Source organism: Streptomyces sp. NPDC033136 (genome assembly GCF_055578235.1).
Map to the genome: position 1 here is coordinate 15,197 of NZ_JBVIPD010000009.1, position 57,671 is coordinate 72,867.

Consider the following 57,671-nt stretch of genomic DNA (forward strand, 5'->3'; position numbering starts at 1 on the left):
AGCCGGGACAGCCGTACCCGCAGCCCGGACAGCCACCGGCCGCACCCCCGCAGCCGGCCTACGGCTACCCCCAGACCGGTCAGCCCGGACAGCCGTACGCCCAGCCGGGCCAGCCATACCCGCAGGCTGCAGGGCAGCCGCCCTACCCGCAGCCGGGACAGCCGTACCCGCAGCCCGGACAGCCACCGGCCGCACCCCCGCAGCCGGCCTACGGCTACCCCCAGACCGGTCAGCCCGGACAGCCGGGCCAGCCGGCACAGCCCGACGGGCAGGCCCCGCCGCCCCCGTCCCCGACGCAGTAACCGCCTCACCCGATCGGCCCCTTTCGAGGGGCCGATCCCCGTCCCGGCCCGCGCCGTTCCCACTCGGCGCGGGCCTCGGTGCGTTCAGGGGCGAAATCCGTTGCCAGTCCCTGGCCAGGGGCGCGTCAGTGGTCTCGGCCAATGGGTGCGAAAAGCTCGCCAATTCGTTATTTCCGCAGGCCACGAGGGGTGAACACGCCGTTGACGGGCGGGAAGGACCGCTGGTACACACACAGCATCCATCTGACAGCTGATCAACCCGTCCTTACCGTCCGAGCGATGACGCGAGGTCCGACCATGGGCACGATCGATCAGACACGCAGCCTCCCGCGCGGCCTCCGGCTCGTCGCCGTGGCCGGGGCGGCGGCGCTCACCCTCACCGCCGGTCTCTCGACCCCGCTCGACCCGGCGCCCCGGCAGGCCCGGGCGGCCGACGACGGCAAGAAGGTGCTGACCGTCGCGGTGGCGCAGAGCGTGGACTCGCTCAGTCCGTTCCTGGCGGTCCGGCTGCTCAGCACGAGCATCCACCGGCTCATGTACGAGTACCTGACGAACTACGACCCCAAGGACAACCACGCCATCCCAGGCCTGGCCACCAAGTGGGAGTCCTCGCCGGACAAGCTGACCTGGACGTACACGATCCGCTCCGACTCCACGTGGTCGGACGGCCAGCAGGCCACCGCCGAGGACGCGGCGTGGACGTTCAACAAGATGATGTCCGACCCCGGCGCCGCCACGGCGAACGGCAGCTACGTCGGCAACTTCCGGAAGGTGACGGCCCCCAGCCCCACCGAACTGGTCATCGAACTGAAGAAGCCGCAGGCCACGATGACCGCGCTCGACGTGCCGATCGTGCCGAGGCACGTGTGGGAGAAGGTCCCGGACTTCTCGGAGTTCAACAACGACAAGACCTTCCCCGTCGTCGGGAACGGCCCGTTCGTGCTGACCGGCTACAAGGCGGACAGCTACGTCCGGCTCAAGGCCAACAAGGGCTTCTGGCGCGGGGCGCCGAAGTTCGACGAACTGGTCTTCCGCTACTACAAGGACCAGGACGCCGCCGTGTCGGCGCTGCGCAAGGGCGAGGTCTCCTTCGTCGCCGGGTCACCTTCCCTGACGCCCGCCCAGGCCGCGTCCCTGGAGGGCACGGACAACATCAAGGTCAACGACTCCCCCGGCCGCCGCTTCTACGCCCTGGCCACCAACCCGGGCGCGAAGGCGAAGAACGGCGAGAAGTTCGGCGACGGTCACCCCTCCCTGCTGGACCAGCGGGTGCGCAACGCGCTGTTCAAGGCCGTCGACCGCGAGGCCATCGTCGACAGGGTGTTCCAGGGGCACGCCGCCGAGGGCGAGGGCTACATCCCGCCGCGCTTCTCGCAGTACTTCTGGAAGCCGTCCGCGAGCCAGGAGCTGACGTACGACCCGGCCGAGGCGGCCCGGCTGCTCGACCGGGCGGGGTACCGGAAGAACGGCGACGGCAAGCGCGTCGGCAAGGACGGCAAGCCGATCACCTACCGCGTCCTGTGCCACGCCACCGACCCCAACGACAAGGCGGTCGGCAAGTACCTCCAGGAGTGGTGGGGCGACCTGGGCATCGGCGTCCGGCTCGACTGCCTGGACAACGTGACCGACCCGTGGCTGGCCGGCGAGTACGACCTGGCGTTCGACGGCTGGTCGGTCAACCCCGACCCGGACTTCGTCCTGTCCATCCACACCTGCGGCGCCCTCCCGGCGACCCCTGAGGACACGGGCGCGACCGACAACTTCATCTGCGACAAGAAGTACGACGAGCTCTACGCCCGGCAGCTCGGAGAGTACGACCCCGCCAAACGGGCGGACATCGTCAAGCAGATGGAGTCGCGGCTGTACGACCTCGGGTACATGAACGTCATGGCGTACCCGAACGCGGTCGAGGCCTACCGGACGGACCAGATCAAGTCGATCACGACCATGCCCGTGAAGGCGGGGAACATCTACGGCCAGGACGGCTATTGGAGCTGGTGGTCGGCGGTCCCGGCGGACTCCGGCGGCTCCTCGGACAACGCGTCGTCGACGGCCGTCGTGGTCGGCGTCGTCGCGGGTGTCGTGGTCCTCGCCGGGCTCGGCGGCTTCGCGGCGATGCGGCGGCGGGCCACCGCCGAGGACCGCGAGTAGAGCGGCGAACGGGCACTCATGACCGCTGACGCGACCCCCGCGCTGGTCGAGGACGAGCAGACGGCGGCCGGGCCGCGGGTACGCAAGGGCTCCGCGTACCCGAGGTACCTGGCCGGCAAGCTGGCCGGTGCGCTCGTCTCGCTGCTGGCCGTCCTCGTGACCAGTTTCTTCCTCTTCCGGCTGATCCCCGGCGACCCGGTGAAGACCATGACGGGCGGCCGTCAGGTGTCGGCCGACCAGCTGGCCGCCTACCGGGAGGAGTTCGGGCTCGACCTGCCGCTGTGGAGGCAGTTCACCGACTACTGCGGCAAGGCGCTCACGGGCGACTTCGGGACGTCGTACCAGTTCCGCTCCCCCGTCGTGGACAAGATCACGGAGGCGCTGCCGAACACCCTGCTGCTCACCGGCACCGCCTTCGTCCTGTACACCGCGCTCGGCATCTTCCTGGGCACCCGCTCGGCCTGGCGGCGCGGCGGGCTCGGCGACCGGGTCAACACCGGCCTGGCTCTGACCCTGTACTCCATCCCGTCCTTCTGGCTCGGCCTGCTGCTGATCATCGTGCTGTCGGTGGGCATCGGCCCGGTCCCGGGTCTGTTCCCCACCGGAGGCATGGAGTCGGGCGGCAAGGAGGGCTTCGGTCAGGTCCTCGACGTGGCGCACCATCTGGTGCTGCCGGTGGTGACGCTGGTGGCCGTGGAGTACGGGCAGACACTGCTGGTCACCCGGTCGGCGCTGCTGGACGAGATGGGCGGCGACTATCTGACGACCGCGCGGGCCAAGGGCCTGCGCGACGACCTGGTGCGCCGCCGGCACGCCGTGCCCAACGCGCTGCTGCCGACGGTGACCCTGATCTTCATCAACCTCGGCCGGACGGTGGCGGGCGTGATCCTGGTGGAGACGGTGTTCTCCTGGCCGGGGCTCGGCGGGCTGTTCTACCAGGCGCTGAGCGTGCCCGATCTGCCGTTGGTGCAAGGGCTGTTCTTCGTGTTCGCCGCCGCGGTGATCGTGATGAACACCCTCGCCGACCTGGTCTATCCCCTGCTGGACCCCCGGGTGACGCGATGACGACGACCGACACGGCCCTGAGCCCGCGTGCCCTCGCCCGGCAGCGCCGCCGGGCCTCCGCCGCGCGCTTCTGGCGGCAGTACCGCGCCGAGAAGGCGGGGCTGTACGGCCTGACCGTGCTCGCCCTGTGCGCGCTGCTGGCGCTGTTCGCACCGCTGTTCGTGGGCTCCGACGTCAGCAGTGTGACCGGCGCGCCGGGGCGTCCGATGCAGAGCCCGAGCACCGGGTTCCCGCTCGGCACCGACCGGTTCGGGCGGGACCTGCTGGGCCTGGTGATCTGGGGCTCGCGGGTGTCGCTGCTGGTCGGGCTGCTCGCCGCCGTGCTGTCGGTGGCGATCGGCACCCTGATCGGGGTGACGGCCGGGCACTTCAAGGGCTGGTACGCGACGGTGATGATGCGGATCACCGACTGGTTCCTGGTCATGCCGACGCTGGTGCTGGCGATCGCCCTGGCGACCGTGATGTCCCGCTCGCTGACCACGATCGTCATCGCGATCGGCGTCACCACCTGGCCGACCACGGCCCGGCTGGTGCGGGCGCAGACACTGGCGGTGGAGACGCGGCCGTACATCGAGCGGGCGAAGGCGCTCGGCGGCGGCCACCGGCACATCATGTCGAGGCACGTCCTGCCCAATGTGATGCCGCTGGTGCTGGCGCAGACGACCCTGATCATCTCCTCGGCCATCCTCGCCGAGGCGACCCTCGCCTTCCTCGGGCTCGGCGACCCCACGGTCGTGTCGTGGGGCGGGCTGCTCCAGGACGCGCGCGAGGCGGGCGCCGTCAGTGCCGGGGACTGGTGGTATCTGGTGCCGCCTGGCATCGCCATCGCCGTGGTGGCGCTGGCGTTCACGCTGTGCGGGCGGGCCGTGGAATCCGTCCTCAACCCCAGGCTGGGGGTGTCGCGTTGAGTCTGCTCGACGTCAGGAACCTGACCGTGACGTACCCGGGCGGCGCGGCCGCCGTGCGCGGGGTGGACCTGCGTCTGGACGCCGGCCACAAGCTGGGCCTCGCCGGGGAGTCCGGCTGCGGCAAGTCCACGCTGGCGCTGGCCCTGCTGCGGCTGCTGCCGAACGGCACCCGGATCACCGGGGAGGTGCTCCTCGACGGCGAGGACGTGCTGACCATGAAGTGGGGCCGGGTGCGGGCGGTCCGCTGGGCCGGGGCCTCCGTCGTCTTCCAGGGCGCGATGCACTCCCTCAACGCCGTGCACCGCATCGGCGACCAGATCGCCGAGCCGATCCTGCTGCACCGGAAGGCGACCCCGGCCGGGGCGAGGAAGAAGACCGGCGAACTGCTGGAGCACGTCGGTCTTCCCGCCGCCCGCGCGGACGCCTACCCGCACGAGCTGTCCGGCGGACAGCGCCAGCGCGTCATGATCGCCATGGCCCTGGCCTGCGACCCACGGCTGATCATCGCCGACGAGCCGACCACCGCGCTCGACGTGATGATCCAGGCCCAGATCCTGTGGCTGGTCGAGCAGCTGGTCGCGGACCAGGACCTCGGCCTCGTCATGATCAGCCACGACCTGGCGGTCCTCGCCGACACCTGCGACCGGCTCGCGGTGATGTACGCGGGCCGGGTGGTCGAGGAGGGCCCCGCTCAGCAGGTGTACGAGGACGCCCGGCACCCGTACGCCAGGGCCCTGTCGGCCGCGTTCCCGCGCATCGGCGACCCGGCGTCCCGGTTCGCTCCGCAGGGCCTCGCGGGCGACCCACCGGACCCGGCCGCGCTGCCGTCCGGGTGCACGTTCCATCCGCGCTGCCCGGGGGCGCTGGAGTCGTGCCCCGAGGAGGACCCGGCACTGCGGGAGGCGGGGCCGGAGCGCCGCGCGGCGTGTGTGCTGGTCGGCCCGCCGGGAGCCGGGCCCCACGGGGAACGGACCCGTGAGGAACGGACGACGCGGGATCCGGAGACCCGTGAGGAGCGGTCGGCCGGGGAACCGGAGGCCCTGGAGGAAGCGAGGCCCGCCACCCCATGACCCTGTCCCCCACGGCCCCCGGAGTCACCGCGGTGCCCCTGCTGAGCGCCCAGGGCCTGTACGTCACCTTCCCCGGCCGGCACGGCGGCCCCCGGGCCCGAGCGGTGGACGGCGTGGACCTCGGCATCCGGCCCGGCGAGATCGTCGCGCTGGTCGGCGAGTCCGGCTGCGGCAAGACGACCCTGGCGCGCGCCCTGCTGGGCCTGGTCGAGCCGACCGCGGGCCGGGTCACCTTCGACGGCCGCCCCCTGGACTACTCCGGCCGCTCCCTCAAGGCGTACCGCAAGCGCGTCCAGCTGGTCCTGCAGGACCCGAGCGGCTCACTCAACCCCCGGCACACGGTGTACGACGCGGTCGCCGAGGGCCTGCGCATCCACGGCTACGGCGGCGACGAACGGACAGCGGTCGCCGAGGCGCTGTCCCGGGCGGGCCTGCGCCCACCGGAGCGCTTCTTCCTGCGCTACCCGCACGAGCTGTCCGGCGGACAGCGCCAGCGGGTCGTCATCGCGGGCGCACTCGTCCTGGAACCCGAACTCCTCGTCGCCGACGAGCCGGTGGCGTCCCTGGACGCCTCCGTGCGCGGCGAGATCCTCGCCCTGCTGCTGCGGCTGCGCGCCGAGCTCGGCCTGTCCGCGCTGGTCGTCACGCACGACCTGGGCCTCGCCTGGAACATCGCCGACCGGGTCGCCGTGATGTACCTGGGCCGGATCGTCGAGACGGGCGCGGTGGAGCAGGTGCTGACGGCTCCTCGGCATCCGTACACCCAGGCCCTGTTGTCCGTCCTCCCGGAGGCCCCGGGCGACCCGGTGATCCTCACGGGGGAGCCCCCGGACCCGTCGCGTGTGCCGCCGGGGTGCCGCTTCCACGCCCGCTGCCAGGTGCTGGCGAGCGGTGAGGCGGAACGGGCGGGCGTCGCGGACGCGTGCCGCGGTCAGGATCCGGAGATCCTCGGCGGCGGCACGGCCCAGGTGGCATGCCACTGGGCGACGCGCTGACGGCGAAGCCGGGCGGGACGCCCCGGGCGCCGTGTCACCCGGCCGGGGCCTGTTGCGAAACTGGTGTCTGCCGCGCGACGCCCGGCCCGCCCTAAGCTTGAGGCCTCCCGGCGTGGGCGAGGGCGCTGGGGGTTCGGCGGCCGACGATCGCCGGGGCTTCCTGGACGAGCGTGTCGTCGGTGAGCGCTTCCACCATGAACAGCGCGAAGTCCACCCGGCGCGTCAGGTTGCTGGCCAGGACCGGGTCGCCGACGCGGCGGCTCCACACGGGCAGGCCCTGGCTCTCGCCCTCCTCCAGGCTGCTGCCGCGCACCACGGTCCACCGGGTGTCGCTGGCGAACACCCGCCGGCACGCCTCGACCTGGTCGTCGATCTCGACGGCGCGGACGAGCTTGCCCAGTACGGCTGCGATCCGGACTCCCAGAGTGAACATCCGTGAGTACGTGTCCTTGCCGTCGCGGGTGATGTGCCAGCCGCAGGAGAAGACCAGGCGCGCGCCCGGCCGTGCGTGGTCGAGCACCGCCTGCGCGGTCCCCGACGCGTACTGCCGCACCCCCCACGGCACCAGCACCGTCAGCACCCCGTCGCACCCGGCGACCGCCCGCCGGATCACCTCCGGGTCGTCGGTGGGCCCGGGGACGACGGTCATCCGGCCCTCGAACACGGCCAGCTTCGGCACGCTGCGCTCCCGGCACACCCCGACCACCTCGTAGCCGCGCTCCAGCGCGTGCCCGACCATGTACTGCCCGAGCTTCCCCGAAGCCCCGATGATGCAGACCTTCTTCACGCGATCCGTGTCCATGGCGCAGCCCCTTCGCCGAAACGTCTACCTTATGTTGTAAGGCAAGCTAGCCTTATGCCGTAAGGCGGTCAAGGAGAGCGCACGAGGAAAGCGAGAAGGAGGCTCTGGATGCGCGAGGGGAACAAGGGCCGGCGTGGGGCGGCGGCGCGCAGTCCGCTCAGTCGTGAGCGCGTGATCCGCACGGCGGTGGCCGTGGCGGACGAGAAGGGGGCGGCGGCGCTCACCATGCGGGCCATCGCCGAACCGCTGGGCGTCGAGGCGATGTCGCTCTACCACCACGTCGCGGGCCGGGAAGACATCCTGGACGGCATGGTGGACGCGGTGTTCGCGGAGATCGACCTGCCGCCGCGCGACACGGACTGGAAGAGTGCCCTGCGCCACCGCGCGGACTCCGCCCGTGCCGTCCTCGGGCGCCATCCCTGGGCCATCGGCCTCATGGACTCCCGGTCCCAGCCCGGCCCCGCGACCCTGCGCCATCATGACGCGGTCATCGGTACGCTGCGCGCCGGAGGATTCTCCGTCCCCATGGCCGCGCACGCCGTCTCACTGATCGACAGCTACCTGTACGGGTTCGTGCTCCAGGAGCTGAGTCTGCCGTTCAAAGGCGCGGCCGAGCTGGACGAGGTCGCGGGCGCCATCCTGCGCGACATGCCCGCCGACACCTACCCCCACCTCACCGAACTGGCCACCGAGCACGTCCTCAAACCCGGCTACGACTACGCCGACGAGTTCGTCTTCGGCCTCACCGTCATCCTCGACGCCCTCCACCCGGACGAGGCCGCGGGCGCACAGCGCACGGGCGGGCCCGCCGGGGACCGCTAGGGCCGCTCGGCCGCCGCCACCAGCTCCCGGCAGCGCTTGACGTCCTCGGCCATCTGCTCCAGCAGCGCGTCCAGCGTGTCGAACCTGGCCTGCCCCCGCACGAACGCCAGGAAGCCGACGGCGACATGGAGGCCGTACAGGTCGAGGCCCACCCGGTCGATGGCGTAGGCCTCCACCGTCCGCTCGGTCCCCTCGAACTGCGGATTCGTGCCGACGGAGATCGCAGCCGGCATCACTTCCCCCTGGGCGTGCAGCCAGCCGGCGTACACACCGTCGGCCGGGACGGCCGTGTGCGGCAGCGTCTCGACGTTGGCCGTCGGGAAGCCCAGTTCACGCCCCCGCTGGGCGCCCCGTACGACGACGCCCTCCACCCGGTGCGGCCGGCCCAGGATCTCCGCCGCTCCCCCGACATCGCCCTCGGCGACCAGCCGCCGGGTCAGCGTCGAGGAGAACGGCTCGCCACCGCCCGCCTCACCCCGCACGTACAGGTCGACGACCTCGACCTCGAAGTCGTAGGTCTTGCCCTGCGTGGCCAGGAACTCCACGTTGCCCGCGGCCTTGTGCCCGAAGCGGAAGTTGGGGCCCTCGACGACCGCCTTCGCGTGCAGCTTGTCGACGAGGACCTTGACGACGAAGTCGGCCGGGGACAGCTTCGAGAACTCGGTCGTGAAGGGGAGGATGAGCACCGCGTCCACGCCCAGGTCGGCCATGAGTTCGGCGCGGCGGTGGTGCGGGGCGAGCAGCGGCGGGTGGCTGCCGGGGCGGACGACCTCGCTGGGGTGCGGGTCGAAGGTGACGACGACGACGGGCACGCCCAGCTCCCGGGCCCGGTCCACGGCATGCCGGATGATCAGCTGGTGTCCGCGGTGGACTCCGTCGTAGGAGCCGATGGTGACGACGCTGCGCCCCCAGTCCTGGGGGATGTCCTCCAAGCCACGCCAGCGCTGCACTGTGCCTGCTCCTTGTCGAAAGCTCGTCTGACCCGTGTCCGGTCGGTTGTCCGTGGTTGCCTCGTGCGCAGGTCCATGCGCAGGTCTAAGGGTGCCATGCCGGGTGTCTCCCGCCCGCATCGGCATGGGGGCTGTGACAGGGCGCACGGCCCGTACCGCGCCCCGCCGTCCGGGGCGCCGGTCAGGCGGGTACGCCCACGCCCGCGAGGTGCTCGATCGTCCGGCGGGAACTCGGTCCGACCAGCGCTGCCCACTCCCCGGGCACGTCGGCCAGCCAGCAGGCCACACGGGCGGCGAAGCCGGGCACGTGCCGGCCGAGGTCGACCAGGGCGCGGTCGAAGCGGCCGGCGCCCTCCGGGGTGCGCACGAGGAGCAGGCCGACGCGGTGGACGAGGTCGCGCAGGTCGTCGCCGCCGTTGCGGGCGGCGGTGTGCAGCAGCGCGTCCAGGACGTCGGTGTCGTGCTCGCGGGCGAGGAGCGCGTCGCGCAGCTCGCGGCGCAGCGGGCGGGAGGCGGGGATACCGGGCGGGGTGAGGACGGCGGCGAGGGCGCACCGCAGCCGCACGCCGCCGCCCTCCAGCAGGCCGGTGACCAGCGGCAGGAGCACGGCCCGGGCGGCGGGGCCCCGGTCCAGCCGCTGGTCCACGTAGGCGGCGACCTGCCCGGCGAGTTCCGCACGGCGCTCCGCCGCGTCCCGGACCAGGGCGGCGACCGGGCGGGCCAGGCCCGGCGGGGTGGCGTCGGCCAGTGCCCGCAGCGCCTCCTCCGCGTCCGGCCGCTCCAGCCGTGCCGCGAAGGCGCCGAGAACCGGTTCGGGGTGGGTCAGGAGGGCACCGGCCAGGGCGTCCGGCGGGAAGTGCGGGTCTCCGGCCGCGAAGTGCTCCAGCGCCCTCGGGAGATGGCGGACGCGGGTCTGCGGGTCCTGGACGAGGAGGGCGAGTGCGCCGCCGTGCAGGGCGCGGTCGGCGGGGCGGGCGAGCAGGGTGAGGGCCGCGTACCGCAGGAGGGCGCGGTCGCCTCCGGTGCTCACGTGCGGCGCGACGCGCAGACCCTGCTCGACGGCGGCGCTCCGGCGCGCCGGCCGCTCGTCACGCGCCCACCGGTCGACGGCCCGGCACACCGCCGACGGCTCCTCCTCGGCCAGCACGGCGAGCAGTTCGCCGGCCCGCCGGTGCGCGCGGTCGGCGAGCACGTCCGCCAGCTCGTCCAGGGCGCGCCGGCGGTGGGTGTGCAGCAGCGCCTGGGCCGCCGTGGCCACGGTGGCGTGCGGGGTGGCGGGCAGCGGCTGCTCGTCGTCGAACCAGCGGGCGAGCTGCGGCTGCACGCCGGTGGGGTCGGTGGCGAGCAGTCCGGCGATCGCGTCGAGGAAGCGGGGGGCGGCCTCGCACGGCGGGCCGTCGGCGTGGACCAGCCGCCGCAGCAGTGTGAAGCGCGCCTCCTGCGGCAGTCGCAGGCCGGTCCAGAAGGCGGGCCCGACCTCCTCCGGCACCGGCCGCTCCTGCTGCCGCCAGGCCACGATGCGGTCGGCGAGCAGCCGCAGCACCTCGGTGTACGGCGCCGCGTCGGACACGGCCGTCAGGGTCCCGGCGAGCAGCCGGGCGGCCCACCAGGACCTCGGGCCGGCGTCCAGGGCGTGCACCAGGTCGGCCAGACGGGCGGCCAGCGGGCCGGTGCCGTGCAGGCGGCCCAGGTACAGCAGGGCCTGGACGACCGGCCCGATGCGGTGGTGCGGGACGGGGTCGCCCTGCGCGTCCTCGCGGCGCCGCACGAGGACGCGCAGGGCCTCGTCGAGGTCGAGGTGCATGCCCTGGAGCCAGTCGGCGAGCTCCTCATGGGCGAAGCGGTAGCCGGCTCCGGCGGGCACGAGCAGGCCCTCGGCGAGCACGGCCGACGCCCAGCCCGTACCGCCCCCGAGCCGCTCCGGGGCGGGCCCCCACGGGAACACCGCCCCGAACACCTCCCGGTCCAGGTCGCCCGGCCCCGGGCCGAGGCTGCGCCGGGCGGCCTCGTGCACCTGCCCGGCGACCCGGGCGGCCAGCCGTCGTACGGCGGTGCCGCGCGGGCCGTCGCCGACGGCCAGACGGCCGGCGATGCGCAGGCACATCAGGTCCAGGTGGGCGGAGAGGACCTCGTGCCGGTCGACGGGGGCCACGGGGACGTCCGGGGCGTCCGGGAGCGCGGCCCGGACCTCGGCGAGCAGCCGGAGGGTGAGGGGATGCCGGGCGTCGGGGCCGGCGAGGGCGCTCTCCGGGATGCCGTGCCGCAGGCGCGCTTCCCGGGCCTCCTCGTCGGTGAGGTCGCCCAGACGCACACACGTGGGCCGGTGCAGCAGTTCCGAAACCTCCTCCCAGTACTCCGTCCGGCACGCCACGGCCAGCCGTGCTCCCGTCTCCCGCAGCCAGCGTTCGGTCCCGTCCGTCCAGTCGGCCAGACGCTGGGTCAGGGCCTGCGGCATCTCCTCGGGGCCGTCGAGGAGGAGCAGCAGGGGACGGCCGCGATCACGGGCCAGGCGGGCGAGGCGCTCGGGTGTGGTGTCGCCCATGCCGGCGGGGAAGGGGGCCCGTGCGGCGGCCACTACGGGGGTCGCCCGGGCCAGCGCCCGGCGTGCCGCGTCCGCCACCGACCTGTCGTCGGCCCGCAGTTCGCAGCCGCGCAGCCACAGCGTGGGATGCCCGCTGTGGCCGCGGCGCGCGGCCAGCGCCGCGAGTTCCGTCGTACGACCGCTGCCGGGCGCCCCCACGAGGCCGAGGACGGCCGCCGGGCCTGGGCCTGCGGCGAAGGCGCTGAACTCGGCCGCCACGGCCGCCCGTTCGACCGGCTCCGGCACACCGGTCCCGCCGGGCGGGCCGTCCAGCCCCACCGAGGTGCCGGTCAGCTCCAGCACCCCGGCCAGGTTGAGGTCGACGCCGTAGGCGGGGACCGTCGCCGCGTTCTCGGCGAGCAGTTCGGCCAGCGGACCGGCCGCTCCGGCGACCCGGGCATGCAGCGGTACGGCGAAGCCGACATCACGGTGGCCGGAGCTGAGGGCGGTGCCGAGCACCCCCACGACGGCACCGGTCCCGGCGTCGAGCACCGGGCCGCCGGCCGCTCCTCCGCCCAGCCGCAGCGCGTCCCGTCCTGCCGTGCCGACCGCGAGCTCCAGTGCGGTGTCGAGCCGGTGGCGGCGGTCCGTGGCCGCGTACGTCACGGCGGCCGGGCCCAGCACCCGTGCCTCGCGCCAGCCGCCGGCGGCGATCCGCACGTAGGCGCCGGTCTCCGTCCCGTCCCGCGTGGTGACGGGCAGGGGCGGCACGCCGAGCCCTTGCGTCCGTACGAGGGCCAGGTCCAGCGCGGGCAGGGGGGTGACCGCGTCGGCGTCCACCACCCGGCGGCGGTCCCCCGCCCCGTGCAGGACGAGCCGGGGCAGGCCGTCGACGGCCTCGTGGCTGGTGATCAGTGTGCCGTGGTGGTCGGCCAGGAAGCCGGTGCCGCGGGGGCGGCCCGCCGGGTCGTGGATGCGGACGAGGGCCCTGTCGAGGCCGGCCTCGTCTCCGTGCCCCGCTGTTCCAGGGTGGTCCGGGCAGACCGGTGCGCTGTCGTCCGTCTCCCGGGACCGGTTCCGCGACGCCATCGTCGAGCCTCCCCGCCGTACACCCGTGCTCTCGTGCCCTCGTGTTCGACCGTAGGGGCGAGATGATCAGCGGGACAGATCGCTCGGCGAAAGCGCCCCCTTCCACTCCCCCGGTTCACTCCGAGCGCCCGCTCGGACGGGTGAAGGAACGGGGGCGGCTGGATAACCCTAGAGGTGGGGGAACCGAGGGGGGACCGTGGAGCGGCGGCAGTGGAGGTATCCCGTGGCCGCCGCTCCACGGGCGGACCCGAGGCCCGCCGGGCCGTCCGTCAGCCGAAGACGGCCAGGCTCCTGGCCTTGCCCCGATGCGCCTCGACCAGGGCGAGGAGGCGGCCCTCCGGGTCGAAGACGGCGACCGGGCCGGAGCCCGCGTACTGGTCGGGCATCTCCAGCCGTACGCCGTTGGTGAGCAGCCGGGCGCGCCGTGCGTCGACGTCCCAGCGGGGGAAGGCCGCCGCGGCGGCCTCGGCGACCGGCATCACGGTCAGATCCTGCTGGAGCTGGTCGAGGGTGCGGGCGGCGTCCAGCTTGTAGGGGCCGACGCGGGTGCGGCGCAGGGCGGTGAGGTGCCCTCCGACGCCGAGGCCGGCGCCCAGGTCGCGGGCCAGGGCCCGGATGTAGGTGCCGGAGGAGCAGACGACCGACACGACCAGGTCGCGTACGGCCGTGCCGTCCTCGGCGACGGCGTCCCGGACGTCGTACACGCCGAAGGAGGAGACCGTGACGGGCCGGGCGGGGATCTCGAACTCCTCGCCGTCCCTGGCCCGCTTGTAGGAGCGCACGCCGTTGATCTTGATGGCGCTGACCTTCGACGGCACCTGCATGATGTCGCCGGTCAGCTCGGCGATGCCGGCGTCGATGGCGTCGCGGGTGACCCCGGAGGCGTCGGTGGAGGAGGTGATCTCCCCCTCGGCGTCGTCCGTGAGGGTGTTCTGCCCGAGCCGGATCGTGCCCAGGTACTCCTTCTCGGTCAGCGCGAGGTGACCGAGGAGCTTGGTGGCCTTCTCGACGCCGAGGACGAGGACGCCCGTCGCCATCGGGTCGAGGGTGCCGGCGTGCCCGACGCGTCGTGTTCTGGCGATGCCGCGCATCTTGGCGACGACGTCGTGCGAAGTGAAGCCCGACGGCTTGTCGACGATGACGAGGCCGTCGGGCGTGGTGTGCTTCTGGGTCATTCGGCGGTGTCGTCCGTCTCGTCGTCCTCGTCCGGCTTCCGGTACGGGTCGGCGTCACCGGCGTACTTCGCACCGGCGGACGCCTCGCGCACCTTCTCGTCGGACTGGCGCGCCTTGTCGAGGAGGTCCTCGATGTTCCGGGCGGTGTCCGGGAGGGCGTCCATGACGAAGGTCAGGGTCGGCGTGAACTTCACGCCGGCGGCCCGGCCCACCTCGGAGCGCAGGATGCCCTTGGCGCTCTCCAGGCCGGCGGCGGCCTCGTTGCGCTCCTCGTCGTCCCCGTACACGGTGTAGAAGACGGTCGCCTCCCTGAGGTCACCCGTGACCCGGGTGTCCGTGATGGTGACGTGCGAGCCGAGCCGCGGGTCCTTGATCCCGCGCTGCAGCTTCTGGGCCACCACTTCCCGGATGAGGTCCGCCAGCCTCTTGGCCCGCGCGTTGTCGGCCACTGGTCCGTCTCCCGTTCTTTCCTGTCTGGTCGTTCTCGGTTCGTCAGTCGTCTTCGCCGTGGAAGCGCCGCCTGACGGACAGCAACTCCACCTCGGGCCGGGCTGCGACCAGCCGTTCGCACCGGTCGAGCACCTCGCTCAGGTGCCCCGCGTCGCCGGACACCAACGCCAGGCCGATGACGGCCCTGCGGTGGAGGTCCATGTGGTCCACCTCGGCCGCGCTCACCGCGTACTTGCGCTGGAGCTCGGCGACGATGGGGCGGACGACGGAGCGCTTCTCCTTCAGCGACCGTACGTCGCCGAGGAGCAGGTCGAAGGACAGAGTCCCCACGTACATGTGTATCCGGATGACCCGCCGGTACGGGATCGATGGCCCTGCCATCCGCGTGGCAGGGACATCAGAACCGTACAACGAACGGCCGGGGCCGATCGACGGAAATTACTCTCCGTCGACCGGCCCCGGACCGGACCGTCTCGGAAGCCCGAGCGCTCAGACGCGCGGCTTCTCGCGCATCTCGTACGTCGCGATGACGTCGTCGATCTTGATGTCGTTGAAGTTGCCGAGGTTGATACCGCCCTCGAACCCTTCGCGGATCTCGGTGACGTCGTCCTTGAAGCGACGCAGCCCCTCGATGTTGAGGTTCTCCGCGATGACCTTGCCGTCGCGCAGGAGCCTCGCCTTGGTGTTGCGCTTGACCTCGCCGGAGCGGATGAGCACACCCGCGATGTTGCCCAGCTTGGACGAGCGGAAGACCTCGCGGATCTCCGCCGTGCCGAGCTCGACTTCCTCGTACTCCGGCTTGAGCATGCCCTTGAGGGCCGCCTCGATCTCCTCGATCGCCTGGTAGATGACCGAGTAGTAGCGGACGTCCACGCCCTCGCGCTCCGCCATCTGCTGGGCACGTCCGGCAGCGCGGACGTTGAAGCCGATGACGATCGCGTCCGAGCCCATCGCCAGGTCGATGTCGGACTCCGTGACCGCACCGACGCCGCGGTGCAGGACCCGGATGTCGACCTCTTCGCCGACGTCCAGCTGGAGCAGGGAGGACTCCAGGGCCTCGACGGAACCAGAGGCGTCACCCTTGATGATCAGGTTCAGCTGCTGGACCTCGCCGGCCTTGAGCACCTTGTCCAGGTCCTCCAGCGACACACGGCGCGTGCGCTTCGCGAAGGCCGCGTTGCGCTCGCGCGCCGCACGCTTCTCCGCGATCTGACGGGCCGTACGGTCCTCGTCGACGACGAGGAAGTTGTCGCCCGCACCCGGGACGTTGGTGAGGCCCAGGACCTGCACCGGCGTCGACGGGCCGGCCTCGGCCACGCTGTTGCCGTTGTCGTCGTGCATCGCCCGGACCCGGCCGTACGCGTCGCCGACCACCATGGTGTCGCCGACCCGCAGCGTGCCGCGCTGGACGAGGACCGTCGACACGGCACCGCGGCCGCGGTCGAGACGGGACTCGATCGAGATGCCCTGCGCGTCCTGGTTCGGGTTGGCCCGCAGGTCGAGCGAGGCGTCGGCCGTGAGGATCACGGCCTCCAGCAGGGAGTCGATGTGCAGACCCTGCTTGGCGGAGATGTCGACGAACATCGTCTCGCCGCCGTACTCCTCGGCCACCAGGCCGTACTCGGTCAGCTGACCGCGCACCTTGGTCGGGTCCGCGCCCTCGACGTCGATCTTGTTGACCGCGACGACGATCGGGACCTCGGCCGCCTTGGCGTGGTTGAGCGCCTCGACCGTCTGCGGCATGACGCCGTCGTTGGCCGCGACGACCAGGATCGCGATGTCCGTCGACCGAGCACCACGGGCACGCATGGCGGTGAACGCCTCGTGACCGGGGGTGTCGATGAAGGTGATCTTGCGCTCTTCTTCGTTGACCTCGGTCGCGACCTGGTAGGCACCGATGTGCTGGGTGATGCCGCCGGCCTCGCCCGCGATGACGTTCGTCTTGCGGATGGCGTCGAGGAGCCGGGTCTTACCGTGGTCGACGTGACCCATGACGGTGACGACCGGCGGGCGGACCATCAGGTCCTCCTCGTCGCCCTCGTCCTCGCCGAACTCGATGTCGAAGGACTCGAGGAGCTCGCGGTCCTCCTCCTCGGGGCTGACGATCTGAACCGTGTAGTTCATCTCGTCGGCGAGGAGCTGCAGCGTCTCGTCGGAGACGGACTGCGTGGCCGTGACCATCTCGCCGAGGTTCATCATGACCGCGACGAGCGACGCCGGGTTGGCGTTGATCTTCTCCGCGAAGTCGGTGAGCGAGGCACCGCGCGACAGGCGAACGGTCTCGCCGTTGCCGCGAGGCAGCATCACACCGCCGACCGACGGGGCCTGCATGGCCTCGTACTCCTGACGGCGCTGCCGCTTCGACTTGCGGCCACGACGCGCCGGACCCCCGGGACGGCCGAAGGCACCCTGCGTGCCACCACGGCCACCGGGACCGCCGGGACGACCACCGAAGCCGGGACGGCCACCGCCGCCGGGACCACCGGGACGACCGGCGAAACCGCCACCGCCGCCACCGGGACCACCGGGACGACCGGCGAAACCGCCACCGCCGCCACCGGGACGACCGGCGAAACCGCCGCCACCCGGGCGACCGCCGCCGCCACCGGGACGACCGCCGCCACCGGGACCACGGCCGCCGGGGCCACCGCCACCGGGACGCGGGCCGGCAGCCGGACGCTGCGGCATCATGCCGGGGTTGGGACGCGGGCCGCCGGGACCGCCGCCGGGACGCGGACCGCCGCCCTGCGGGCGGGGCATGCCGCCCGGGGTCGGACGCGCGCCGCCCGGAGCCTGCGGACGAGGACCGCCGCCGGCACCCTGCGGACGGGGACCGCCCTGGCCCTGGCCCTGCGGACGCGGGGCGCCGCCGGGGCCACCGGGGCCGCCGGGACGCGGGGCACCGCCCGGACGGGGCGCCTGCGGGCGCGCCATGCCGGTGGAACCACCAGAGGTGAACGGGTTGTTGCCCGGACGGGGACCCGCCGGACGGGCACCGGGACGCGGGGCGCCGCCACCCGGACGCGAGGCGCCGGAACGGTCGCCCCGGTCACCACGGTCACCACGACCCTGGCCGCCCTGGCCGGAACCACCCGGACGCGGAGCGCCGGGACGCGGGGCCTGGCCGGACGGACGCGGGGCGCCCGGACGCGGGCCGGAGCCCTGGGAGCCGGAGCCCTGGGAGCCGGAGCCCTGGGATGAGGCCGGCGCGGCGGGAGCCGACGGCGGTGCCGTGAACTCGGGCGTGGTCGGAGCCGGGGACGCCGGGGCGGGCCGCGGCGCGGGCTTCGGGCCCGGGGTGGGACGGGGGCCGGGAGTGGCCGGCGCGGCGGGAGCCGCGGGCTTCTCGGCGGCTGCCGGCTTGGGGGCCGGCGGGCGCGGGGCGGCCGGACGGGCAGCCTGCGCCGGAGAGGGGGCGCCCGGCTTCGCCGGGGCAGCCTTGCGGGCGGGGGCGGACTTGCCGCCTCCGTTGCCCTGCTGGAGGGCGTCCGTCAGTTTGCGTACAACGGGCGCTTCGATGGTCGAAGACGCCGAACGGACGAATTCACCGAGTTCCTGGAGCTTGGCCATGACGACCTTGCTCTCGACGCCGAACTCCTTGGCGAGTTCGTAGACCCGGACCTTAGCCACTTCGCTCCTTTGAGGTCCGGGTTGCGTCCGGACCGTCGCTAGTTCATGGGCGTACTCATCGCGTACTCATCGAGTGCTCATCGCAATCTCGACCTGCTTTCGACTCGCGAGGTACCTAGCCGCACGGGGTTCCGTACGGCACGTCTTACCGTGTTGCCTGCTCGGCAACTGTCGTCTGCTCGACGTATCGGCGCAACGCCTTTGTGTCGAGCGCTCCCGGGGCGCGCAGTGCCCTCGTGAACGCCCGACGGCGTACCGCCTGGTCGAGACAGACCAGGGCGGGGTGAACGTACGCACCCCGGCCGGGCAGCGTACCGCGTGGATCAGGGACGCATGCATCCTTGATCGCTACGATCCGCAACAGTTCGGCCTTGGCCGCTCGCTCCCGACACCCCACACAAGTGCGTTCAGGGCATGCGCGGGCTCGCGTCCGGCCAGACACTGCTAAGTCTACCTCCCCGTACGCTCCTCACCCCTTTGGGGCAGGATTCGAACAGTTGCCGCGCGGGAACCTGTCGTGATCTGAACGGCACGCGGCTTGGATCTATTCCCCGGAGTCGTTCCCGGCCGGCTCCGTGTCCGGGCGGATGTCGATCCGCCAGCCGGTCAGCCGGGCCGCGAGGCGGGCGTTCTGCCCCTCCTTGCCGATGGCCAGGGAGAGCTGGTAGTCCGGCACGGTCACCCGGGCCGACCGGGTCGCCATGTCCACGATCTCCACCTTGGAGACCCGGGCCGGGGACAGCGCGTTCGCCACCATCTCGGCCGGGTCGTCCGACCAGTCGACGATGTCGATCTTCTCACCGTTCAGCTCGCCCATCACGTTGCGCACCCGGCCGCCCATGGGGCCGATGCAGGCGCCCTTGGCGTTCAGACCGGACCGGGTGGACCGTACGGCGATCTTCGTGCGGTGACCGGCCTCACGGGCGATCGCGGAGATCTCCACCGACCCGTCGGCGATCTCCGGCACCTCCAGGGCGAAAAGCTTCTTCACCAGGTTGGGGTGCGTGCGGGAGAGCGTCACGGACGGGCCGCGGACGCCCTTGGCCACCCGGACGACGTACGACCGCAGCCGCATGCCGTGCGGGTAGGTCTCCCCCGGCACCTGCTCCTGCACCGGCAGGATGGCCTCGAGCCTGCCGATGTCGACGAGTACGTTCTTCGGGTCGCGGCCCTGCTGGACCACGCCGGTGACGATGTCGCCCTCACGGCCGGCGTACTCGCCGAGCGTCGCGTCGTCCTCGGCGTCGCGCAGGCGCTGCAGGATGACCTGCTTGGCCGTGGTGGCGGCGATACGGCCGAAGCCGGACGGGGTGTCGTCGAACTCGCGGGGCTCCTGGCCCTCCTCGAGGTCGTCGGGGTCCTCCTTCGCCCACACGGTCACGTGACCGGTCTCCCGGTTGAGCTCCACGCGCGCGTGGCGGCGGCTTCCCTCGGTGCGGTGGTAGGCGATGAGGAGGGCCGACTCGATCGCCTCGACCAGCAGGTCGAAGGAGATCTCCTTCTCCCGAACCAAGCCCCGCAGGGCACTCATGTCGATGTCCACGGCTACGCCTCCTCTTCCTTCTTGTCCTTGCGGCTGAACTCGACCTGGACGCGCGCCCGGACGATGTCGTCGAAGGCGAGTCTGCGCGATGTGGCCTTGCGGCCCTTGACCCCGGGCACCTCGGTGTCGACGCCCTCGTCGTCGACCTTGAGGATCCGGGCGACCAGCTCGCCGCCCTCGGCCAGCTGGAACCTCACCAGCCGGTCCGTGGCGCGGACGTAGTGCCGGTGTTCCGTGAGGAGGCGCTCCGCGCCCGGGGTGCCGACCTCGAGGGTGTACTCCCCCTCGCCCATCGCGTCCGTCTCGTCGAGCTTCGCCGAGAGCGCGCGGCTCACATCGGCGATCTGGTCCAGGTCCGCACCGGTGTCCGAGTCGACGACGACGCGCAGCACACGCTTCCGGCCGACGGAGTCCACTTCGATCTCTTCGAGATCCAGTCCCTGAGAGCTGACGAGCGGTTCCAGTAGTTCCCGCAGCCTCTCGCTCTGGGTGGTGCTCATCCGGGTGACTCCTCGGCCGCGTGTGCTGTTGTGGGTTGGGGCGCGTGTCTGGTCAAAGGGTATCCGGTCGCAGGGAGTGTTGCCGTCCACCCGGTGACGAACGGTGCCGCTGAGTGGTCCCGGGCGAGGGCCCGGGTACCGTGATCACGGGCGTGCAGCCCTGGAAGTCGCTTCCTTCTCGAATGTTTCTCGAAACGAGCCCCCCGAGGACGTCTGACGTGCCGTTCCCCTCATCCCCGCGCGCCCGCTCGGGGCCGCGCAGAAGGAGCCTGCTCGCCGTCGGCTCGACGGCCCTCGTCCTGGCGGGCTGCACCGCCGGCTCCGAGGACCGGGCCGACCCGGGCGACGGCCCGTCGGCCGCCGAACGCAGGGCACGCGCGCGTGCGGCACGGGACAGCGAGGAGCTGGTGGAGCGGTACGACGCGGTGATCGCCGCCCGGCCGGCCCTCGCGGAGCGGCTGCGTCCGCTGCGGGAGGAGGCCGTCCGGCACGCGCAGGCGTTCGGCGGCGGCCGGAAGGCGTCCCCGTCGGGATCGCCCTCCTCCGCGCCCGTGGTGCCGGAGAGCGACAAGGACGCCCTGGCCGCGCTCGCGACGGCGGAGCGGGGGCTCGCCGACCGGCGGACGAAGGAGCTGCTCGGGGCGCCGGGCGAGCTGGCGCGGCTGCTCGCCTCGGTGGCGGCGGCCGGGGCGGCGCACGTGTACCTGCTGACGGAGGGGAAGGCGTGAGCGAGGAGAAGGACCGGGAGCTGCGGGCCCTCCAGGCGGCACTGGCGGCCGAGCACGCCGTGGTCTACGGCTACGGCCTGGTCGGCGGGCGGATCGGCGAGGGGCAGCGCGCCGAGGCCCGGACGGCGTACGACGCGCACCGGACGCGACGGGACGCGCTGGTGCGCGAGGTGAAGGACCTGGGCGGCAAGCCGGTGGCCGCGGCCGCCGGGTACGCGCTGCCGTTCCAGGTGCCGGACGCGGCGGCGGCCGTGCGGCTCGCCGCCGAGCTGGAGGACCGGGTGGCCGGGGTGTACGCGGATCTCGTGCGGGCGGCGGGCGGCGGGCGGCGGGCCCTGGCCGCCGAGGCGCTGCGGGAGGCGGCGGTGCGGGCGGTGCGCTGGCGCGGCGAGAGCGTAGCCTTCCCTGGGCTCGCCGAGCGGGCCGGCACGGCCCCGCCCTCGGCGGCGCCGACGGCGTGACCCCGCGCGGGGCACGCACCGCGGACAGCACGAAGGGAACGACTCGCGCATGGTTTTCGAACCGCCGACGCGTCTGGTCAGGGCGCTCGGTGAGACGGCACCGGACGGTGACGACTGGCTGGAGAAGCTGCCCGAGGCGGCGCAGCAGGCCGTCGCGCTACGCGAGTTGACCGTGGAACGGGTTCAGGTGCCCGGCGGGCGCAGCAGCCTGGTGGTGCTGGTGCGGACGGCCGACGGGACGCCCGCGGTGCTGAAGCTGGCGCCGGGCCGGGCCCGCCCGGGGGCGGAGCGGGCCGCGCTCGCGCACTGGGCCGGACGGGGTGCCGTGCACCTGCTCGAACCTCCCCCGGACTCTCGGCTTCACGCCGGCGGGGAGGCCCCCCCACCGGCCGAGGGGGTGCTGCTGCTGGAGCGGCTGCATCCGGACGTGTCGGTGCGGTCGCTGCCGGAGGCGAAGGCGCTGCTGGAGGCGGCGGGGACGCTGCGGCGGCTGTGGGTCGAGCCGCCCGCCGGCTTCCCCTTCGAGACCGTCGCCGAGCGGACCGGGCGGCAGGCGGAGGCGATGCGGGCGCGTGCGCGGGCCGCTCCCGAGGTGGCCCCCCTGGTCGAGGTGGCGCTCGAGGCACGCGCGGAGCTGCTGGCCGCGCCGCCCGAACACCGGCTGCTGCACGGCACGTTCCGGCAGAGCAAGGTGCTCGCCGGGGAGCGGATGCCGTGGCTGGCCGTGGGACCCGACCCGGTGGTCGGCGAGTGCGCGTTCGATCTGGCCCGGCTGGTCCGCGACCGGGTGGAGGACCTGATCGCGCAGCCGTCCGGCGCGGCCACGACCCGGCGCCGGGTGAAGCGGCTGGCCGAGTCGCTGGACGTCGACCAGGAGCGGCTGCGCGGCTGGACGCTGTTCCGGGCCGTGGAGTCGGGCGTGCGGGCGGGACGGGTGGGACGGCCCCGGGACGCGGAGCTGCTGCTGGAGTTCGCCGGCTGGCTGTGAGCGCCCCGGCCGACCGGGGCGCTCACACCGCCTCGGGCCCTACGCGGTGAGGCGGGCGACGGCCTCCTCGACCGTCAGTTCCTCGCGCTCGCCGGTACGGCGGTCCTTCAGTTCGACCACACCGTCGGCCGCGTGCCGTCCGGCCACCAGAATCTGCGGTACGCCGATCAGCTCGGAGTCCGTGAACTTGACGCCCGGGGAGACGCCGGGGCGGTCGTCGACCAGGACGCGGACGCCGGCCGCGGCCAGCTTCCCGGAGATGTCGAGGGCGAGTTCGGTCTGCAGGGCCTTGCCGGCGGCGACCACGTGGACGTCGGCCGGGGCGACCTCCCGGGGCCAGCACAGGCCCTTGTCGTCGCCGGTCTGCTCGGCCAGAGCGGCCACCGCGCGGGAGACGCCGACGCCGTAGGAGCCCATGGTGACGCGGACCGGCTTGCCGTTCTGGCCGAGGACGTCGAGCTTGAGGGCGTCGGTGTACTTGCGGCCCAGCTGGAAGATGTGGCCGATCTCGATGGCGCGGTCGAGGACGAGGCCGGTGCCGCACGTCGGGCAGGGGTCGCCCTCCCGCACGACCACGACGTCGACGTAACGGTCGACCTCGAAGTCCCGGCCCGCGACGACGTTCTTCGTGTGCGTGCCGGCCTTGTTGGCGCCGGTGATCCAGGCCGTGCCGGGAGCCACGCGCGGGTCGGCGAGGTACGCGACCTTGTCCAGGCCCCGCGGTCCGACGTAGCCGCGGACCAGGTCGGGCCGGGCCGTGAAGTCCGTCTCGGTGACGAGCTCGACGACGGCCGGGGCGAAGTGCGCCTCGACCTTGCCCATGTCGACCTCGCGGTCCCCGGGGACGCCGACGGCGACGATCTCGCCGTCGACCTTCACCAGGAGGTTCTTCAGCGTGGCCGAGGCCGGGACGCCGAGGGAGGCGGCGAGGGTCTCGATGGTCGGGGTGTCGGGGGTCGGGATGTCCTCGGCGGCCGGGACGCCGGCGGCGTCGACGGGCTTCAGCTCGTACGTGATCGCCTCGGTGTTGGCGGCGAAGTCGCAGTTCGGGCAGTCGGCGAAGGTGTCCTCGCCGGCCTCGGCCGGGGCCAGGAACTCCTCGGACTTGGAGCCGCCCATCGCGCCGGCGGTCGCGGCGCAGATGCGGTAGTCGAGGCCGAGGCGCGCGAAGATCCTCTGGTAGGCCTCGCGGTGCAGGGCGTAGGACCGGGCGAGGCCCTCGTCCTCGGTGTCGAAGGAGTAGGAGTCCTTCATCAGGAACTCGCGGCCGCGCAGGATGCCCGCGCGGGGCCGGGCCTCGTCGCGGTACTTGTTCTGGATCTGGTAGAGGATCACCGGCAGGTCCTTGTAGGAGGACGCCTGGTCCTTCACCAGGAGGGTGAAGATCTCCTCGTGGGTGGGGCCGAGGAGGTAGTCGCCGCCCTTGCGGTCCTGGAGGCGGAACAACTCGGGGCCGTACTCGTCCCAGCGGCCGGTGGCCTCGTAGGGCTCACGGGGCAGGATGGCGGGGAGCAGCACCTCCTGGGCGCCGATGGCGTCCATCTCCTCGCGGACGATGCGCTCCACGTTGGCCAGGACCCGCTTGCCGAGCGGCAGCCAGCTCCAGATTCCGGCGGCGGTGCGGCGCACGTACCCGGCGCGCATGAGGAGCTTGTGGCTGAGGACCTCGGCGTCCGCCGGGTCGTCGCGCAACGTCTTCGCCATCAACTGTGACATGCGCTGGACCGGTGCGTTCGCCATGGTTCCTCTGCTCCTGCTGCTGGGGGTCCCCCCGCTCGAGCGGAGCCGAGAGTGGGGGAAGGTGATGGCAGGAGGTTAGCCGGGGGGCGCGCGGCGGTGGAAATCGGTTAAGGGGTCCTTTCACTATGAGCGACCTGATCGGACGCTCATAGTGAAAGGACCCTAAGGCTCTTCTGGTGGATCTCCGCGGGAGGAGGAGCGGCGTCCGGTGCGTGCCGCGGCACCAGCCGCTAGCCGCGGCGCAGCGGCAGGGGGGCGCCCATCACGGCGTACGGCTTCGGTGCGCTCGGGAAGAGGACCTGGCGGGCCAGGTCCTGGTAGCCGAGGGAGCGGTAGAGGGCACGGGCGGGGCTGTCGGTGTCGATCGCGGAGAGGATCGAGCGGGGTTCGGCGGCTCCGTCGGTGATGGTGGTGATCAGGGAGCGTCCGATGCCGCGGTTCTGGTAGGCGGGGTGGACGTGCAGTTCGGTGATCACGAAGGAGTCGTCGAGCCAGTGGTCGTGGCCCTGGGCGCGGAGGTAGGGCTCGACGACGGTGGACCACCAGTGGGTGCGGTCGTTGGGCATGCCGTAGACGAAACCCACGAGGCGTTCGGTGGTGCTGGCGCCCAGGGCCCTGGCGCCCGGGTAGGTCATGTGGCGCAGGACGATCTGGCGGCGGACGGCGACTTCGTCGGGACCCAGGCCGAAGGCCACGGCCTGGACGGCCAAGGCCTCGTCTACGTGCGAGGAGAGGTCGAGGGGGCCGATCACCAGGTCCATGGCGGGGAGCCTACAGGGGGGTGCGTGTTGTCAGAACAGCACGCTCATGAAGGCGCCGACCTCTTGGAAACCCACCCGCTGGTACGCCTTGCGGGCCGCCGTGTTGAAGTCGTTGACGTAGAGACTGACGACCGGGGCGACGTCGGCCAGGGCGTAGCGGAGGACCGCCGCCATGCCGGGGGCCGCCATACCGGTCCCCCGGTACTCGGGGGCCACCCATACGCCCTGGATCTGGCAGGCCCGGTCCGTCGCGGCGCCGATCTCCGCCTTGAAGGCGACCTTGCCGTCCGCGTCGAAGCGGGCGAAGGCGCGGCCCGAGCCGACGAGTTCGGCGACGCGGGCCTGGTAGAGGAGGCCGCCGTCGCCGGTCAGCGGGGAGACACCGACCTCCTCGGTGAACATGGCCACGCACGCCGGCATGATCGTCTCCATCTCGTCCTTGCGGACGCGGCGGACGTAGGGGTCCGGGGTGACGTCGGCCGCCGGGCGGTCGGTGACCATGAGCGGCTGGTGGCGGCGGACCTCGCGGGCCGGGCCCCAGTGGGGCTCCAGCAGCCGCCACAGGTCGGCGGTGGCACCGGCGGGGCCGACGATGGAGGAGCAGCGGCGGCCGGCCCGGCGGGCCCGGTCGGCGAAGGCGCGGACGGCACGCGGGCCGGCGCAGATCGGGACCAGGTTGGCCCCGGCGTAGCAGAGGGAGGTCAGGATGCCGTCCTCGTACCAGCCCCACATCTCTCCGCCGAGCCGCCAGGGGTCGAGGCCGGCGATCTGCACCCGGGACGCCACGAAGGCGTTCGCCACCGGCTCGCGGTCGAGTACGGCGAGCGCGGCGTCCAGGTCGCTCGGTTCGAGGACCCGTGAGGTGGTCTGCGTCAACACGTGCGGGGCCTCACACACTGGGGCGGCTGATCCCCGCACTATAGCTGCGCTGCTGGGGCGGGGCGCCTGGGAGCTCGGGAGGAAGGGTTCGCCGGCGGGTGGGTCTGCTGTGGCTGGTCCCGCCCACGCGGCGGAGCCGCATGTCGACGACAGCCCCGCGCCCCTGAAAAGACAGGGGCGCGGTTCGGCCGACGAGTCCGGACGACTCAGCCCGCTACCGCCACCGACGGTTCGCCGGAGGCGACGCCGTCCTTCTCCATCTGCTCGGCCAGCTTCATGGCCTCTTCGATGAGGGTCTCCACGATCTTGGACTCGGGGACGGTCTTGATGACCTCTCCCTTGACGAAGATCTGGCCCTTGCCGTTGCCGGAGGCGACGCCGAGGTCGGCCTCGCGGGCTTCGCCGGGGCCGTTGACGACGCAGCCCATGACCGCGACGCGCAGCGGGACGTCCATGCCGGTCAGACCCGCCGTGACCTCCTCGGCCAGCTTGTAGACATCGACCTGGGCGCGGCCGCAGGACGGGCAGGAGACGATCTCCAGACCGCGCTGCTTGAGGTTGAGCGACTCCAGGATCTGGTTGCCGACCTTGACCTCCTCGACCGGCGGGGCCGACAGGGAGACGCGGATCGTGTCGCCGATGCCCTGGGAGAGGAGCGCGCCGAAGGCCACGGCCGACTTGATGGTGCCCTGGAATGCGGGGCCCGCCTCGGTGACGCCGAGGTGGAGCGGGTAGTCGCACTGGGCGGCGAGCTGCTTGTAGGCCTCGATCATCACGACCGGGTCGTTGTGCTTGACGGAGATCTTGATGTCGCGGAAGTCGTGCTCCTCGAAGAGGGACGCCTCCCACAGGGCCGACTCGACCAGGGCCTCGGGGGTCGCCTTGCCGTACTTCTGCAGGAGGCGCTTGTCGAGGGAGCCCGCGTTGACGCCGATACGGATCGGGGTGCCGTGGTCCCGGGCCGCCTTGGCGATCTCCTTGACCTTGTCGTCGAACTGCTTGATGTTGCCGGGGTTGACGCGGACCGCCGCGCAGCCGGCCTCGATCGCGGCGAAGACGTACTTCGGCTGGAAGTGGATGTCGGCGATGACCGGGAGCTGCGACTTGCGGGCGATGGTGGCGAGGGCGTCGGCGTCGTCCTGGGTCGGGCAGGCGACGCGGACGATCTGGCAGCCGGAGGCGGTGAGTTCGGCGATCTGCTGGAGGGTGGCGCCGATGTCGGACGTACGCGTCGTGGTCATCGACTGCACCGAGACCGGGGCGTCCCCGCCGACGGCCACGGACCCGACCTGGATCTGGCGGCTCTTCCGGCGCTCGGCGAGCTTGGTCGGAACGGACGGCATGCCGAGAGAAATCGCAGTCATCTGCTGTGCAACCCCAAGTCGTGGATCAAGGTCCGGTCCCGTGAGCAGCGGGCTCCGAGCTTCGAGATTACGGCACATGGCTTGGCGCGGGCACATCCCGCTCGGGTTGCCACCCGATGGGAGGCGGCCCGCCACACACCGTGCCGGGCCGCCGCGAACTCCGTGTGACTAGGAGATTCTCACCGGGTTAACCACGTCGGCGATCAGGACCAGGATCGTGAAGCAGATGAAGATCCCGGCGACCACGTATGCGACGGGCATGAGCTTCGCCACGTCGAAGGGGCCCGGGTCCGGCCGGCGCAGCACCTTGGCCGTGTTGCGGCGCAGGGACTCCCACAGGGCGCCCGCGATGTGGCCGCCGTCGAGCGGCAGCAGCGGGAGCATGTTGAACAGGAACAGGGAGAGGTTGAAGCCGGCGACCAGCATGAGGGCCATGGCCAGCTGCTGGGTCGGCGGGATGTCGAGCGTGAAGATCTCGCCGCCGACGCGGGCCGCGCCGACCACGCCCATCGGGGAGTCCGCCTCGCGCTCGGCGCCGTCGAAGGCCGCGTTCCACAGGGCCGGGATCTTGCCGGGGAGGGCGGCCAGGGCGTCGACGGCGTCGACGAGCCGGTCGCCCATCCAGGTCACGGAGTCGCCGAAGTCCTGCTTGACGACGCCGGTGGCGGCGCTGAAGCCGAGGAAGCCGGCCTGGACGTACTGGCCCTCGACGATCTGGCCGCTCGAGTCCTTCTTGGCGACCTGGTTGGTGGCGATCTCCGCGTGCAGGGTGACGTCCTGGCCCTTGCGCTCGACGACGATCGGCACCTCCTTGCCGGGGGTGGCGCGGATGAGGTCGGACAGCTCGTTCCAGTCGTCGGTCCGGACGCCGTCGAAGGAGACGATCTTGTCGCCCGCCTTGAGGCCCGCCGCCGCGGCCGGGGCGGCCGGGTCGCCCTTCTCGCACTTGTCGCGGTTCTCGCTCTGCGCGATGACGCACTGGGAGACGGAGCCGACCGTGGTGGTCTGCTGGGCGATGCCGAAGCCCATCAGGACGGTGAGGAACAGCGCCACCGCCAGGACCAGGTTCATGAAGGGGCCCGCGAACATGACGATCACGCGCTTCCAGGGGGCGCGCGTGTAGAACATGCGGTTCTCGTCGCCCGGCCTGAGTTCCTCGTACGCGGCGGTGCGGGCGTCCTCGATCATGCCGCGCCACGGGGAGGTGGAGCGGGCCTCCATCCGGCCGTCGGGGCCGGGCGGGAACATGCCGATCATGCGGATGTAGCCGCCGAACGGGATGGCCTTGACGCCGTACTCGGTCTCGCCCTTGTGGCGCGACCAGAGCGTGGGGCCGAAGCCGACCATGTACTGCGGCACGCGGATGCCGAAGAGCTTGGCGGTGGACAGATGCCCCAGCTCGTGCCACGCGATCGAGGCGAGGAGGCCGACCCCGAAGAGGACTATGCCGAGGATGAACATCAGGGTCGTCATGCACGGGCCTCCGCCGTCTGTGCCGCAAGTTCCCGGGCCCGGGTCCGCGCCCAGGTCTCCGCTTCGAGGACGTCCGACACGGTGAGTGAGGTTCCCGTACGCGGGGTGCCGTGCTCCTCGACGACCCGGGTGACGGTCTCCATGATCCCGTTGAAGGGCAGTGCGCCCTGGCGGAACGCCTCCACGCACTCCTCGTTGGCCGCATTGAACACCGCCGGGGCGGTGCCGGCGAGCTCGCCGACGTGCCGGGCGAGGTTAACCGAGGGGAAGGCCTCGTTGTCGAGCGGGAAGAACTCCCAGGTCGACGCCTTGCTCCAGTCGAAGGTGGGCGCCGCGTCGGGCACGCGCTCGGGCCAGCCGAGGCCGATGGCGATGGGCCCGCGCATGTCGGGCGGGGTCGCCTGGGCCAGTGTCGATCCATCCGTGAACTCAACCATCGAGTGGACATACGACTGGGGATGCACGACGACCTCAATGCGGTCGAAGGGAATGTCGTAGAGGAGGTGCGCCTCGATGACCTCCAGGCCCTTGTTGACGAGGGTCGCGGAGTTGATCGTGATGACCGGGCCCATGGCCCAGGTGGGGTGCGCGAGGGCGTCCTCCACCGTCACGCCCGCCAGCTCGGCCTTCGTACGGCCGCGGAAGGGGCCGCCGGAGGCGGTGACGACCAGCTTGCGGACGTCGGCGCGGGTGCCGGCTGCCAGGGCCTGGAAGAGTGCGGCGTGCTCGGAGTCGACCGGGATGATCTGCCCGGGCTTTGCGAGGCCCTTGACCAGCGGGCCGCCCACGATGAGCGACTCCTTGTTGGCGAGCGCGAGGGTGCGGCCCGCCTCCAGGGCGGCCAGGGTCGGGGCGAGGCCGATGGAGCCGGTGATGCCGTTCAGGACGGTGTGGCAGTCGGACGCCGCCAGCCGGGTGGCCGCGTCCGGGCCGGCGAGGATCTCGGGGAGCGGGTCCGTGCCGTACCGCGCGGTGAGCGCCTCGCGCAGGGCGGGTACGACGTCCTCGCGGGCCACCGCGACCGTGCGCGCCCGCAGCCGGTGTGCCTGCTCGGCGAGCAGGGCGATCCGGCCGCCGTTGGCCGAGAGGCCGGTGACCCGGAACCGGTCGGGGTTGCGCAGCACGAGGTCGATGGCCTGGGTGCCGATGGACCCGGTGGACCCGAGGATCACCACGTCCTTCGGGCCGTCGCCCGCGACCGGGTCGTAGACGAGGTGCGGGTCGGCGAGGGGGGCTGGACTGTCGCTCATTCCTCCATTGTTGCCGTAAGGCTCGTGTGTGAGGACAGCGCATCCCCTTCATGGGGGCGCGCGCCGCATGGGTCCGCGCCCCCTGAGGACCGGGTCTACCGGATCGGCCGGTGGACGTTGTCCATCCTCGACGGGCCAGGGGTCGCGTCCGCGATCCAGGGGCCCTCGCCCGAGGGGTCGACGATGCCCTGCTCCAGCCACTCGTAGGTACCGGACAGGACGCCCTTGACGACTTTGCGGTCGAGGTCGTCGGTGTTGGTCCACAGGCGGGTGAAGAGCTCTTCGATCCGGATGCGGGACTGGCGGCAGAAGACGTCGGCGAGCTGGTAGGCCTCGCGGCCGTGGTCGCCCTGGCTGCGCAGGAGTTCGGCGCGCACGCAGGCCGCGCTCATGGCGAACAGCTCGGCGCCGATGTCGACGATCCGGCCGAGGAAGCCCTGCTTGGACTCCATGCGGCCCTGCCAGCGGGACATGGCGTAGAAGGTGGAGCGGGCGAGCTTGCGGGCGGTGCGCTCGACGTAGCGCAGGTGCCCGGAGAGGTCCACGCCGTGCTTGAACTCGCCGTAGGAGGTGGGGAGCCGGCCCGGGCCCGCGACCAGTTTGGGGAGCCACTTGGCGTAGAAGGCGCCCGCGTTCGCGCCCGCCTTCGCCTTGTCGCCGAGCGACTTCTCGGGGTCGATGAGGTCGCCGGCGACCGAGAGGTGGGTGTCGACGGCCTCGCGGGCGATGAGGAGATGCATGATCTCCGTCGAGCCCTCGAAGATGCGGTTGATGCGCAGGTCGCGCAGCACCTGCTCGGCGGGGACGCCGCGCTCGCCGCGGGCCCGCAGGGACTCGGCCGTCTCGAAGCCGCGGCCGCCGCGGATCTGGACGAGTTCGTCGGCCATCGTCCAGGCCATCTCGGAGGCGTAGAGCTTGGCGAGGGCGCCTTCGATGCGGATGTCGTTGCGGTCCTCGTCGGCCATCTGCGAGGCCAGGTCCGTCACGGCCTCCAGGGCGAAGGTGGTGGCCGCGATGAAGGAGATCTTGGAGCCGACCGCCTCGTGGTGCGCGATGGGCTTGCCCCACTGCTCGCGGGCCGCCGACCACTCGCGGGCGATCTTCAGGCACCACTTGCCGGCCGCCACACAGGACGCGGGCAGGGAGAGCCGCCCGGTGTTGAGGGTGGTCAGGGCGATCTTCAGGCCCTGGCCCTCCGCGCCGACCCGGTTGGCGGCGGGGACGCGGACCTGGTGGAAGCGGGTGACGCCGTTCTCGATGCCGCGCAGGCCCATGAAGGCGTTGCGGTTCTCGACGGTGACACCGGGCGCGTTGGTCTCCACGACGAAGGCGGTGATGCCGCCCTTGTGGCCCTCGCTCCTCGGCACCCGGGCCATGACGACCAGCAGGTCGGCGACGACGCCGTTGGTGGTCCACAGCTTCACGCCGTCGAGGACGTAGTCCTCCCCGTCGGGCACGGCCGTGGTGGCGAGGCGGGCCGGGTCGGACCCGACGTCGGGCTCGGTGAGCAGGAAGGCGCTGATGTCCGTGCGGGCACAGCGCGGCAGGAAGCGCTCCTTCTGTTCCTGCGTGCCGAACAGTTTGAGCGGCTGGGGCACGCCGATCGACTGGTGCGCGGAGAGCAGCACACCGATCGCGGGGCTGGCGGACCCGGCCAGGGAGAGCGCCTTGTTGTAGTACACCTGCGTGAGGCCGAGACCGCCGTACTTGGTGTCGATCTTCATGCCGAAGGCGCCCAGCTCCTTCAGCCCGTCGATCACCTCGTCGGGGATGCGGGCCTCGCGCTCGATGAGGGCCGCGTCGACCTTCGTCTCGACGAAGTCACGGAGCTTGGCGAGGAACTCCTCGCCGCGCTGGGCCGCCTCGCCGGCCGGCAGGGGGTGGGGGTGGATGAGGTCGAGCCGGAAGCGGCCGAGGAACAGCTCCTTGGCGAAGCTGGGCTTGCGCCAGTGCTGTTCCCGGGCGGCCTCCGCCACCTCGCGGGCCTCCCGCTCGGTGACGGCGGGACGGGAAGAGGGGGTGGTGGAAGCGGACATGAGGGCCACCTCGCCGCATATAGGAATGTTGAGGACCGTACGTTACCGATCGGCGCTACTGGATCGTTGGTACCCGAAACCGGACGCTCCCACCAGTCCTCGCGCGTCCGTTCAGCCGAAGGGGGCGGAGCCCGCACGGCCCTTGCCGCGCGCCTGACGACGGTGTTGCATCAGGGTGCCGGACAGGAGGCGACCCCGCCCCAGGCGCCACTCAGGGAAATAGGTATCGAAGCGCTTCGACAACCTATGGACACCCACTCGCGCTGGAGCTACTGTCGAACCACCCTCACCCGCCCCTATCCACAATGCGCACTGTCGAAGCGCTTCACAAAGCTTGGAGAGCTGGATGGTCACCCTCGCCGAGGTCGCCCAGCACGCCGGAGTCTCGGCGAGCACGGTGAGCTATGTCCTCAGCGGCAAGCGGTCCATCTCCGTGACCACCCGCCAGCGGGTCGAGCGGAGCATCCGCGAGCTCGGGTACCACCCGAACGCCGGGGCCCGCGCCCTGGCCAGCAGCAAGTCGAACATCATCGCGCTGATGATCCCGCTGCGCACGGACATGTACGTGCCCGTGATGATGGAGATCGCCATCGCGGTGGCGACCTCCGCGCGCACGCACGGGTACGACGTGCTGCTGCTCACCGGTGAGGAGGGCCCGGACGCGGTGCGCCGCGTCGCCGGGAGCGGGCTCGCCGACGGGATGATCCTAATGGACGTCGAACTCGACGACGAGCGGCTGCCGTTGCTGCGCGCGACAGACCAGCCGGCCGTGCTCATCGGGCTGCCCGCCGACACCGCCGGGCTGACCTGCGTCGACCTGGACTTCCGGGCGACGGGCGCGCTGTGCGTGGAGCACCTGGCGAAGCAGGGGCACCAGGACATCGCTGTCATCGGGGAGGCCCCGGCCGTCTACGAGCGGCACACCGGCTTCGCCGAGCGCACCCTCGACGGGCTCCGGTCCCGAGCCCGGGAGCTGGGCGTGCGGCTGCTGCACCGGCCGTGCGAGGGCGGGTACGACGCGATGGCCGTGACCCTCGCCCGGATCCTCGACGAACGCCCGGACACCTCGGGGATCATCGTGCAGAACGAGTCGGCGGTCGAACCGCTGCTCGCGCTGCTGCGGCAGCAGGGCCGGGCCGTGCCGGAGGACGTGTCGGTGGTCGCCATCTGCCCCGACCAGGTGGCGATGCAGGCCTCGGTGCGGCTCACGTCGGTCGCCATCCCCGCGCAGGAGATGGGCCGGCACGCCGTGGAACACCTGGTCGCCAAGTTCGAGGGGCGCGGCAGCGACGAGGTCGTGCTGATCGCGCCCGAGCTGACGGTACGCGGGAGCACGGGGCCGGCGCCGAGCCGGCCGTAGGCGGCCCCTGTTCGCCGCACCGCCCTGGACCACCGCTCTCCCAGCAAGACCGCTCTCCCACAACACCGCTTTCCCTGAAGCACCGCCCGCCCTCCTCTCAGGGCACCCCCTTGACCTCTGTCTGCACTCCTCCAGGAGCACAGGAGCACGCGTGAATCAGCCTGCTGAAGCCCAGCCCCAGGTGAGCCTGGCGCAGTCCTCCCCCACGGTCGGTACGTTCCGCGAGCGGGACGGCGCGCTGGAGTGGAGCGGCCGCCAGGAGACCGTCCGGATCGAGCCGTGGGGTCCGGACGCGGTCCGGGTGCGTGCCCGGCTCGGCGGCCCGGTCCTCGAAGGGCTCCCGGGCGCTCTGCTCGACGAGGCGCCCGCGACGCCGTCCACGGTGAAGATCGAGGACGGCAGCGGCCGGCTGACCGTCGGCGCGCTCACCGTGGAGGTCAACGCCGAGGGCCTGATCCGCTTCCTGCGCACCGAGGACGACGGCGAGATCCTCGCCGAGGACCGCGCCCACTTCTGGTGGCCCGGCCCGCGCCTCTACACGGCCGTCGGCAACGGCTACAGCCGCCTGGAGCAGCGCTTCGCCGCGTACGACGACGAGAAGCTGTACGGCCTCGGCCAGCACCAGCACGGGCGCCTGGACCAGAAGGGCCTGGTCCTGGACCTGGTCCAGCGCAACGCCGAGGTCGGCATTCCGGTGCTGACCTCCAGCCGCGGCTACACCCTGCTGTGGAACAACCCGGCGATCGGCCGCGTGGAGCTGGCGCACAACGGCACGCGGTGGGTCGCCGACTCGGCCCGGCAGATCGACTACTGGATCACCGCGGGCGATCCGGCCGCCGCCCAGCGCCGCTACAGCGCGGTGACCGGCCGGACGCCGATGCTGCCTGAGTGGGCGGCGGGCTTCTGGCAGTGCAAGCTGCGCTACCGCACCCAGGACGAACTCATGGCGGTGGCACGGGAGTACAAGCGGCGGGGCCTGCCCATCTCGGCGATCGTCTGCGACTTCTTCCACTGGACGCACCTCGGCGAGTGGAAGTTCGACCCGAAGGAGTGGCCGGACCCGGCGGCCATGGTGCGCGAGTTGGAGGAGCTCGGCATCAAGCTGGTGGTGAGCGTCTGGCCGTCGGTCTCGCCGCTGAGTGAGAACCACCCGGTCATGGAGCAGCGCGGCTATTTCATCGGCACCCAGTACGGCCCGATGGCGCACGCCGACTGGCCCGACAAGGAGGTCGCCTCCACGGTCCAGGTGGCCTTCTACGACGCCACCAACCCGGACGCCCGGGAGTTCGTGTGGTCGAAGGTGAAGGAGAACTACCTCGACCCGTACGGCATCACGGCGTTCTGGCTGGACGCCTGCGAGCCGGAGCTGAAGCCGGGGTTCCAGGAGAACCTGCGCTACTGGGCGGGACCGGGCCTGGAGGTCGGCAACATCTACCCGGCCGAGAACGCCCGTACGTTCTACGAGGGCCTCGTCGCCACCGGCGAGGAGGAGGTCGTCAGCCTCAACCGCTCGGCCTGGGCGGGCAGTCAGCGCTACGGCGCCGCCCTGTGGTCCGGTGACATCGGCACGGACTTCCCGACCCTGCGCCGCCAGATCGCGGCCGGCCTCAACACGGCCCTGTCGGGCATCCCCTGGTGGAACACCGACATCGGCGGCTTCCACGGCGGCGACCCGGACGACCCGGCGTACCGCGAGGTGATGGTCCGCTGGTTCCAGTTCGGTGCGCTGTCCCCGCTGATGCGCCTGCACGGCTTCCGCGACCCGGGCATGCCCCTGGGCCCGGAGATGACCGGCGGCCCGAACGAGGTGTGGTCCTACGGCGAGGAGGCCGGGGCCGTCCTGGAGAAGTACCTGCGGCTGCGCGAGCGGCTGAAGCCGTACGTGCTGGACGTCATGCGCGCGGCCCACGAGGAGGGCCTGCCGGTGATGCGGCCGCTGTTCCTGGAGTTCCCGGACGACCAGGCGGCCTGGGGCGTCGACGACTCCTACCTCTTCGGCCCGGACCTGCTGGTCGCCCCGGTGCTGACGGCCGGTGCCACGGCCCGGACGGTGTATCTGCCGGCGGGGGCCGAGTGGACGGACGCGTGGACGGGTGAGAGGTACGAGGGCGGGCAGGCCGTGACGGTCGACGCCCCGCTGGACCGCATCCCGCTGTTCCTGCGGGACGGGGCGCGGCTGCCTGTAGCGGAGTAGCCGTGCCGGAAGGGGTGGCCGGATCGATGGAGGTCTTCCGGCCACCCCTTCCACTGTTCGGCCGACTTGTGTCCACCGCACTCGATCTCGACGGGCTAGGTTTCCTGCGTGTCCTCGTCTCCACTCGCCCTCACCCTCGCCAATGCGCTGCTGCGGCCCGCCTTCGGCTCCCGCCGTGACCCCGGCCGGATCTTCGACCGCATCGTGGTGGAGACCGGGGAGGCGCCCGGTGACCGGGAGTTCGTCGACGACTTCCGGGCCCTGCTGGGCTGGTGGGCGAAGGCCGGGAACCTGACACCGGTCGGCTGGCAGGCCGCACAGACGCACGTCCGGCGGCACCTGGCCAACCGGGCCAGGGTGCGGCGGCTGATCGCCGAGCATCCGGAGATCGAGCAGGAGCCCATCGAGAAGCCGGTGTTCGTCGTGGGCCTGCCGCGCACCGCGACCACGGTCACGCACTCGGTGCTGTCGGTCTCGGACGGGCACCGGTGTCCCCTGCTGTGGGAACTGCTCGCTCCGGACCTGGAGTTGCCGCCCCGGCAGCGGCGCAGGGCGGTCACGGCCGGGCGCCGGATGGTGCAGGGCACGGACCTCTTCGCACCCCGCTTCCGCGACATCCACGCGATGGCCGCCGAGGGGCCCGAGGAGTGCACGTTCGCGCTCCCGCACGCCCTGATGCCGTTCTCCCAGACCCGTATCCCGGAGTACCTGGCCTGGCACTGCGAGCGGGACTTCACCGCCGACTACCGGTACCTCAAGCAGGTCTACCAGGTGCTCCAGTACGGCCGTCCGCGGCGGCGCTGGACGCTGAAGTCCCCGATGCACCTGGAGAACCTGGACGCGCTGCGCACGGTCTTCCCCGACGCGACGATCGTGTGGTGTCATCGCGACCCGGTCACCGTCGTGGCGTCCTTCTGCAGCCTGATCGAGCACGGCATGGCCGTCAGCACCCGCCCCGTCGACCTGCCGGGCATCGGCGCCACCTGGCTGGACCTGCTGAGCCGCGCCATGAACCGCGGCCTCGCGGCCCGGGCCGCCATCCCCGCGGAGCAGCTGGTCGACGCCCCGTACTCCTGGCTCGGCTCCGACCCCGCCACCGGCGCGCCGAAGCTCTACGCGGCCGTCGGCGCCCCCTGGACCGAGGCCGACGCGGCCCGTCTCCCGGCCGCTGTCGCCCGTCCCCGGGGCACCCGCAAGCACACCTACGACCTGTCCCGCTACGGCCTGTCCCGCACGGACGTCGAGTCGGCGTTCGCGGAGTACAACGCGCTGCGGGCCGAGGTCGACCGCGCCTGAACGGCACGGCCGGCCCCGGCGACCTGGATCAGCTGCTGCTGACCGTCAGGTTGTTGGTGGTGAAGTTCAGACCGCCGGACGACGAGGTGATCTCGTAGCCGAACTGCACGTCACCGATGGTCTCGTTGCCCATCCACTTCTTGGTGTCCTTGATCCACTTCAGGATGGGCAGCATGTTGACGCTGCCCGAGTTGGAGTCGGACGTCCGCAGGAACGAGAAGACCTCGTTGTGGCCGTTGCTGCCCTTGTAGACGTTCCACGTGTGGCCGCCGAGGGTGACCCTGCCCTGAGAGGTGCCGATCGGGCCGACGGCGCCGTTGTAGTTCATCCAGAGCATGATCTCGTAGTCGTAGTCGGTGTCCCAGATGTCGTACGACGTGTTGTACGCGCCGGACGACGGGACGCTGACGTTGTAGTTGCTGGTGAGCGAGGAGAGGGAGGTGATCGTCTTGTTGATCACCTTCTTGGAGTTGGGGTAGGACTTGATGCCGCCGGTGTTGGGGTGGTTGGCCCAGGTTCCCCAGTTGGTGCCGGAGTTGGCCCAGGTGCACTGGCTGCCGGCGCCGGAGCCCCAGATGTTGTTGTAGAGCGCGTAGCCGTTCAGGCTCGTGTTGCCCCACTGGTCGCAGGAGTTCCAGACGGCGGCGGAGGCGGGGGCGGAGGCGAGGCCGATGGTGGCCCCCAGCGCGAGGGCCGGGGCCAGCAGGACCTTGCTGATCCTGCTCAGTGTGCGTGTTGCCATGGTGTCCCTTCCATGGGTGGGGGGAACTGCGGGGGGATTACCGGGCCCTCACGGTGAGGACGCGGTCTTCTCCGGCGACGAGGTCGAGGGGCTCGGCACCGGAGGAAGTCCTGAGTTCGACGCGGACGGTACGGTTCGGCCGGAGAGCGGCGGTCACCCGGCCGTCCGGGCTCCAGGTGAGGTCCAGCTCGGCACCGAACCGCGTGCGCACTCCGCGCAGCGTGCCGCCGGGGTACGCCGCCGGCAGCGCGGGGAGCAGCACCAGCCGGCCGGGGGTCGACTGCACGAGCATCTCGATCAGCACGGCGGGCAGGGTGTGCGCGGCGTCGGCGTTGTAGACGTCGCGCTTCGGGTAGTGCGCGCTCATCAGGGAGGCGTGGAAGAAGTCGCCGTCGAGGACCTGGCCGAGGGCGTGGGCGACGCGGCCGCCGTCCCGGAGCCGGGCCGCGATGAGCGCGTGGTGCAGGTGGCCGTGCGCGGAGTCGTTCTCGGCGCCGCGCAGTTCGAGGGCTCGGTGCGCGGCGGCCGCGAGCTCGGGGGTGTCGTAGGGGGTGATCTCGTCGAGCGGCCAGACGCCGTAGAGGTGGCTGAGGTGGCGGTGGTCGTAGGAGTCGTCCAGGCCCGGCCAGGCCCATTCGGCCAGGGCTCCGTCCGCGTTGACGCGGTGCGGCGGGAGCCGGTCGGCGAGGGCGTGCCACCGGCCGGCGTCGGGGCCCGGGTGGTAGGCGGCGGCCGTGCGCAGGGCGTGGCGGGCCGCGGAGAGATCCATGGCCGCGTTGAGGGTGCCCCAGCTCGCGTTGGCGGGACGGTTCTCGGGTGAGTAGGACGGGACGACGACGAGGTGGCCGTTCTCGTCCGTCCTGGTGAGGAAGTCCTCGTAGAACAAGGCGACTTCGGCGAGTGCGGCGGCGGTGCGCGGGTCGCGGGTGCCGTGGGTCTCGTCGTGGTCGACGAGCGGCTTGAGCAGCCAGTCGGCGCCCGCGGTCCACAGGTGCAGCGGGTACTCGCGGTTGTAGTGGTACGCGTGCCCCGACTCGCCGTCGGTGTGGGCGGGGGCGACCACGCCCCGGGTACCGAAGACGGCGCGGGCGTTGTCGCGCCAGTCGGGGAGCTGGCGGGCGATCAGGTTCGCGTGGGCCTCGGTGACCTCGGGGAGGGCGGCGGCAGCGGCGGAGGCCGTCTGGAGGTTGAGGTTGGCGTCGTTGGTGAACGCGCCCGACCAGGCGGTGTTCCAGTCGCCGGTCCACAGTCCGGTCAGGCGGGGCGGGAAGAGGCCGCTCGCGGAGAGCAGGTGGTAGCGGCCGGCGGCGAAGAGGCGCTCCAGCAGGGCGGCGCTGCGGGGCTGCTTGAGCAGCTCCGAGCCCGGCAGGGCCCGTTCGGCGGGGTCGGCGGCGAGGTCGAGGGTGACGCGCTGGTAGGCGGTGCGGTGGAGGGCGACGTGGCGGTCGAGGAGTTCGTCGTAGTCGGCGGGCAGGCCGCACAGGGCTCGGCCCTCGGCGACCACGTCGAGTTCGCCGGTGTGCCGGTGCACCCGGGTGAGCAGCAGCACGGACCGGGCGCCCTCGATGTGCACGGCCGGGGGCACGAGGGTCGTCGTGCCGCCTGTGACGGTGACCTGGGTGACGCCGGTGCAGGCCCGGTCGCCGTCCGGGTAGCGGGCGCGCAGGCTGAGCAGGGCGCCCTCGGGGGTGAGGACGGCTCCGTGGCCGATGCCCAGTCCGGCGGGGGCGCCGGGCAGCCGGTGGTCGAGGTCGATGCCGAGGGTGAGACCGGGGCCGCTGACGTGCTGGACGATCACGTCGTCGGCGCGGGAGACGAAGACCCGGCAGGTCCAGCCGGCGCAGGTCGCGCTCACCACGCCGGTGGTGAAGTCGACGTCGCGCCGGTAGTCGTGACGGGCGTCGGCGGGCCGGCCCAGCCGGACCTGGAAGGCCGGGTGGAAGGGCCGCACCCATTGGAGCGGGCGGCCGTCCGTGAAGCTCTCGGCGGCGGCGGTGTCACCCGCCAGGAGGCGGTCCTGGAGGGCGGGGAGGTCGGCGGCGAGCTGCGGGGGCCGGGTGTCGCCGCCGCCCGGCCGGACCAGGGCGTGGTGGGTGACGATGACCCGCTCGGCGTTCGGGTCGCCGAACACGAGGGCGCCGTGGTGGCCGTTGCCGCTCAGGAAGGCGTCCTCCCAGCGGGCGGCCGGGTGCGGCTCCCAGGTGCCGTGGACGGGGGCGGAGGCGGAGGCGGTCATGACCGGAGTACCGCCGCCCCGTAGCGGCCCAGGGTGATCCGGTCGGTGACATCGGTCCCGGTCAGCAGGTCCCGGTGGGTGCCGGGCACCTCGACGGTCACCGGCTCGCGGCCGTGGTTGAGCACGAACAGCACCTCGCCCCGGCGTACGGCCTCGACCTGCTCGGGGAGGCCGTCGAGCACCGGCCGGACGCCCGCGTCACCGGCGATCCGGGCCAGCAGATCGCGCAGGGCCTCGGGCTCGGGGAGCGTGGAGACGTACCAGGCCCGGCCCTTGCGCAGGACGGCGGGCATGCCGTCCAGTTCGCCGCCCTTGTAGCAGGTCGTGCCGTCGGGGTCGGCGGGCTCGATCTCCTCGGACCACAGCGTGCCCCGGAAGCCCTCGCACGCGACGGTCTCCCCCGCGTCCAGCGGCCACCACTCGTGCAGCGTGCGGATGCCGAACAGCTCCCGCAGCCGCGCGTCCATGCCGCCGGTGCGCACCCGGTCGTCCTCGTCGGCGACGCCGGTGAGGAACCCGCAGACCAGCGTGCCGCCCTGCCGCACGTAGGCGAGGAGGTTGTCGATCGCCGCGTCGGTGAGCGCGTACAGCTGCGGCACCACGACCACCGGGTACGGCGTCAGGTCGTGCTCGGGGTGGGCGAAGTCGGTGGTGAGGTGCGCCTGCCACAGGGCCCGGTGCCAGGCGCGCAGGACGTCCGGGTACTCCACCTGGCTGGACAGGCGGCCGTCCTGGGCACCGGCCCACCAGGCGTGCCAGTCGTGCAGCACGGCGATGCCGGCGGTGAGGTGCCGGCCGGTCACCTCGGGGGCGATCCGCGCCAGGTCCGCGCCGAGCTGCTTGACCTCCTGGTACGTCCGGCCCTCCTCCCCGGCGTGGCCGACCATGCCGGAGTGGAACTTCTCCGCGCCCTGCCGGGACTGCCGCCACTGGAAGTAGCAGACGGCGTCGGCGCCCCGGGCCACGGCCTGGAGGGACCACAGCCGGTTGAGGCCGCGCGGCTTGGGGTGGTTCACGCCCCGCCAGTTGACCGGCCCGGCGGCCTGCTCCATGAGCATCCACGGTCCCCGGGCCTGGGAGCGGGTCATGTCCTGGACCAGGGCACCGCTCTGGGCGCCGAGCGGGTCGCGCGGGTCCGGGTAGAGGTCGACGGAGACGACGTCCTCCTCCTCCGCCCAGCGCCACGCGTCCTGCCCGAACCACAGCGGCATGAAGTTGCTGGTGACCGGCAGGTGCGGGGTGTGGCGGCGGACGATGTCCCGCTCGGCGGTGTAGCACTCCAGGAGCATGTCGGAGGTGAAGCGCCGGAAGTCCAGGACCTGACCGGGGTTGCGCATGTAGTGCGGCAGGCGGGGCGGCAGGATGCCGTCCCAGGTGTCGTAGCCCTGGCTCCAGAAGGCGGTGCCCCAGGCCTCGTTGAGGGCGTCGAGCGTGCCGTACTTCTCCCGCAGCCAGCGGCGGAAAGCGGCCGCGGCCTCGTCGCCGTAGTCGAAGGTGCAGTACTCGTTGTTGATGTGCCACATGGTGAGGGCCGGGTGGCCGCCGTAGCGGGCGGCCAGGTCCTCGGTGATGGCGGCGGCGTAGCGCCGGTAGGTGGCGCTGGAGTGCGAGAAGTGCTGCCGGCCGCCCCACCACTCGGTGCGGCCGTCCTCGGTGACCGGCAGGGTGTCGGGGTGCAGCCGGCCCATCCAGGGCGGGGGCGCGGAGGTCGGGGTGGCGAGGACGACGCCGATGCCGCCTGCGTGCATCAGGTCCATCAGCGTGTCCAGCCAGCCGAACTCCCGTGCGCCCGGCTCCGGTTCCAGCGTCGACCAGGAGAAGACGCCGAGGGTGACCGAGTTGACGCCGGCGGCCTTCATCAGCCGGACGTCCTCGTGCCAGGTCTCCTCGGGCCACTGCTCCGGGTTGTAGTCGCCACCGTAGAGGAGACGGCCCCGGGTGGCGTCACGCAGGCCGGGCCCTTTGCGCTCCGGCATCAGGCGGGCTCCCCGTACTGGACGCCACGCCCGTTGGTGGCGACGTAGACCCGGCCGTAGACACGCGGGTCGCCGGTGATGGCCGCGCCGATCCAGCCCCACTGGTGCTGGTCGTCGTTGACCCGCACCCAGCTCTTCGCCTCGTCGTCGGAGCGGTACACGGCCGTGATGGTCTCGGTCGAGCCGACCATGTAGACCGCCGGGTAGGAGGCGCCCTCGGCGGCCTTGCCGAAGCCGAGGGTGTACGAGGACCGGCAGCTGCCGACCTTGGTGAAGGTGGCACCGCCGTCGGTGGAGCGGTACAGCCCGTTCCCCTTGAGGCTCAGCCACAGGTCTCCGGACCGCCCGGGCGCCGCGGCCAGCTGGAACTCGGTGTCGCCCGAGTTCAGGCCGGTGGCCCGGGCGGTGAAGGTCCGGCCGCCGTCGGTGCTGGCGTGGAGGGTGCCGGTGGTGGTGTCGAAGGCGTAGAAGCGCTTCGGATCGACCGGGTCCGCGACCGGGGCGGCGCCCTTCGGGTAGGAGGCGATCTCGGTCCAGGTGGCGCCGTTGTCCGCCGAGCGGTGGGCCGGGTACTTGGTGCCGTCCCAGTGCGAGAAGGACCACAGCAGCACGCTGCCGTCGGCGTTGGCGGCGATCGGCCCCGGCGCGTCCTTGGCGATGGCGGGCTGTGCCTTGAAGGGCGCCCAGGTCTTGCCGCCGTCGTTCGAGTAGGCGCCGTTGCCGTGGTCGCCCCAGCCGGACCGGACGACGTACGCCGGCTTGGCCGCGGCCTGGGCGAGTCCCGTCGCCGAGCCGAAGACCGGGTTCGACGCCATGCCGCGCGAGGGCGATGCCGTGAGCGACTCGTGGTACATCACGCCGATGTCCCCGTTCCCGCTGATCAGATGTGCCTCCCCGGTCGGAGGCGAGATCAGCTGGCGCACGGACGTCTCCTCCAGTCCGCGGATCTGCGGGGCCCAGTTCCTCAGGTCCCGCGTGCCGTAGAGAGTCGCGCCGGTGCCGTAGACGATGTGCCGCGAGTCGTAGGGGTCGAGGCCGACGGCCTGGATCCACCAGCCGAACTTGGGCTTGTCGGCGCCGAACGTGAGGAACGGCGTCTCGGAGACGTCGAGGACGGCCGTGTCCTTCAAGGACGTCCAGGTGCGGCCGCCGTTGGTGCTCCGGTACAGGGTGTCGATCAGCGACCAGCGGTTGTTGGTGGAGACGACGACCGTGCCGGGGCGACGGGCGTCGACGGCGACGCCGCCGTAGCCGAAGGAGTCGGTCCCGCCGTCGCTCGTCGGCCCGCCGGGCTTGACCGGAGTGACCTCGGTCCACTTCCCGTTCGTCGTCCGCAGTTTGTGCACACTGCCGTCGGACTGCCCGTTCGGGCCGGGAGCGTTGGCGTACGTCACGTACAGCTCGCGCGTGTGCCGGTCGTACGCGGCCCGCACCGGGACCTTGGCGGCGGTGCCCCCGGGCTGCCCGGGGACGGCCTTCCAGGTGGTGCCGTCGGAGGTTCGGTAGAGGTTCGCGGAGGTACCGTCGGAGTCGCCCCAGCCGGCGTAGACGGTGCGGCCCGCGGCGACGAGGAGCGTGATGCCCTGGCCGGTGTCGCTCGGCGCGGCCGGGAAGCTCGCGGCCTGCCACGTGGCCCCTCGGTCGGTCGACTTGAGGAGCCCGTCGTGCCGGGTGCCGAGCCACAGGGTGTCGCTGTTGCACGGGTCGACGAGCAGCCGCTCACCGCACCCGCGCCCGTCCTCGTTGGCCCCGAGCTTCACCGTGAGGTCCGTGCGCTTCCAGGTGGCGCCCCGGTCCTCGGACCGCAGCACCGCCCCGTTGCCGGCCCAGGACTGTGCGTACGTGCCGAGGGAGAGGTACAGCCGGTTCGGATGGGCCGGGTCGACGGCCATGGCCTCCACACCGAGCAGGTTCCAGTCGTCCCAGCCGATGTGGTCGGTCAGCGGGATCCACCGGTCGGTCCGGTCGTCCCAGCGGTAGGCACCGCCGATGTCGGTCCGGGCGTAGGCGAGGCCGCGGACCGAGGGGTGGAAGAGGGCACCGGTGACGAAGCCGGTGCCGCCCATGACCGCGGTGCGCCAGCGGTAGGCGGGGGTGGCGGCTCCGGGCGCGCTCTCGGCGGCGTACGAGCGCGCCGGGAGGAACGGGACGCTGGTGAGCGCGGCCGCGGCCGCGGTCCCGGCGAGAACGGCTCGTCTGCTGAGGTGGGACGTGCGCATGACATACCTCGTTGTTCTCGGAAAGGGGGGAGTGAAGCGTGCTGAGGGGGGCTGTTCCGGCAGGCGGAGCCGCATGCCGGAACAGCCACGACGCCCCCGCGGCCGGTGACAGCGGTTCCCCGCCCGTGATCCGTCAGGGCGTCAGCCCTTCACCGCGCCGGTGAGCATGCCCTTCTTGAAGTGCTTCTGGACGAAGGGGGAGAGGACGGCGACCGGCAGGAGGGCCATCACCATGACGGCCATCTGGAGGGCGAGGGCGGAGAGCTCTCCGGTGTTGACCTGGGCGGCGAGCCCGACCGGGCGTTCCTGCTTCTGGACCAGCTGGATCATCACGTTCTGCAGCGGCATCATGTCCTGGTCGGTCAGGTAGATCGACGCGTTGAACCAGGCGCTCCAGTAGCCGACCGCGTAGAAGAGCGCGATCACCGCGAGGACCGCCCGCGAGAGCGGCATCACGATCTTCCACAGGATGCGCCAGTCGCCTGCGCCGTCGATGCGGGCGCTGTCGATCAGTTCCTGGGAGATGTTCATGAAGAAGGCGCGCAGTACCAGGATGTTGAACACGCTCACCGCACTGGGCAGGATCAGCGCCAGGTAGGTGTCGGTCAGGCCGAGGGCCTGCACCAGCAGGTAGGTCGGGATCAGCCCCGCGCCGAAGAACATCGTCGCGAGCAGGGCCATCAGGATCCAGCGGTGGCCGAGCGAGCCGACGCGGGAGAGGCCGTAGGCGCACAGGACCGAGACGGTCATGCTGAACAGCGTGCCGACCAGCGTCACACCGACGCTGACCAGCGCGGCCCTCTGCACCTGGCCGCCGCTGAGGAGTTCCTGGTAGGCGATGAAGGTGATGCCCTTCGGGATCACCACCAGGCCGCCCGCCTCGTCGATGGTCTGCTTGGACTGGAGACTGGTGACGATGACGATCCACAGGGGGAAGAGGATCGAGAAGCAGGCGATGCCAAGGACGAGTCCCTTGCCCGCGAGCCCGGCCTTGGCCGGCTCCTCCTCCCAGGCCGGGCGGGGCGGGGCCGCCCAGGGGCTGGGCTTCTTCACCGGCGGCTGCTCGCCGGCCGGCTTGTCGAGGACGGCACTCATTTCTTGTACACCCCCTGCTCGCCCATGAGATGGGCGACCTTGTTCGCGGTCAGCACCAGGGCCAGGCCCACCACGCCCTTGACGAGGCCGGCGGCAGCGGCGTAGCTGAAGTCCTGGTTGCGGATGCCGTTCCACCACACATAGGTGTCGAGGACGTCGGAGGCGCCCGGTCCCACGGCTTGCCGTTGGAGCAGGAACTGCTCGAACCCGACGGTGAGGGCATCGCCGACGCGCAGCACCAGCAGCAGGGCGATCACCGGGCGCAGGGCGGGCAGGGTGATGTGCCAGATGCGCCGCCAGCGCCCGGCACCGTCCATGGCGGCGGCCTCGTACAGGTCGTTGGAGACGGACGACAGCGCGGCGAGGAAGACGATGATGCCCCAGCCGGCGTCCTTCCAGATGGTCTCGAACGTGACCAGGTACTTGAAGACCTCCGGGTTGGTCATCAGGTCGAAGCCCTCGTAGCCGTGCTGGCGGAGCGTCTGCGCGATGATGCCCGCGCCGCCGAAGATCTGCATGAAGACCGTGACGACCAGGACCCAGGAGAAGAAGTGCGGCAGGTACATGACCGCCTGGGCGACCGCCCGGACCCGGGGCCTGACCACACTGTTGATGAGCAGCGCGAGCAGGATCGGGATCGGGAAGTACAGCACCAGCTGGAGGAAGAAGAACATGAAGGTGTTCTGCACCGCGTGCCAGAAGGCCGAGTCCGCGAAGATCCGCTCGAACTGCTCGACGCCGATCCAGGGGCTCTCGAAGATGGCGACGAAGCCGTTTTCGCTGAGGTACGGGTCGTAGTCCTGGAAGGCGACCACGTTGCCGAGGATCGGTATGTAGTTGAAGACCAGTACCAGCAGCACGGCCGGCAGCGTCATCAGGAGCAGCGTGCGGTCACGCTTGAATCTGAGCCGGAGACTCAGCTTCCCGGAGACCTTCTCGCCCCGGGGCGGGGGCCCGGCGGTGCCGGACCCCTCCGGAGTCTTCGCGCTGGTCTGCGCCTCGGTCTCACTCCGAGGCACCGTGCTGTGCGACACGGCCTTCTCCTTGCTTCAGCCCCGGGTCACTTCGCCGAGCCGTTGTCGTCGAGCAGCTTCTTGTACCAGTCGCGCAGACCGTCGCCGCCCTTGCTCTTCCAGTCGGAGACCGCCTGCTGCACGTCGCTGATCTTCTTGCGGCCGCGCACGACGTCGTCCTCCAGCTGCTCGAAGTCGTCGGCGAGGTTGGCCCAGCGGTTGGGCTCGGTGACGGTCAGCCCGAAGAAGGAGGACTTCTTGGTGAAGGCGCCCATGCGCTGCTGCCACTCGACCATGCCCCGGGCGACGTCGGGGAGGTCGGGCTGGGCGATGTACGGGGCGGGGTTGCCGGTGTAGTCGAAGGCGCCGTTGACCTCGTTGATGCCCTGCTGGGTCTTGGTGGGCAGGCCGCCCTTGAACTCGTAGTCGGTGCCCTCGACGCCGTAGGCGGTGAGCATGAACTCCTTGGTGCCGTACGGGGCGGCGCAGAAGTTGCAGAGGGCGAGGAAGTCCTTGATCTGCTGCTCGGACGCCTTGTTGCTGACGAAGGTGAAGATGTTGGCCGGCTGGCTCGCCCAGAGCGTGGGGTCGCCGCCGTCGGGACCGAATATGTCGAACGCGGCCATGTCGAAGTCCGACTTCTTGGTGCCCTGCTCGGCCGTCTTCCCCCACCAGTCGGAGATGTTGTTGTTGTAGACCAGCACCTCTCCGGCGGTGAAGCGGTTGCCCGAGTTGCCTCCTGCCTTGCCGTTGACCGCGTCCGGGTGGACCACCTTGGCCGCGTAGAGCTTGCGGACCCACTCCAGGGCTTCGAGGTACTCGTCGGTCTCGATGCGGTTGATCAGCTTGTCGCCGTCCATGTTCCACCACAGCGCCTTGTCGCTGCCGGGCAGGACGCCGAAGACGTTGAACGCCGTCCACTTCATGTCGTCGCAGGCCCAGAGCTTCGACCGGGCGTCGGTGGCCTCCTTGGCCCAGGACAGGAACTCGTCCGGGCTCTTGGGGACGCTGTAGCCCTTCTTCTTGAAGAGGTCCCTGCGGTACATGGGCGCGATGTCGGTGACGTAGGAGCCGGGCATCGGGATCGCGCGCAGCTTGCCGCCGAAGATGCCACGCTGCCAGGCCTCGGTGGGGACGGCCGCGAGGTTCGGGTACTCCTTGACCTTGTCGCCCGACAGGTACGGGCCGAGGTCGGCGAACTTGGCGTTGACGGCGCTGGGGATCCTGCCGTTCAGGTTCCAGCCGGGCACCACCACGGCGTCGGGGATGTCACTGGAGGCGAGGACCGCGCCGAGCTTCTGGTCGTAGGTGACGCCGTCCTGGTTCTGCCAGGCGACCTTGACGCCGATGGCCTCGTTCATCGCGGTGTAGTAGGGGTTGTCGCCCTTCGGCGGGGTGCCCCAGAAGGGGGCCATGATCTTCAGCGTGCCGCCGCTGCCGAGCTTCTTCGGCACCGAGGTCTTCAGGTCGGCCGTCGGGATCGCCTTGGTGAAGCCGGCCGCCGAGCCGTTCTTGGCGGGGATGTCCGGCGCCACGACGCTGGACGCCACGAACGCCGGAAGGAGCTTCTCCGCGTCCTTCCCGGACGTGGCCCCGTCCTTCTGTCCTTCCTGACCACCGCCACACGCGGCAAGCAGCGGCATCCCCCCCGCCACCGCTGCGGTGGCGACCGCCGTGGAGGAGAGGAAACTTCTCCGGCTCGGTCCTGAGGAGGCGGAGGCGGCGTTCGGCGTCATTGCGTCAACCCTTCATGGCGCACCAGGACACCCGGCGGTGGGCCGTCGGCTGCGGTGTCTTGAGTGGAACTGGCTGAGCCGAAGCGATACTCCGACGCGTGAGGAGGAATGCGCACCACCTGGTGGCGGACTTCACAGTCGAAGCGCTTCGATGTTGCTGCGAGGTTAAGTGAACACCCAGGGGCGCACAAGGGGCGATTCCAAGATTCCTCCGAGGTATGCACGATCGCGACCTGACACATATGCCGCTTGGAATGCCACCGAATGGCGCGAGTTGTTGTGCCGAGGTCCCTTGACACCCGCCCCCACGTCGAATGAGCATCGAAGCGCTTCGAAAGCGCCTCGCCGCTCCATCGCAAAGGGATTCCCACGTGACCGCACACACGCCGCCCATGCCGCCGTTCCGCGATCCGCGCCTGCCGTTCGCGGAGCGGATCGACGACCTCCTGTCGCGGCTCACGCTCGAGGAGAAGACCGCGTTCCTGCACCAGTTCGCGCCCGCCGTGGAGCGGCTCGGCGTCGCCGCCTTCCGCACCGGCCAGGAGGCCCTGCACGGCGTTGCCTGGATGGGCCCGGCGACGGTGTTCCCGCAGGCGGTCGGCCTCGGCGCGACCTGGAACCCGGAGCTGGTGCGGCGCGTCGGCGACGCGGTGTCCAAGGAGGTCCGGGCGATGCGCGCCAAGGACGACCGGGTCGGCCTCAACGTGTGGGCCCCGACGGTCAACCTCCTGCGCCACCCGCTGTGGGGCCGCAACGAGGAGGGCTACTCGGAGGACCCCAAGCTCACCTCGGCGATCGCCACCGCCTACACACACGGCCTGCGCGGCGACCACCCCACCTACTGGCGCACGGCACCCGTGCTGAAGCACTGGCTGGCCCACAACAACGAGACGGACCGCTCCACGACATCGAGCTCGGTGCGTCCGCGCGTGCTGCACGAGTACGACCTGAAGGCCTTCCGCGAGACCGTCGAGGCGGGCGCGGTGGGCGGGGTGATGCCCGCGTACAACCTGGTCAACGGCCGCCCCAACCACGTCTCCCCGTACCTGGCCGAGCACCTGCGCGCCTGGACCGAAGAGGAGCTGCTGGTCTGCTCGGACGCGGGCGCGCCGAGCAACCTGGTCGACTCCGAGCACTACTTCGACACCCACGAGGAGGCCACCGCCGCCTCCCTCGTCGCGGGTGTCGACAGCTTCACCGACCACGGCACGGACTCCGCGCAGATGATCGGACGGCTGCGCGGTGCCCTGGAGCGGGGTCTGCTGTCCGAGGCCGACCTCGACACGGCCGTCCGCCGGCAGCTCTCGGTCCGCTTCCGGCTCGGCGAGTTCGACCCGGAGTACGACCCGCACGACGCGACCAGCGAGTTCGACACCCCGGCGCACCGCGCCCTCGCCCAGGAGGCCGCCGAGCAGGCGGTCGTGCTGCTCAAGAACGACGGAGCGCTGCCGCTCGCCCCGGACAGCCGGATCGCGGTGGTCGGGCTGCTCGCCGACGAGTGCAAGCTCGACTGGTACAGCGGCACGCTCATCCACCGCACGACGCCGCTGGAGGGCCTGTACGAGCGGTTCGGCGCGGACCGGGTGGAGTTCGCCGAGGGGGTGGGCCGGGTCCGGCTGAAGACCTCCGGGGGCGCGTTCCTGCACGTGCCGGTGGCCGAGGAGGCCGCCGACGAGGTGCGCGGCGCCGAGGGTGCGCTCGACCCGGCGCTCCTCGCGGGCCGCACCGACCTGCCCGCGCTCACCACCGACGCGACCGGCACCGAACTGGCGCTGGCCGACTGGGGCGAGGGCGTCCTGACGCTGCGCGCCCCCGACGGCCGCTACCTGTCGGTAGCCGAGGACGGCTACGTCCGCGCCGCCGCCGACCAGCCGGGCGGCTGGGTCGTCCAGGAGACGTTCAGCCTGGAACCGCACGGGAACGGGCACCTCCTCAAGCACCTGGGGACGGGTCGGCACGTATGTGTCTCCGCCGACGGCGTGAAGGTTGCCGACGAGGATCCCGAGGTCTTCGAGCTGGTCGTCACCGAGCGGGGCGAGGAGGCGGTGGCGCGGGCCGCCGCGGCGGCCGACGTGGTCGTGGTGGTGGCGGGCAACGACCCGCACATCAACGGCCGCGAGACCGAGGACCGTACGACCCTGCGCCTGCCCGGGCAGCAGGAGCGGCTGCTGCGGGCCGCCCGCGCGGCCAACCCGGCCACCGTGCTGGCGCTGGTCTCCGCCTACCCGTACGCCGTCGACCCGGCCGGTCTGCCCGCGGTGCTGTGGACGGCGCACGGCGGCCAGGCGGCCGGCACCGCCCTGGCCCGCGTCCTGGCCGGCGACGTCTCCCCCGCCGGGCGCCTCCCGCAGACCTGGTACGCCGCCGACACCGACCTGCCCGGCCTCCTCGACTACGACGTGATCGGCAGCCGCCAGACGTACCTCTACTTCGAGGGCACACCCCTGTTCCCCTTCGGGCACGGCCTGTCGTACGCGTCGTTCGCCTACGGCGATCTGGCGGCCCGGGTCGAGAACGCGACGGTGCGCGTCTCCTTCTCCGTCACCAACACCGGTGAGGTCACGGCCGACGAGATCGCCCAGCTCTACACCAGGGCCGTCGACCCGTCCGTGCCGCGTCCCCGCCGCGAGCTGCTGGACCACCGCCGCGTCACCCTCGCCCCGGGCGGGACGGCCGAGCTGAGCTTCGAGGTCCCGCTGTCCGCCTTCGCGTTCTGGGATGTCGCCCAGGACCGGTGGCGCGTGGAGCCGGGCGCGTACGAACTGCTCGCCGGGGCCTCCAGCGAGGACGTCCGGCTGCGGACAACCGTCACGCTCGACGGCGAGCCCACCCTGCCGCGCCCGGCCGTCACGGGCGGTCTGGCCCCGGCCGGCTTCGACGAGCAGAGCGGCATCGAGATCGTCGACCGGACGAAGGTGTCGGGCGACGCGGTGACGCCGACGGACGCGACGGCGGGCGAACTGCTCTACCGCGCCTGCGACTTGGGGCGCGGCATCTCCGGCGTGACGGTGGAGGTGGCCGGTGAGGGCTCGGTCGAGCTGTCCCTCGACGACGGCCCGGCGCTCGCGGTGCTGTCGACCGCCGCGCCCACGTCCGGCCCGTACGACTACGTCTCGCTCGGCGCGGCCGTCGCCGCCGCGGGCGTCCACGATGTGCGCCTCAGGCTGCGCGGCCCGCTGCGGCTCGCGCACGTCGGCTTCTCCGGTTGAGGGTCCGGAACAGGCCGGCATGAAGGAGAGGCCCGGCACCGGAAGGCATCGGTGCCGGGCCTCTCCGCGGAGACTATATGAAAATGGTTCCCATGAGCTAGAGGTGAGTCAGAGGTCGATGCCGGTGAGGACCAGCACGCGCTCGTACGTGTAGTCCTCCATGGCGAAGCGCACGCCCTCGCGGCCCACGCCGGACTGCTTGACGCCGCCGTACGGCATCTGGTCGGCGCGGTAGGACGGGACGTCGCCGATGACGACACCTCCGACCTCCAGGGCGCGGTGTGCGCGGAAGGCGGTCTGCAGGTCGTGGGTGAACACGCCCGCCTGGAGGCCGTACTTGGAGTCGTTGACGGCGGCGAAGGCCGCCGCCTCGCCGTCCGCCTTCTGCACCGTGAGGACCGGCCCGAAGACCTCCTCGCAGGAGAGCGTGACGTCGGCCGGGACCTCGGCCAGGACGGTCGGCGCATAGGAGGCGCCGTCGCGCTTGCCGCCGGTGAGCAGCCGGGCGCCGGCGTCGACCGCCTCCTGGACCCACGTCTCGACGCGCTGGGCGGCGTCCTCGCTGACCAGCGGCCCGACGTCGGTCGTGTCGTCGCTCGGGTCGCCGGTGACCTGGGCCTCGACGGCGGCGACGACACGCGGCAGCAGCCGGTCGTACACCGAGGCGTCGGCGATGACCCGCTGGACGGAGATGCAGGACTGCCCGCCCTGGTAGTTGGAGAAGGTGGCGATGCGGTTCGCCGCCCGGTCCAGATCCTCGTCGCTCGCCCAGTCGGCGAGGACGACGGCGGCGCCGTTGCCGCCCAGCTCCAGGGTGCAGTGCTTGCGCGGCACCGAGTCCATGATCGCGTAGCCGACCTTCTCGGAGCCGGTGAAGGAGATGACGGGCAGGCGCTCGTCCCGCACGAGGGCGGGCATCCTGTCGTTGGCGACGGGCAGGATGCTCCAGGAACCCGCGGGCAGCTCGGTCTCGGCCAGCAGGTCGCCAATGATCAGGCCGGACAGCGGGGTGGCCGGGGCCGGCTTGAGGATGATCGGGGCGCCGGCGGCGATGGCCGGGGCGACCTTGTGGGCGCAGAGGTTCAGCGGGAAGTTGAAGGGCGCGATGCCGAGCACGACGCCCTTCGGGAAGCGGCGTGTGAGGGCGAGCCGGCCCTGGCCGCCGAGGTCGGTGTCGAGGCGCTGGGCCTCGCCGCCGTTGAACCGCCGGGCCTCCTCGGCCGCGAACCGGAACACCGACACGGCACGCCCGACCTCGCCGCGCGCCCACTTCAGGGGCTTGCCGTTCTCGGCGGAGATCAGCCGCGCGATCTCCTCGGTGCGCTCGGCGAGGCGCTTGCTGACGTGGTCCAGGGCAGCGGCGCGCACGTGCGCCGCGGTGGCGGCGAACTCGTCCCGCACGGCGTAGGCGGCGGCAACGGCCTCCTCGACCTGCGCGTCCGTCGGCACGCTCACCGTGCCGACGAGCCGCCCGTCCCACGGGGAGGTGACGTCGAAGGTGTCCTCGCCGGTGGCCTGGCGGCCGGCGAGCCAGTAGGCGTGGGTGGCTGCCACATCGTTCTTCGGCATGGGGGTTTCCGGCCCTTCGGCGTCGGGGGTGGTCCTGTGCTAGTGCCGCGGGGCGCAATCTTTGCCCGTCAAGGAGCGGCGTCCGGTGCGTGCTCTCGGTGTGCCGGCCGGAAGTCCTCGTACTGGATGTACCTGGGCTTTCGGCCGGTGCGGCGAGTGGGGGTCCCCCCTGCTCGAAGAGCTTGGGGGAGCGTGCCGGGCGTCGCGACGGGGCGAACGTTGCCTGTCGCGGCACTAGGGATCAACGGTAGGCGCGGGGTGACCGAAGGGCGTTTGTCCGGGGCGTAGCAGTGACGGCCGGGGACACTACGGTTTGGCCAGTGCCGCGGCAGGCAACGTTCGCCCGTCAAGGAGCGGCGTCGTGGGGTACCTCCCACGCCTTTCGGGCAGTGGGGGAGCGTGCCGGGCGTCGCGACGGGGCGAACGTTGCCTGCCGCGGCAATACAACTAGTCTGCCGAGGTCGCCTTGAGGGCCAGCCACAGCTCCATCCGGACGTCCGGGTCGTCCAGGGAGCGGCCCAGGATCTCCTCGACCCGGCGCATGCGGTAGCGCAGGGTGTGGCGGTGGACGCCGAGTTCGGCCGCCGCCGCGTCCCACTGGCCGTGCTTGGACAGCCAGGCGCGCAGCGAGGCGACGAGGTCGCCGCGGCCGGTGGCGTCGTGCTCGTACAGCGGCCGGAGTATCCCGTCGGCGAACGCCCGTACCGCGTCGTCCGCCAGCAGCGGCAAGACGGATCCGGCCGCCATCCGCTCGTGCTCCACGAGGACGCGCCCGCGCCGCCGCGCCACCGACAGCGCCTGCTCGGCCTGCTTGTACGCGGCGGACGCGGCGATGGGCCCGGCCGGGGCCGACAGGCCCACGACCAGCTCGTCCCCCTCGCCGCCCGGCACCTTCTCGCGCACGCCGGACCGGGCCGTCTCCAGGGCGGCCGCGTACTCCGCGGCGGCCGCCGCCGCGGCACCGCCGTCCGCGGCCAGCACCACCAGCCGCTCCCCCTCCGGCACGACCAGGACGGCCTCGCCGGCCCGGGCCGCAGCGGACTCCATGACGTCGGCGAGCGCCGCGAGGGGGTCGCCGTTCGTGTCGGCCGCGGCGAGCGCGGCGGCGGAGGGCCGGTCGACGGCCGGGGCGCCCGCCCGGGCCTCGGCACGGGCCAGCGCGGCCGACACCGGCACCCGCTCCGCGACCATCATCCGGAACGGCGCGTCCAGCAGCCCGCCGTAGAGACCCCCGGCGACGGTACGCGCGTGGTCCGGTTCCCCGGCCAGCAGCATGCGCAGCACCGCCGCGCCGATCCGCTGCTCGGCCGCCTGGAGGGAGCGGGAGCGTTCCGTGGTCAGGGTCAGCAGCGCGATGGCCGAGTGGACGGCGTAGCGCTCGGCGGTGCCCGGGGCGGCGGCCGTGCCCACGGCGAGAGCCGCGCGGGGGCGGCGGCCGGTGCCGATGGTGTGCAGCTCGACCCGGTCCTCGTTCTCCGGGCCGCCGACCACGGACGAGGCGGGCGCGGGCCGGTCCCGCAGCCGCTGCACGTCACCGGTGAGCCGCGCGGCGCGTCGGCCCGCCCAGTCCGGTGCCGTGGCGACGACGGCGCCCGAGGCGTCGTACAGCGCCGCCCAGCCGTCGACCTGCGCGGCCAGCGCGGCCAGCAGTCCCTCCGGCCCGCCGGTCTGGGCCTGCCGGGTCAGTTCGCGCTGGGCGGCGAACCCCGCGGTGACGGCCCGGTACTGGTCGGCCGCGATGGCCGCGGACACGGCCTTGCTGATGGCCAGGAAGGGCGTGCGGCGCGGCACCTCCAGCAGCGGCAGGCCCTCCTCCCCGGCCGCGTCGACGAGCGCCTCGGGAATCTCCTCGTAGTTGACGCCGACGGCGAAACCGAGCCCGACCACACCGGCCCCGGCCAGCCGCCGGACGTAGCGGCGCATGGCCTCCGGGTCCTCGGCGTCCAGCTTGAGCGCGGTGATCAGCAGCAGTTCCCCGCCCTCCATGTAGGGCACGGGGTCGGCGAGCTCGCTGACGTGCGCCCAGCGGACCGGCACGTCGAGGCGGTCTCCGCCCGCCCGTACGGTCAGTTTCAGCGCGGAGTGGTGGACGAGCGAGGCGAGCGTCGGGGGCATGGGGCCTTCCGCGTCAGAGCGGTGTGATCTTTATGGTCTTTTGGCCGCCGCGTATGAACGACCTGTGACGATTCTGCCTCACCGTACGGTCTCCGCGTACCGGTACCGGCGGGAAGGCGCCACGGTGCACCGGGAGACGCTCAGGCCGCCGCGGCTCCCGGCGATGTTCAGGCCCGTCGGCTCGCTGGGCCGCACGACATCCGCGCCGGCCGGGCCACGCCGGGCACCGCCGGCCCCGCCGACACGGGAGTCCGTCAGCCCCGCAGGTCCACCAGCAGCGGCGGCGCGTGCTCGCCCTTCACGTCGGTCAGCGACAGCACCGCGTGCCCCGCCGGCACCCCGTGGGCCAGCTCGGAGGCGGACCAGCGCTCCCGCTCGACCTGGCGTACGGTCACCGCCCGCGCGGTCGGCGCCTTGCCGGTGATCACCCGCCGTACCGCGTGCAGTGCCTTGCCGGCCGGGGTCTCGGCGATGATCTGCCGGTCGGTGACGTCGCGCGCCTCGGTCCACTCCTTGCCCCACACCTCGGCGAAGTCCTGCCCGTCCCAGGGTGTGAGCCCCGACAGGGCCATCCGGCACCCGGTGGCGCCGAGCAGCGGCCCGCGCAGCGGCCGGGCCACGTCGTCCAGCGACCGCAGGGTGAGCACGACACCGGCGTTACCGGACCGCAGCCGCTGGATGCCGCGCACGGCCTCCGGCGTCACGACCCCGGTGGCGTCGTCGAGCACCAGGCAGGCGAACAGGGAACGGTCCTCCCGTACCGCGACACTCGCCGTGAACTGCGCGAGCACCAGCCGCGCCAGCATCCGGGAGGCGTCGGCGTGCCCCCGCTCGGGCAGGTCGACGCGCACGCGCACGGGATGGTCGAGGGCCTTGAGCGTGAAGGGCCGCGACTGCCCGGAGGTGTCGAAGAACCCGGCGAAGGCGGGCCGGTCGAGCAGGGCGACGCGGTCCGCGAGGACCCCGCCGACGTCCCCGGGCTGGCCCATCTGCCGCTCCCGGGCGTCGAGCTCCCGCAGCAGCGACTCCCGCCCCGCCTCCTGAAGCCCCTGCCGCAGCGCGGCGAACGGCCCCGGCGCACCGTCGAGCAGCTGCCGCAGCTCCGGTACGGAGGGAAAGCGCCCGTGGACGGCGCGGAACGGCCCGAGCAGCTGGGCGAGGACGGTGGTGGACCGGCGGCTGTCGCTGCCGGGATGCGGATCGGCGAGATCCCCTACGAGCGCCTCGGCCAGCACGGCCGCGGCCTCGTCCGGGTCGCCGGTCCCGCCGTACAGATCGAGGTCGTACTCGGACTCCTGGTTCCCGATCCGCACGACGACGTCGTACGCGTCGGCCGGCCCGAGCCCCGCCCCGGCGGCCCCGACGACCACCACGGCGGCGCGCCCGGCGAGGGCGTGCAGACAGAGGGACTCGGCGAGGGGGCGGACGACGGTGCCGGTCTTGCCGGAGCCGGCGGGGCCGACGGCCACGAGGGAGGTGCCGAGCAGGTCCGGGCCCAGGGCGAGCCCCGCCCCGCGGTAGGCGTAGGGGTTGCGGACGTCGTCCACGGTGGTCCCCAGCCGCACCTGCCCGGTGACCAGGTCGTGCCGGGCGAGCCGGGCCGGCAGGTCACGCTCGCCGGACGGGTGGAGGCAGGCGGCGGCACCGTCCTTGAGCACGGCACCGCTGAAGGTGGCCAGACTGTGCCGCCCGGTGCGCACGCCCTGCCAGGCGCGGAGGATCCGGGCATGGTCGACGTCCCGCATCAGCCCGCAGCGGGCCTCGGCGGCGAGCCGCTCGGCGGCGTCGACGGCTCCGGCGGCGCGCAGTTCGTTCCACTCGGCCGGGTCGTCCTGGGGGGCCGGCTGGGCCGCCTGGTGCTCCGGCCGGCGCAAGCGGGGGGTGACGAGGCGGCGCCACACCTCGCCCCAGCGGCCGAGCCGGGCCACCCCGACCATGATCGCCAGGGCGACGAGCAGCTCGTACCCCCGGTACACCACGAACGTGCCCATCTCGCCGAGATCACTGTCGGCGCCGCGCCAGGCATCGGGGACGATCAGGTCGAACGGCACCCACCACCAGGTGCCGAGGTACCCGTTCTGCAGCAGCGACCAGATCAGCCAACCCACCAGGAAGGCGATCAGCGCCCCGCTCAGCAGCTGCCGGGTGGGGACCTCGTCGAGCTCCTCGTCGGGCCGCGGCCGGTGCCCGAACCGCCACACGCCCGGCGCGGCGTCGGGGCGCGGCGCGCGCAGCCAGGCGAGGAAGGCCGACCCGTCCGGCGGCGGTGTCACCGGTGCCTGGGGCGGCCGGGGAGGCATCGCGGGCACCTCCGGCGGCCCCGCCGGACGCGGCACGGGATGCGCGTGCGTACCCCGGGCCTCCTGCGTCCCGTCGCTGTCCATCGCCCTTGCCCCCTGACCAGCCGCGCCGTCCACCATCAGCGAGCCAATCTAACGCCCTCTCCTGGGGAGTTCACCGCTTACGCGGCCGGGGCGTGGGCAGCAGCCCCCGAGACCGCCATGTCCACCCCGGACAAGCCGCTGCGCCGACAACGCCCACATGGAGCATGCCCACCCCCCTCCCCCCGCCCTAGCCTGCGAGAAAAGAAGCCAAGCGTCCGTATGTCACCCTCCGCACCACTCCAGGAGCCCCGCATGACCGCACTTCCGCAGGAGCGCCGCGTCGTCACCGCCATCCCCGGTCCGAAGTCGCAGGAGCTGCAGGCCCGCCGTACCGCCGCGGTCGCGCAGGGTGTGGGGTCCGTGCTGCCCGTGTTCACGGCGCGGGCCGGTGGCGGGATCATCGAGGACGTCGACGGGAACCGGCTGATCGACTTCGGGTCGGGCATCGCCGTGACGTCCGTCGGCGCCTCCGCCGAGGCCGTCGTACGGCGGGCGTCGGCACAGCTCGCCGACTTCACCCACACCTGTTTCATGGTCACGCCCTACGAGGGGTACGTCGAGGTCGCCGAGGCGCTCGCCGAGCTGACCCCGGGTGACCACGCCAAGAAGAGCGCGCTGTTCAACTCCGGCGCCGAGGCCGTCGAGAACGCCGTGAAGATCGCCCGGGCGTACACCAAGCGGCAGGCCGTCGTCGTGTTCGACCACGGGTACCACGGGCGCACCAACCTGACGATGGCGCTGACGGCGAAGAACATGCCGTACAAGCACGGCTTCGGGCCGTTCGCGCCCGAGGTGTACCGGGTGCCGGTGGCGTACGGCTACCGCTGGCCGACCGGGGCCGAGAACGCCGGCCCCGAGGCAGCCGCGCAGGCCG

General features: G+C 72.3%; 42 protein-coding genes (1 of these 42 cut by a window edge). 14 read left to right on the top strand and 28 right to left on the bottom strand.

The annotated features are described in order from the left end of the window. Nucleotides 1-311 (bottom strand): hypothetical protein (locus tag ACZ5TL_RS18535; protein ID WP_468590945.1); only part of this gene is annotated, 311 nt, incomplete at its 3' end. A 270-nt stretch (nucleotides 312-581) separates the two neighbouring features. On the opposite strand from ACZ5TL_RS18535, the gene ACZ5TL_RS18540 reads away from it, so the two are divergent. The 5 genes from ACZ5TL_RS18540 to ACZ5TL_RS18560 are packed head-to-tail and all read left to right on the top strand — an operon-like array spanning nucleotide 582 to nucleotide 6,491. Next, nucleotides 582-2,453, top strand: a complete 1,872-nt coding sequence (locus ACZ5TL_RS18540; protein ID WP_468590946.1) for an ABC transporter substrate-binding protein — start codon at nucleotides 582-584, stop codon at nucleotides 2,451-2,453. 18 nt (nucleotides 2,454-2,471) lie between these two features. Next, on the top strand, nucleotides 2,472-3,518 hold the full coding sequence (locus ACZ5TL_RS18545) for an ABC transporter permease (RefSeq protein WP_468590947.1): 1,047 nt from the start codon (nucleotides 2,472-2,474) through the stop codon (nucleotides 3,516-3,518). Beyond that, entirely contained in the window at nucleotides 3,515-4,426 is a 912-nt protein-coding gene (locus ACZ5TL_RS18550) for an ABC transporter permease (RefSeq protein ID WP_468590948.1), read from the top strand. Before ACZ5TL_RS18545 ends, ACZ5TL_RS18550 begins: the two co-directional genes overlap by 4 nt. Further along, entirely contained in the window at nucleotides 4,423-5,496 is a 1,074-nt protein-coding gene (locus ACZ5TL_RS18555) for an ABC transporter ATP-binding protein (protein WP_468590949.1), read from the top strand. The genes ACZ5TL_RS18550 and ACZ5TL_RS18555 overlap by 4 nt, the downstream gene beginning before the upstream one ends. Then, nucleotides 5,493-6,491: an oligopeptide/dipeptide ABC transporter ATP-binding protein gene (locus tag ACZ5TL_RS18560; protein WP_468590950.1), complete on the top strand. Its 999-nt coding sequence runs from the start codon at nucleotides 5,493-5,495 to the stop codon at nucleotides 6,489-6,491. Before ACZ5TL_RS18555 ends, ACZ5TL_RS18560 begins: the two co-directional genes overlap by 4 nt. A gap of 91 nt (nucleotides 6,492-6,582) precedes the next feature. Here the strand turns inward: ACZ5TL_RS18560 and ACZ5TL_RS18565 are convergent, their stop codons facing one another. Beyond that, nucleotides 6,583-7,293, bottom strand: coding sequence for an NAD(P)-dependent oxidoreductase (locus ACZ5TL_RS18565; RefSeq protein WP_468590951.1), 711 nt, complete (start codon nucleotides 7,291-7,293; stop codon nucleotides 6,583-6,585). A 108-nt stretch (nucleotides 7,294-7,401) separates the two neighbouring features. Between ACZ5TL_RS18565 and ACZ5TL_RS18570 the strand changes: the two genes are divergently transcribed. Continuing rightward, nucleotides 7,402-8,115, top strand: coding sequence for a TetR/AcrR family transcriptional regulator (locus tag ACZ5TL_RS18570; RefSeq protein ID WP_468590952.1), 714 nt, complete (start codon nucleotides 7,402-7,404; stop codon nucleotides 8,113-8,115). Here ACZ5TL_RS18570 and ACZ5TL_RS18575 read toward each other — a convergent pair. The 9 genes from ACZ5TL_RS18575 to rimP all read right to left on the bottom strand — a co-directional run bounded on the left by ACZ5TL_RS18575 (nucleotide 8,112) and on the right by rimP (nucleotide 19,973). Further along, entirely contained in the window at nucleotides 8,112-9,065 is a 954-nt protein-coding gene (locus tag ACZ5TL_RS18575; RefSeq protein ID WP_468590953.1) for a bifunctional riboflavin kinase/FAD synthetase, read from the bottom strand. The two genes, ACZ5TL_RS18570 and ACZ5TL_RS18575, sit on opposite strands and share 4 nt — an antisense overlap. 181 nt (nucleotides 9,066-9,246) lie before the next feature. Further along, complete coding sequence (locus ACZ5TL_RS18580) at nucleotides 9,247-12,675, bottom strand: trypsin-like peptidase domain-containing protein (RefSeq protein WP_468590954.1); 3,429 nt, start codon at nucleotides 12,673-12,675, stop codon at nucleotides 9,247-9,249. 269 nt (nucleotides 12,676-12,944) lie between these two features. Then, a complete protein-coding gene (gene truB, locus ACZ5TL_RS18585; protein WP_468590955.1) occupies nucleotides 12,945-13,850 on the bottom strand; it encodes a tRNA pseudouridine(55) synthase TruB in 906 nt (301 codons plus the stop codon). Beyond that, complete coding sequence (gene rbfA / locus ACZ5TL_RS18590; protein WP_468590956.1) at nucleotides 13,847-14,299, bottom strand: 30S ribosome-binding factor RbfA; 453 nt, start codon at nucleotides 14,297-14,299, stop codon at nucleotides 13,847-13,849. The genes truB and rbfA overlap by 4 nt, the downstream gene beginning before the upstream one ends. A gap of 43 nt (nucleotides 14,300-14,342) precedes the next feature. Next, a complete protein-coding gene (locus tag ACZ5TL_RS18595; protein WP_010042759.1) occupies nucleotides 14,343-14,636 on the bottom strand; it encodes a DUF503 domain-containing protein in 294 nt (97 codons plus the stop codon). A gap of 153 nt (nucleotides 14,637-14,789) precedes the next feature. Next, complete coding sequence (gene infB, locus ACZ5TL_RS18600) at nucleotides 14,790-17,930, bottom strand: translation initiation factor IF-2 (protein ID WP_468590957.1); 3,141 nt, start codon at nucleotides 17,928-17,930, stop codon at nucleotides 14,790-14,792. Between the two features lie 145 nt (nucleotides 17,931-18,075). Next, nucleotides 18,076-18,372 (bottom strand): YlxR family protein, encoded by a 297-nt coding sequence (locus ACZ5TL_RS18605; protein ID WP_468590958.1) that lies wholly within the window; start codon nucleotides 18,370-18,372, stop codon nucleotides 18,076-18,078. Nucleotides 18,373-18,474: 102 nt separating this feature from the next. After that, nucleotides 18,475-19,473: a transcription termination factor NusA gene (gene nusA / locus ACZ5TL_RS18610; protein ID WP_468590959.1), complete on the bottom strand. Its 999-nt coding sequence runs from the start codon at nucleotides 19,471-19,473 to the stop codon at nucleotides 18,475-18,477. 2 nt (nucleotides 19,474-19,475) lie between these two features. Further along, nucleotides 19,476-19,973: a ribosome maturation factor RimP gene (rimP, locus tag ACZ5TL_RS18615; protein ID WP_468590960.1), complete on the bottom strand. Its 498-nt coding sequence runs from the start codon at nucleotides 19,971-19,973 to the stop codon at nucleotides 19,476-19,478. 218 nt (nucleotides 19,974-20,191) lie between these two features. On the opposite strand from rimP, the gene ACZ5TL_RS18620 reads away from it, so the two are divergent. From ACZ5TL_RS18620 to ACZ5TL_RS18630, 3 genes are read left to right on the top strand one after another with little or no spacing between them, the layout of a single operon-like run. Beyond that, nucleotides 20,192-20,701 carry a hypothetical protein gene (locus tag ACZ5TL_RS18620; protein ID WP_468590961.1) on the top strand — a complete coding sequence of 170 codons (510 nt, stop codon included), beginning with the start codon at nucleotides 20,192-20,194 and terminating at the stop codon, nucleotides 20,699-20,701. Continuing rightward, nucleotides 20,698-21,162, top strand: a complete 465-nt coding sequence (locus ACZ5TL_RS18625) for a ferritin-like domain-containing protein (RefSeq protein WP_468590962.1) — start codon at nucleotides 20,698-20,700, stop codon at nucleotides 21,160-21,162. Before ACZ5TL_RS18620 ends, ACZ5TL_RS18625 begins: the two co-directional genes overlap by 4 nt. A 49-nt stretch (nucleotides 21,163-21,211) precedes the next feature. Then, entirely contained in the window at nucleotides 21,212-22,150 is a 939-nt protein-coding gene (locus ACZ5TL_RS18630) for an aminoglycoside phosphotransferase family protein (RefSeq protein WP_468590963.1), read from the top strand. 39 nt (nucleotides 22,151-22,189) lie between these two features. Here ACZ5TL_RS18630 and ACZ5TL_RS18635 read toward each other — a convergent pair whose 3' ends face one another. From ACZ5TL_RS18635 to ACZ5TL_RS18665, 7 genes are all read right to left on the bottom strand, one after another. Then, a complete protein-coding gene (locus ACZ5TL_RS18635; RefSeq protein WP_468590964.1) occupies nucleotides 22,190-23,890 on the bottom strand; it encodes a proline--tRNA ligase in 1,701 nt (566 codons plus the stop codon). 230 nt (nucleotides 23,891-24,120) lie between these two features. Continuing rightward, the gene (locus ACZ5TL_RS18640) at nucleotides 24,121-24,651 is read right to left on the bottom strand and encodes a GNAT family N-acetyltransferase (RefSeq protein WP_468590965.1); all 531 of its coding nucleotides are present in this window, start codon (nucleotides 24,649-24,651) and stop codon (nucleotides 24,121-24,123) included. 30 nt (nucleotides 24,652-24,681) lie between these two features. Then, the gene (locus ACZ5TL_RS18645; protein ID WP_468590966.1) at nucleotides 24,682-25,530 is read right to left on the bottom strand and encodes a GNAT family N-acetyltransferase; all 849 of its coding nucleotides are present in this window, start codon (nucleotides 25,528-25,530) and stop codon (nucleotides 24,682-24,684) included. Nucleotides 25,531-25,736: 206 nt separating this feature from the next. Next, entirely contained in the window at nucleotides 25,737-26,894 is a 1,158-nt protein-coding gene (gene ispG, locus ACZ5TL_RS18650) for a flavodoxin-dependent (E)-4-hydroxy-3-methylbut-2-enyl-diphosphate synthase (RefSeq protein ID WP_468590967.1), read from the bottom strand. Nucleotides 26,895-27,062: 168 nt separating this feature from the next. Further along, nucleotides 27,063-28,355, bottom strand: a complete 1,293-nt coding sequence (locus ACZ5TL_RS18655; RefSeq protein ID WP_468591228.1) for a M50 family metallopeptidase — start codon at nucleotides 28,353-28,355, stop codon at nucleotides 27,063-27,065. A gap of 8 nt (nucleotides 28,356-28,363) precedes the next feature. Then, nucleotides 28,364-29,617: a 1-deoxy-D-xylulose-5-phosphate reductoisomerase gene (gene dxr / locus ACZ5TL_RS18660; protein ID WP_468590968.1), complete on the bottom strand. Its 1,254-nt coding sequence runs from the start codon at nucleotides 29,615-29,617 to the stop codon at nucleotides 28,364-28,366. A 95-nt stretch (nucleotides 29,618-29,712) separates the two neighbouring features. Then, on the bottom strand, nucleotides 29,713-31,653 hold the full coding sequence (locus ACZ5TL_RS18665) for an acyl-CoA dehydrogenase family protein (protein ID WP_468590969.1): 1,941 nt from the start codon (nucleotides 31,651-31,653) through the stop codon (nucleotides 29,713-29,715). 346 nt (nucleotides 31,654-31,999) lie between these two features. On the opposite strand from ACZ5TL_RS18665, the gene ACZ5TL_RS18670 reads away from it, so the two are divergent. The 3 genes from ACZ5TL_RS18670 to ACZ5TL_RS18680 all read left to right on the top strand — a co-directional run bounded on the left by ACZ5TL_RS18670 (nucleotide 32,000) and on the right by ACZ5TL_RS18680 (nucleotide 36,503). Continuing rightward, the gene (locus ACZ5TL_RS18670) at nucleotides 32,000-33,013 is read left to right on the top strand and encodes a LacI family DNA-binding transcriptional regulator (RefSeq protein WP_468590970.1); all 1,014 of its coding nucleotides are present in this window, start codon (nucleotides 32,000-32,002) and stop codon (nucleotides 33,011-33,013) included. 151 nt (nucleotides 33,014-33,164) lie between these two features. Next, nucleotides 33,165-35,207, top strand: a complete 2,043-nt coding sequence (locus ACZ5TL_RS18675; RefSeq protein WP_468590971.1) for a glycoside hydrolase family 31 protein — start codon at nucleotides 33,165-33,167, stop codon at nucleotides 35,205-35,207. A 108-nt stretch (nucleotides 35,208-35,315) separates the two neighbouring features. Then, nucleotides 35,316-36,503 carry a sulfotransferase family protein gene (locus ACZ5TL_RS18680; protein ID WP_468590973.1) on the top strand — a complete coding sequence of 396 codons (1,188 nt, stop codon included), beginning with the start codon at nucleotides 35,316-35,318 and terminating at the stop codon, nucleotides 36,501-36,503. A 28-nt stretch (nucleotides 36,504-36,531) separates the two neighbouring features. Here the strand turns inward: ACZ5TL_RS18680 and ACZ5TL_RS18685 are convergent, their stop codons facing one another. The 7 genes from ACZ5TL_RS18685 to ACZ5TL_RS18715 form a co-directional block, all read right to left on the bottom strand. Beyond that, a complete protein-coding gene (locus ACZ5TL_RS18685) occupies nucleotides 36,532-37,245 on the bottom strand; it encodes a glycoside hydrolase family 12 protein (RefSeq protein WP_468590974.1) in 714 nt (237 codons plus the stop codon). A gap of 37 nt (nucleotides 37,246-37,282) precedes the next feature. After that, entirely contained in the window at nucleotides 37,283-39,481 is a 2,199-nt protein-coding gene (locus ACZ5TL_RS18690) for a glycosyl hydrolase family 95 catalytic domain-containing protein (protein WP_468590975.1), read from the bottom strand. After that, nucleotides 39,478-41,457 (bottom strand): beta-galactosidase, encoded by a 1,980-nt coding sequence (locus tag ACZ5TL_RS18695; protein WP_468590976.1) that lies wholly within the window; start codon nucleotides 41,455-41,457, stop codon nucleotides 39,478-39,480. The genes ACZ5TL_RS18690 and ACZ5TL_RS18695 overlap by 4 nt, the downstream gene beginning before the upstream one ends. Next, nucleotides 41,457-43,676: a 1,4-beta-glucanase gene (locus tag ACZ5TL_RS18700; protein ID WP_468590977.1), complete on the bottom strand. Its 2,220-nt coding sequence runs from the start codon at nucleotides 43,674-43,676 to the stop codon at nucleotides 41,457-41,459. The genes ACZ5TL_RS18695 and ACZ5TL_RS18700 overlap by 1 nt, the downstream gene beginning before the upstream one ends. Nucleotides 43,677-43,817: 141 nt before the next feature. Next, nucleotides 43,818-44,771, bottom strand: a complete 954-nt coding sequence (locus tag ACZ5TL_RS18705; protein ID WP_283970316.1) for a carbohydrate ABC transporter permease — start codon at nucleotides 44,769-44,771, stop codon at nucleotides 43,818-43,820. After that, entirely contained in the window at nucleotides 44,768-45,805 is a 1,038-nt protein-coding gene (locus ACZ5TL_RS18710) for an ABC transporter permease (RefSeq protein WP_468590978.1), read from the bottom strand. The genes ACZ5TL_RS18705 and ACZ5TL_RS18710 overlap by 4 nt, the downstream gene beginning before the upstream one ends. A gap of 26 nt (nucleotides 45,806-45,831) precedes the next feature. Next, complete coding sequence (locus tag ACZ5TL_RS18715; RefSeq protein ID WP_468590980.1) at nucleotides 45,832-47,520, bottom strand: extracellular solute-binding protein; 1,689 nt, start codon at nucleotides 47,518-47,520, stop codon at nucleotides 45,832-45,834. Between the two features lie 371 nt (nucleotides 47,521-47,891). On the opposite strand from ACZ5TL_RS18715, the gene ACZ5TL_RS18720 reads away from it, so the two are divergent. Further along, complete coding sequence (locus ACZ5TL_RS18720; protein ID WP_468590982.1) at nucleotides 47,892-50,729, top strand: glycoside hydrolase family 3 C-terminal domain-containing protein; 2,838 nt, start codon at nucleotides 47,892-47,894, stop codon at nucleotides 50,727-50,729. 108 nt (nucleotides 50,730-50,837) lie between these two features. Here the strand turns inward: ACZ5TL_RS18720 and ACZ5TL_RS18725 are convergent, their stop codons facing one another. The 3 genes from ACZ5TL_RS18725 to ACZ5TL_RS18735 all read right to left on the bottom strand — a co-directional run bounded on the left by ACZ5TL_RS18725 (nucleotide 50,838) and on the right by ACZ5TL_RS18735 (nucleotide 56,797). After that, nucleotides 50,838-52,298 (bottom strand): aldehyde dehydrogenase family protein, encoded by a 1,461-nt coding sequence (locus ACZ5TL_RS18725; protein ID WP_468590984.1) that lies wholly within the window; start codon nucleotides 52,296-52,298, stop codon nucleotides 50,838-50,840. Nucleotides 52,299-52,745: 447 nt separating this feature from the next. Beyond that, nucleotides 52,746-54,413 carry a PucR family transcriptional regulator gene (locus tag ACZ5TL_RS18730; RefSeq protein ID WP_468590985.1) on the bottom strand — a complete coding sequence of 556 codons (1,668 nt, stop codon included), beginning with the start codon at nucleotides 54,411-54,413 and terminating at the stop codon, nucleotides 52,746-52,748. A gap of 254 nt (nucleotides 54,414-54,667) precedes the next feature. Continuing rightward, nucleotides 54,668-56,797, bottom strand: a complete 2,130-nt coding sequence (locus tag ACZ5TL_RS18735) for an ATP-binding protein (RefSeq protein WP_468590986.1) — start codon at nucleotides 56,795-56,797, stop codon at nucleotides 54,668-54,670. A gap of 252 nt (nucleotides 56,798-57,049) precedes the next feature. On the opposite strand from ACZ5TL_RS18735, the gene gabT reads away from it, so the two are divergent. Further along, nucleotides 57,050-57,671 carry the 5' end (the start) of a 4-aminobutyrate--2-oxoglutarate transaminase gene (gene gabT / locus ACZ5TL_RS18740; protein ID WP_468590987.1) on the top strand. The gene runs 713 nt beyond the window's last position, so only the first 622 of its 1,335 coding nucleotides appear in the window; the start codon lies at nucleotides 57,050-57,052; the stop codon falls past the right edge of the window.

What these genes read in the sequence shown, in the direction of transcription:
- ACZ5TL_RS18540 (WP_468590946.1), top strand. Translation starts at nt 582, where the DNA reads ATGACGCGAGGTCCGACCATGGGCACGATCGATCAGACACGCAGCCTC.
- ACZ5TL_RS18545 (WP_468590947.1), top strand. Translation starts at nt 2,472, where the DNA reads ATGACCGCTGACGCGACCCCCGCGCTGGTCGAGGACGAGCAGACGGCG.
- ACZ5TL_RS18550 (WP_468590948.1), top strand. Translation starts at nt 3,515, where the DNA reads ATGACGACGACCGACACGGCCCTGAGCCCGCGTGCCCTCGCCCGGCAG.
- ACZ5TL_RS18560 (WP_468590950.1), top strand. Translation starts at nt 5,493, where the DNA reads ATGACCCTGTCCCCCACGGCCCCCGGAGTCACCGCGGTGCCCCTGCTG.
- ACZ5TL_RS18565 (WP_468590951.1), bottom strand. Translation starts at nt 7,293, where the DNA reads ATGGACACGGATCGCGTGAAGAAGGTCTGCATCATCGGGGCTTCGGGG.
- ACZ5TL_RS18570 (WP_468590952.1), top strand. Translation starts at nt 7,402, where the DNA reads ATGCGCGAGGGGAACAAGGGCCGGCGTGGGGCGGCGGCGCGCAGTCCG.
- ACZ5TL_RS18580 (WP_468590954.1), bottom strand. Translation starts at nt 12,675, where the DNA reads ATGGCGTCGCGGAACCGGTCCCGGGAGACGGACGACAGCGCACCGGTC.
- truB (WP_468590955.1), bottom strand. Translation starts at nt 13,850, where the DNA reads ATGACCCAGAAGCACACCACGCCCGACGGCCTCGTCATCGTCGACAAG.
- ACZ5TL_RS18595 (WP_010042759.1), bottom strand. Translation starts at nt 14,636, where the DNA reads ATGTACGTGGGGACTCTGTCCTTCGACCTGCTCCTCGGCGACGTACGG.
- rimP (WP_468590960.1), bottom strand. Translation starts at nt 19,973, where the DNA reads ATGAGCACCACCCAGAGCGAGAGGCTGCGGGAACTACTGGAACCGCTC.
- ACZ5TL_RS18630 (WP_468590963.1), top strand. Translation starts at nt 21,212, where the DNA reads ATGGTTTTCGAACCGCCGACGCGTCTGGTCAGGGCGCTCGGTGAGACG.
- ACZ5TL_RS18635 (WP_468590964.1), bottom strand. Translation starts at nt 23,890, where the DNA reads ATGGCGAACGCACCGGTCCAGCGCATGTCACAGTTGATGGCGAAGACG.
- ACZ5TL_RS18640 (WP_468590965.1), bottom strand. Translation starts at nt 24,651, where the DNA reads ATGGACCTGGTGATCGGCCCCCTCGACCTCTCCTCGCACGTAGACGAG.
- ispG (WP_468590967.1), bottom strand. Translation starts at nt 26,894, where the DNA reads ATGACTGCGATTTCTCTCGGCATGCCGTCCGTTCCGACCAAGCTCGCC.
- ACZ5TL_RS18655 (WP_468591228.1), bottom strand. Translation starts at nt 28,355, where the DNA reads ATGTTCATCCTCGGCATAGTCCTCTTCGGGGTCGGCCTCCTCGCCTCG.
- dxr (WP_468590968.1), bottom strand. Translation starts at nt 29,617, where the DNA reads ATGAGCGACAGTCCAGCCCCCCTCGCCGACCCGCACCTCGTCTACGAC.
- ACZ5TL_RS18665 (WP_468590969.1), bottom strand. Translation starts at nt 31,653, where the DNA reads ATGTCCGCTTCCACCACCCCCTCTTCCCGTCCCGCCGTCACCGAGCGG.
- ACZ5TL_RS18670 (WP_468590970.1), top strand. Translation starts at nt 32,000, where the DNA reads ATGGTCACCCTCGCCGAGGTCGCCCAGCACGCCGGAGTCTCGGCGAGC.
- ACZ5TL_RS18685 (WP_468590974.1), bottom strand. Translation starts at nt 37,245, where the DNA reads ATGGCAACACGCACACTGAGCAGGATCAGCAAGGTCCTGCTGGCCCCG.
- ACZ5TL_RS18690 (WP_468590975.1), bottom strand. Translation starts at nt 39,481, where the DNA reads ATGACCGCCTCCGCCTCCGCCCCCGTCCACGGCACCTGGGAGCCGCAC.
- ACZ5TL_RS18695 (WP_468590976.1), bottom strand. Translation starts at nt 41,457, where the DNA reads ATGCCGGAGCGCAAAGGGCCCGGCCTGCGTGACGCCACCCGGGGCCGT.
- ACZ5TL_RS18700 (WP_468590977.1), bottom strand. Translation starts at nt 43,676, where the DNA reads ATGCGCACGTCCCACCTCAGCAGACGAGCCGTTCTCGCCGGGACCGCG.
- ACZ5TL_RS18705 (WP_283970316.1), bottom strand. Translation starts at nt 44,771, where the DNA reads ATGAGTGCCGTCCTCGACAAGCCGGCCGGCGAGCAGCCGCCGGTGAAG.
- ACZ5TL_RS18715 (WP_468590980.1), bottom strand. Translation starts at nt 47,520, where the DNA reads ATGACGCCGAACGCCGCCTCCGCCTCCTCAGGACCGAGCCGGAGAAGT.
- ACZ5TL_RS18725 (WP_468590984.1), bottom strand. Translation starts at nt 52,298, where the DNA reads ATGCCGAAGAACGATGTGGCAGCCACCCACGCCTACTGGCTCGCCGGC.
- ACZ5TL_RS18730 (WP_468590985.1), bottom strand. Translation starts at nt 54,413, where the DNA reads ATGCCCCCGACGCTCGCCTCGCTCGTCCACCACTCCGCGCTGAAACTG.
- ACZ5TL_RS18735 (WP_468590986.1), bottom strand. Translation starts at nt 56,797, where the DNA reads ATGGACAGCGACGGGACGCAGGAGGCCCGGGGTACGCACGCGCATCCC.